Source organism: Parafilimonas sp. (assembly GCF_051953455.1).
Taxonomy (GTDB): domain Bacteria; phylum Bacteroidota; class Bacteroidia; order Chitinophagales; family Chitinophagaceae; genus Parafilimonas.
The window spans coordinates 1-41222 of record NZ_JBQCIT010000060.1 but is presented as its reverse complement, the minus strand read 5'-3'; the positions used below and the strand labels follow the sequence as shown (position 1 = coordinate 41222).

Sequence of the window (41222 nt, the reverse complement as noted above, 5' to 3'; positions counted from 1 at the left end):
TGAGCTGTATTGTTTTTCACCGCCGCCTGTTTCTATGGCTTTTTTCTCCATGCCATCTACAATGGCAGCGATATTGCTGGCAGAAGTGCCCGCGTTGTCAAGATGAAAATAAGCGCCGCCGGTTTGCTGCGCTATTGTGCGAAGTTCTTCCTCATTTAGTTTGCTTATAACGGTTTGCCCGTTACGGTCAACTTTGTAAGCCTTAGCGCCAGGCTCTGTTATGGGCGCGCCGTTTACACTGCCCACGCCCACTGTATTTACAATAATGCCTTTATCGCTTAGCTGCTGCAATATATCTTCAGTGCCGGGATCATGATCTTCTCCATCCGAAATTAAAACAACGGCTTTGTATTTTTTTTCTTCTGAGCTGAATGAACCGGCGCATAAACGCAATGCATCGCCCACTACTGTTCCCTGCACAGGCACGGCTTCAGGCGAAGCATTGGAAACATATAATTTGGATACGGCAAAATCTGATGTAAGCGGCATTTGCAATACAGCGCGGCCTGCAAAAACCACGAGGCCAACGCGGTTATCATCCAGTTTATCAATAAGGTTATTTACAAATTGTTTTGCTGCATCAAGCCTGGAAGGTTTTACGTCTTCGGCCCACATGCTTTTACTTACATCCAATGCAATCATTATATCAATGCCGGCACGTTTTTCAGCTTTACTAATCACGGGTTTTCTTAAGTTGGCCGCAGCAATAATTAATAACACTATGCTTGCGGTTATTAAAATAAACTTGAGTTTGTATTTCCTTCCATCATAATTTTTGGTAAGCTGATCAATGAGTGTTTCATCGCCCAAAGCCTTTTTTACCTTCCTCTTCCATTGCAATACGGAAAGCAGCAGTATAACCAGTGGAATAATTGTTATTAACCCGGCAAGGTATATGGTATGTTCAAACTGAAACATTATGCGATCGCTGCAAGCTACAAGCATTAAGCCAATCGTGTATTTAAAACTTGATTTTTATGGTTTGATTAATGATTGGCAGAAAGAAGAACACTAAAATTGCAAATATTATGATGGAAATTTCTATAAGAACCATGCAGGCGGCAGATTCCGCAGCTGTTAATGCCCTTACCGGCCAACTTGGTTATACAATAGATACTGAACAGGTTAAACATAATCTTGAAATGCTCTTAAACGATAATAATGCTGCGGCATTTGTGGCTGTGTTCAATAACCAGGTAGCTGGCTGGATAACGGTTGCGGGCGTTGTAACACTTGAATCGCTTCCATACTGCGAAATCCGCGGGCTTGTCGTGGATGAACAGTTGCGCAATAAACAAATTGGCAAAGCGCTTATTGAAAAAACGAAGCAATGGTGCCGGGATAAAAACCGGGAAAGATTAAGGGTGAGGTGCAATGTTGTGCGAAACGCGTCGCATGCGTTTTATCTTTATCTTGGGTTTAAAGAAAAAAAGGAACAGAAAATTTTTGAGATAGATGTTTAAGAATTACCGCTGCCCTTTGAAAAATCCATATTGTGAAAGGATATTTTTCAGGATAGCCAACCGGGCTGTTACCATATCCATATCATGCGCGCCTTCTATCTGCAAAACAAAAAAATATGGATGCTTGTTTTCTTCTTCCCAGCCTACAATCCAGCCGATGGATTTCCCATCTTCCTTATATCCCCAACCTGTTTTATATGCCAGGGTGTAGTTGGAATTCTTTTCCTGCACCATTACATTTTTTACAACTGCCTGCACCCTTTTCTGAAAGGGCAGTTGTTCAAAATATAATTTCTTTACCAGGCCCAGTTGTTCATCGGCGGTAATTTTAATATTATTATCGAGCCAGAAAGAATCAAGATCATTTTTAATAAAGGCGCGGCCATATTTGGAGGCATACCCCAAACTATCCAGCCAGTGCTGCATGGTATCTTTTCCAATTCTTCTTGCTACCTCCTGGTAGTAAGGAACGGCTGATACTTTAAAAGCCTGTTCCATGGTGAGGTCTTTATTCCATTCAGGATGGGAACGAACCACGCCATCCCAGGGTATTACCATTTTTTCGCCGGAGATAACGCCTGTTTGCAGGCCAATAAGTGAGTTAACAATTTTAAACGTGGATGCGGGTGAGTAAGCGCTGTCGGTGAACCTTTTTAAATTATAAATGGTAAACTGAGCCTGCCCGTTATCAAACATACCAAAAGTGCCCGTTACATGGTATTCATCAAAATACTTTTTCAGGCTGTCATCACTGGTAATATTATTGCTGGAACAGGCTGAAAAAAGGAGGGCGCCAAAAAGCAGGCAATAAAAACCTGAACGCTTAATTACATGCATTATTTGCTGGTTTAAAAGCTAACAGCTGATAAATTTATAACGACTGTTTATCGGGTTATAGAAACTGCTGTGGAACCAGCATACTTCATAGCCACCTTTATTTCTGCAGAAGAAAGTAACGGATATTGATTGATAATTTGCTCTTCAGTCATCCCGTTATCTAACATGTTAACCAGTTTCCAGAAAGGAAGACCGGCTTCCACTAATTTCGGTTTTTCGCTCTCAGAACGAAGTAAAGTATTCATCGGATTGCTCTTTGATTACGGCGTAAAGGTATTACCCGTTTTTTATTACACCTAACTCTTTTCCAATTTTTGTGAAAGCTGTGATTGCTTTGTCAATATCTTTTATGTCATGAGCGGCGCTTAACTGTACGCGTATCCTTGCCTGGCCTTTTGGCACCACGGGGTAAAAGAAGCCAATTACATAAATGCCCTCATCCAGCAATTTGGCTGCAAACTGCTGTGCCACAATGGCATCGTACAACATTATTGGTACAATCGGGTGTTCGCCGGGCTTTATATCAAAACCGGCTTCTGTAATTTTTTTCCTGAAATAAATAGTATTGCGTTCCAGTTTATCACGCAGTTCAGTTGTTTCAGACAGCATATCAAAAACCGCAATGGATGCGCCCACAATGGCAGGCGCCAGTGTATTGGAAAAAAGATAAGGGCGGGAACGCTGGCGCAGCATTTCAATAACCTCTTTTTTGCCGCTGGTAAAACCGCCATTGGCGCCACCAAGTGCTTTGCCCAGGGTGCCGGTAATAATATCAACCTTGCCCATTACATTTTTATATTCATGTGTGCCACGGCCTGTTTTTCCTAAAAATCCGGTTGAATGACTGTCATCAATCATTACCACGGCATCATATTTTTCAGCCAGTTCGCAAATCATATCCAATTGCGCAATGGTGCCATCCATACTGAAAGACCCGTCTGTTACAATAATGCGGCTGCGCAAATGGGCGGCATCAATCAGTTTCGCCTCAAGGTCTTCCATGTTATTATGTTCGTAACGGTAACGCTGCGCCTTGCATAAACGCACGCCATCAATTACAGAGGCATGATTCAAAGCATCGCTTATAATAGCGTCCTGCTCATTAAATAAAGGTTCAAAAACACCGCCATTGGCATCAAAGGCGGCACAGTATAAAATGGTATCTTCCGTACCTAAAAAATCAGCTATTTTCTTTTCAAGCTCTTTATGAATATCCTGCGTGCCGCAAATAAAGCGCACGCTGCTTAACCCGTAGCCATGTGTTTCTATAGCCTTGTGCGCTGCTTCTATAACTTTAGGATGAGACGATAGACCGAGATAATTATTAGCACAAAAGTTCAAAACTTTTTTTTCGTTTACGGTAATTTCAGCGCCCTGCGGGCTGGTAATAATGCGTTCCTTTTTAAACAAACCGGAAGACTCTATTTCCAGCAATTCGGCCTGGATGCGGTTAGTAAAACTTTCATTCATCTGAATATTTTTTGTTTTTACATTTTTTGTCAGATGGGAATTACGCAAAAAAAATTTTCATCGCTTAGTATAAAAATTGCCGAAAATTTTTATGCTTATTCATACCTGCATAATTAAGATGGGGCAAACCTAATACAATTGTTGCTAAGCCTTGCACCGGCATTGTTTTGTTTTTTTTTAACAGCGAAAAATTTATAAACTATTTAGTTTACGACTATATTCGTAGCCAAATTATTTAACCATCCGCTACTTAAGAAATATACCAATCTTTATTGCTGCCGCATTATTGGCAGCTACGTTTTTATTTATCGCATTCACCTCGCAAAAGCAAAACCTGCAACCCGCTGCTCCCATATTAAAAACAAGCAGCCCGGGTTCGAAAGCAAAAGCAGATAACAACAAGAAAAATTCAGTTATGAAAAGGTTTATTTCCTGCGTGGAAACGAGAAGATATTTATATTAATTTTCCTGTAACTGCACTATCATTTCGCTTAAATAATTTTATCCTTCTTTATTAACCCGCTTTGTTTTATTTTAGGTTGATGGCAAACTTTTCCAACCGTATTACACAGCTTTTTAATATTGATTATCCTATCATTCAGGCCGGCATGGTTTGGACAAGTGGCTGGAAGCTTGCCAACGCTGTAAGCAATGCCGGCGCATTAGGTCTTATCGGCAGCGGAAGCATGTACCCTGAAGTATTGCTTCAGCATATCCGCAAATGCAAGGCTGCCACTGCAAAGCCTTTTGGTGTAAATATTCCGCTTTTATATCCTGATATTGAGAAGCATATTCAAATTGTAATTGACGAGGGTGTGAAAATTGTTTTTACGAGCGCTGGTAATCCTAAAACCTGGACCCCGGTTTTAAAACAACATGGTATAACGGTAGTACATGTGGTAAGCAGCAGCACATTTGCTAAAAAAGCAGAAGCCGCAGGTTGTGACGCGGTAGTGGCAGAAGGTTTTGAAGCTGGTGGCCATAACGGCCGCGAAGAAACGACTACAATGGTTTTAGTTCCGCTTGTGAAAGCAGCGGTGAAAATTCCGGTGCTGGCTGCGGGCGGTATTGCAACAGGCCGGCAAATGCTGGCAGCCATGATTTTAGGCGCCGATGGCGTGCAGATAGGCAGCCGCTTTGTATGCAGCAACGAAGCTTCCAACCATATAAAGTTTAAAGAAGCTGTTGTAAACAGCAAAGAAGGCGATACAATGCTGAGTATAAAAAAAGTAGTGCCGGTGCGGTTGCTTAAAAACAATTTTTCTGAAACGATAAAAGAAGCTGAAATGCGTGGCGCAACTAAAGAAGAACTTGCGGCAATATTGGGGCATGGCCGTGCAAAAAAAGGCATGCTGGAAGGAGAACTTGATGAAGGCGAACTGGAAATTGGAGAAGTAAGCGCTTTAATAAACAATATAAAACCTGCTGCTGATATTGTGCAGGAAATATGGAATGAATTTAATACGGTGGCAAACAATCCGTTTTACTTCAATCGCTGATGTTTGTTTTATTTTCATCATCGGCAAATAAAACCGCTTTAAATTTTTGATAGAAGAAAGAAAGCACAAGCAGCAATGTACCAATGGTGATATAAGCAATAATTTTTTGAACGGCGGTAAAAAATATACTATCCAGCAGAACCAGTTTTAAAAGCGTAAGTGCTACAAGTAAAATAGCAGCAAGCCTTGGCCATACTGTTTTTGTCAGGATGCCAGTTATAAATACAATGATGGCAAGCAGTGTCCAGAGCATGGTAATGGTTAAGCCGCTGCATTGTATGCCTATCCATAAAACAATTAGCAAAAGAGCAGTAGCGTAATGTATGCGGTTAAGCACTTTTTCATCGTGAAAAAAATAATTGCCCGCTATGGCAAAAACAAAGAATAATACAGCACAGAAAGCCGTTACACCCGCTGCATTTGGGTTAGAAGTTGGGATGCTGAAAATAGTAAGCAGTGCAATAAAAAGTGCAAAATTATTTATAAGCACATGCAGTAGTTGCTGGTTGCTCAACTTCGTTTTCCTTGTTACGGTAAACGCAAAAGCGCTCAGCAGGAATAGGATGAAATAAACGCTCATGAAAATAACTGCATAAAACCGGAAGACTTCTTTATACCGGGCCAGCAACCAGCCAATGAAGAAACTCCATGTAATAACCAGTGCAAGCAGGTTTAATAATTTCCATGACCGTTTAAAAGATATAATGAGTATGCCTGCATTCATTACAAGTATATAGCTAAACAGTAAGATATAATTTTCATGATTGGTGCTGATGAGCATGGGAATAGCATAAGCGCCCACCATGCCTACGGCTGCAATTTCCTGGCGGTTATATTGCAGCGACCTGCTTGCCGTATAAACCGCAATTACAGCCATGATAACAAAGCAAAGTGTTTGCGAAAAGAAATCATAATAAGTGAATGCACCATATGTTGTAAAATACATGGAAGCCATGGCACCACTGAACAGTATGGCGCTAAAACCTTCATAGTTTTTCTTTAGCATGAACGACAGTAAAAGCAATGCAACGCTTGCTGAGTAAGCAAGTATAATTCTTACAAAGGGTGTGATGAGATTTTTATCAATTGCATATTTTACGCCTATAGAAATCCCAATCAGCAATACAACAATACCAACAAGGTTGATGATCTTTAAACCTATAAAATTTTCAACCGAACGTTGCGAAGCAATATTTTTTCTCACTGCTTGTGGCGGTGGAGGAACGGGTCCAGGCAACTTAGCAGAACCCACAGAACGGTTATCACTTTCATTTATCCGGCGCTGCATTTGCATTACTTCTTCCTGCACCTGTTGTAACTGCTGCGATAATTTTTTCACCTGCTGTTTCAGATCATCCATTTCGCTTAAAGCCATATTCGATGTTAAGAATTTTAAATTAAAGCAAAACCATTTATCTATACTAAAATAATCCTTATTAAAAATGAAGGCATGCATTTAATGCCGCTGTAATTCTTCCTGAACTTATAATTAAGTTATTATTGTCTTGTGAAAAAATTATTTACCAATTTAACCTTCTGGGTGCTTGTTGCCATAACAGCCGGTGCACTGTTAGGGAATTTCTATCCTGGCACTGCAATAAAAATGAAGGTTCTCGGTGATTATTTCATTCTATTGATTAAATATTTTATTTATCCTATCATTTTCTTAACCATATCGCTTGGCATCAGTAATATGGGCGACCTGAAAAAAACGGGCCGTGTAGGAGGCAAAGCATTATTGTATTTTGAAATAGTTACCACTTTTGCTTTATTAATTGGCATCATCGTTTCCCATTTTATACAACCGGGCCGCGGCGTTGATATTTCATCTATAAAAGGCGGCAATATTTCTGCATATATAAAAGAATCAAACGAGTTTAGCTGGCTCCAGTTTTTTAAAGATAATCCAACGCTCCAGATATTAATCGTTGCCGTAATTTTTGGAATATGGTTAAGCGGGTATAACAAAAAAGAAATTATCATTACGCCGCTTACCAATATTTCAAGATATGTTTTTAAAGCTTTGCATTTAGTAATGCTGCTGGCGCCACTCGGCGCTTTTGGCGGTATGGCTTATACTATTGGTAAGTTTGGCCTGCATACATTATTACCTTTAATAAGGCTGATGATAAGTATTTATATTACCTGTTTGTGTTTCATTTTTATTGTGCTTGGTTTAATGCTGCAGTATTATAAAATCAGCATACTTAAATTTCTAAAATATATACGCGCCGAGCTTTTAATCGTGTTAGGTACCTCCTCATCAGAAGTGGCGCTGCCCTCATTGATTGAAAAGCTGGAACGTATGGGCTGTGCAAAATCAGTTACAGGGCTGGTGGTGCCTGCAGGTTATTCTTTCAATCTTGATGGCACAACTATCTATCTTTCCATGGCGGTAATGTTTCTTGCTCAAGTGTATAATATTGAACTTACCCTTCACCAGGTGCTTGTTATTATTGGTGTTTTACTCGTTACATCTAAAGGAGCAGCAGGTGTTACAGGCAGTGGTTTTATTGTGCTTGCATCCACACTTACAGCCGTGAAAGTTATCCCCATCGAAGGCCTTGCATTTTTATTAGGCGTTGACAGGTTTATGAGTGAAGCAAGAGCACTTACCAATTTTATAGGCAATGGAGTGGCCACCGTTTGGCTTTCCAATAATGAAAAGGAATTTAACCGTAGTAAAATGATTGACGTGCTGTATGAACCCGCAAATACCCGGCAATCGTAAAAGCTGGTATTATGATTGCGTTGTTTTCAGGAAAAGATTTATGGCAAAAGCATCATCATCTAAAGCGAAGAAAGGAGCTGTAAAAAAATCAGCATCTAAAAAAAAGGCCAGGAAAGCCGCGCCAAAGAAATGGTCGAAAAAGGTTACCCAAACCAGCAACGCGATGGATTTGGAAAAAGATATTTTCAAATCAAAAGATGCGAAGAAAATTGCATTGTCGGTAAAGCATTCGGCAGAAAAGAGTAAGCGCAAAAAAGCAGGCCCTTTTCAATCTGCCATGAGCATGATTAATTTTTATGAGAACCGTGCAGGCGATAATCTTAACGCCGCGCAAAGAAAGGTATTGGATGATTCGAAAAATGAATTACGCAAATTGTTTGGAAGAGAAGAAAAATAGGTATAGTCCGTTTAATTCAGTCTTATAATTGGAGTTGTAAAACCAGGCTTTTAAATCATACCAGTTTTAAATATTGCGGAAGAGCCATCGTTCAAATCTTACCCCGACAGATTTTTAAATCCATTCGACGATAATAATTATCATTTCACCGATATGAAATATAAAAGGTATAGCCGGCTGATAATTTTGCTCTCGCAAATTAAAAATTTATATGAACATCTTAATTGTTGGCAAGCTTACAGAAACCCAGATACTTGCCGATGAACTGGAAGCCCAAACCGCACAAAAGTGCGAACAAATGGAACTGACTGCTGATATTGTTTACCGTATTCAAAAGAAACGCTGGCATTTAATAATAATGGCAGTGAACTATGAAAACCTGGCTACAGCATGTACTACGCTTTATTCAATCAAACAAAATAATCCCGCTTCGCACGTAATATTAATTTCTGCGAATAAAGATGTGGATTTAATGTCCTCAGCCCTCGATAGCGGTGTTAATCACTTTTTGGTTTACCCGCTGGCTACGCAGGTTTTACTGGAAAGGTTATCAACCGAAATCAAAACCATCCGCGAAACTTTGAATATCAAGAAAGTGCTGGCAATCGGCGCTCACCCGGATGACGTTGAAATTGGCTGTGGCGCCAGCTTGATGAAGCATGCAGAGAAAGGTGATAAAGTGCATATTCTTACGCTCACCAATGGTGAACAGGGGGGCAATGTAGATATCCGTTATAAGGAATCGCTTAAAGCTGCTGAATATGTAAATGCCAATTTATATATGAAAAACCTGAAGGACACTTTTATAACTGATGGCCCTGAAACCATTAAGATCATTGAAGAGGTTATTGCTAAAGTGCAGCCCGATATTATTTATACGCACAGCATAAACGATAACCACCAGGACCACAGGAACACTTATCATGCAACTATGGTGGCTGCACGCGGCGTTACGCAGGTGTATTCTTACTTAAGCCCATCATGCAATATCAACTTTAAGCCTTTGCGCTTTGAACATATTGAAAAATATATGGATGATAAAATTGAAATGATCTCATTCTTCCATTCCCAAAAAACAAAATGTGCTTACCTGGCCGATTCATTAATAAGATCAACCGCAGAATACTGGGGCCGCTTTTCAAGGTATGGCATTGTTGAACCCTTTGAAGTAATCCGTGCCTAATAAATAACCAAACCAATCAATAACAATTTTAAAAAAGAAATTATGAATATCTTAATTACAGGAGCAGGCGGACCCGCCGCAATATGCGCTTACAAATCTTTATCAGCAGCCGGTTATAATATTTTTATGGGTGATATGGACCCGATGTCTGCCGGTTTGTACCTCGTTCCAAAAGGCCAGCAGTTTATATTGCCTGCCGGTAAATCTGAAATGTTTGTTCCCTTTTTACTTGAGCTTTGCCAAAAGCATAACATTGATCTTTTAATACCTACATGCGATGTTGAATTAATGCCGGTGGCCAATAGTATTGAAGCATTTGAAGCTATTGATTGCAAGGTCTTGGTTTCACCCGTTGATGCGCTGGAAACCTGCCAGGATAAATATCTTTTAATGGAAGCCTGCAAAAAGAATGTGCAGTTAGGCGATTATGATTTGTTTGAAAACTTTTTAGCTAAATCACATTTCAATAATAACTGGATCGTAAAACCAAGAAACGGCAGCGGCTCAAGGGATATATTTAAAGTAACTAACTGTGAAGAACTGGAAAACCTGGCACACCTGGAAGGAAAGAATTTTATGGTGCAGGAATTTTTGGAAGGCAAAGAATACAGCATAGATATGATGATTGATAAAAACGGTAAAGTATGTGCTGCTGTTGCCCGTGAAAGAATGAGAACAGATTCAGGCGTTGCCGTTACTTCAAAAGTTACCAAAAAGAAAGAGATTATTGAATATGCCATAGCGGTTGCAGAAAGTTTAAACTTGAGATTCGCTATTAATGTGCAGGTTATAGATACAGAAAATGGTCCTATGCTGCTTGAAATAAACCCGCGTTTTTCCGGTGGCCTCAGCCTTATTATTGCAGCCGGTGCAGATATACCTTTAATGTGCGCAGAAAATATTTTGTTTAACAGGCCGGTTGCAATCGTGGCTGATTATAAAGAGATTGCTATGGTGCGTTATTTCCAGGAAAAATTCTTCGATCCTGCTCTCTTTTTAAGCGAAGAAGTACTCGTGCCTGAAACCTTAGCGCTGGCAGTTTAAATTATTACCAGGTGAGTTGTAAGGTTTACTTACAATTCACCACTCACACTAACACTATTACAAAACTCTTCATGCCGCTTGTATTTGATTATATCGCCATCTTTTTTGCACTGCTCGGTACCATACCTGTATGGGCATCGCTGTACCAGTTTTTTATGATTGGCCTTCACGGCATAAAAAATCATTATAAACACACAGCAGCTTATATGCCCAGGGTTGCGATAATTGTGCCGGCCTGGAATGAAGGCGATGTAATTGGTAATACCATTGAGCATCTTTTATCGATGGATTATCCGCGTCATGCATTAAGAGTATATGTGGTGGATGATGCCAGCACAGATCATACGCCTGATGTGGTAAAAGATAAACATGAGCAATATCCTGATAATGTTTTTCACTTAAGAAGAGAAAGAGGCGGGCAGGGGAAAGCGCATACATTAAATCATGGTATTAATATAATACTTGAAGAGAATTGGGCTGAAGCTTTATTGATTATTGATGCTGATGTTTTATTTGAAAAGAATGCACTGCGTTTAATGACAAGGCATCTTGCTGATAAAAATGTGGGTTCTGTTACAGCATATATTAAAGAGGGCAGCGCACCGGGCAATTTCATTTCAAAGTTTATTGCGTTTGAATATATAACAGCGCAGGCGGCATCAAGAAGGGCGCAGAATGTAATGGGATCGCTGGCTTGTTTGGCAGGCGGCGCTCAATTGCACAGCCGTGAAAACCTGCTGGCTATTGGCGGAAAGATAGATACATCATCGCTTGCAGAAGATACCTTCACCACTTTCAAAACACAATTGAATGGCCGCAAAGCCGTGTTTGATGGCAATGCCACTGTGTGGGCAGAAGAACCGGGCTCTGTTGTTGCCATATGGAAACAGCGATTAAGGTGGGCGCGTGGCAATGTGCAGGTTACAAAAGCCTTCAAACATATATGGCTTAATAAAAAGAATGGAAAGAAACTGGGCAGCTTTAGTTTTTCATTGTTATGGTTTGCCATTTTATTGATGCCGGTTTTTATGATCTTATCATCAATTGGTTTGATATGGCTGTTCTTTTCCAACTTCAGCGAATCGTGGTTATTATTTAAACAGTTGTGGATTGTTAATGCATTCACTTATTTATTCATAACGATTTATTCGCTTATCATCGATAAGCAAACTGCAAAGAAAGCATGGCTGCAGGGCGTGTTGTTCCCGGGCATTATATCACTCACTATCATCGTGCTTTCCTGCTTTCCCACTGCAATAGATGATTTCATTCATTTTGTAAACGGCATGACGCAGGCTGACCTCGGATTAACGCAAAAAATAATTGTATTGTTTATGTATGCCTGGGCTTCACTATGCATGCTGGTAGCTTATTGGGCTTACATTGCAGATAAAAATAAAAAGCCTTACTGGGTTTCACTTACTTTATTATTGATTTCAGGTTTTGGTGCATTACTCTGCACCATCACGCTGTACTCTTATATTATGGAATATAAAAAAGCTGAATTAAAATGGGACAAGACTCAAAAGTCGGGCAAGGTGGTTATAGCAGGTTAGCTGTACCGCTTTCAGAAGAAGAAGAAAACATGCTGCGTTATGCCGCTTTACATGAAGCGGAAATAAAAGCGGATGCAAAAAGAGAAAGAAGACTGCTTATTTACCAGGTTTTATTGGTAACCACATTAATTGCAGCAGCTTTTATAAAGGAAAGATTTTATCCCAGTGGCGTAGAGTGGATCAATTGGTTATTTAACAAGTTTTAGCTGATAAGAATAAAACGAAAGCAACTTAAACCCTTTAACTGTTTAATATTTTTTAAAGATATAGCTCTTCAATCCTAAGCGCTATTGAGTATAAAGCAGACATCCCTAAGCCCTTTAAAAAGCAATATAAATAATACAATGTGGCTTCTTACAACTTCCTGCTTACCATTAATCCCGGCATATAAATATTAAAATCTTTGTTGCTCTTAGAATCTTTATAATGCTCATAAGTGAAGTGTATTTCAAGATTCCATGTTGCGCTAACCGGGGTGGTGAATAAGGCATTTACGGTTTGGGTATGCATTTTTGAAGCGGGTATATCGGTTACGTTTTCCGGCTGGAAAATATTATAGCGATCGCCTATGCCATAGTTAACTGAAAAGAACTGGTCGCCTTTAAAATAATACCGGTAATTAAAATTGTTTACAAAACTCAGTTGCTTTTTTTGTTCAACCATGTATAATGTGTAACCAAAAAAATGTTTATCAATTTGCTTGCTTACGCCCACGGGAAATACAAAACTCCTGCTGTCATCTTTAGGTGCATAAACCCGGGCGCCTGCCTGCAATTCCCATCCTTTCCCCGGAACAAAAAAATTGGAAAATCCCCCAATGAATGCCGGAAAGAATTTACCATCAGAGCCGGCCAGCAGAATATTAATGTAATCTTTCTTTGAAAAGTTATGATAGTATTCAGAAAACAATTGTGCACTATAATCGTGGTGGCTGAAAGCATTATTAAACTTTAAGATCAGGTGATCATTTTTTCCTTTTATGGAATAACCTGCGCCAATTTGGGTAATGTTTACTTCCTGCGGCGAATACCTTAACTGGTCAACGGATAATAGTAATTTTTGCTGCGGTCTTTCTTTAATCGTTGTATCGTTAAAGACCGTAACCTGCGCTGCCGTATCAATAATATTACGGGTATTATTTGCAATTGCTTTTGTGTAGAATAACTGAACAAGAAGGAATAAGCCGATATATTTCATGCCGTATTTGTAGTTTGATTTTTGTATCAGATTATATTCAGCCTGTCCATTATTACTTTGCGGTGCGCTTTACTTATGGGTATAACGTGCTTGCCTATAAGAATGGTATTATCTTCTATATCACTTATCTTTTTTGTGTTGATGATATAAGAGCGGTGCACTTTTACAAAAGCGTCGGAGTTTAATTTTTCCTCGATGCTTTTTAAAGTGGCAAGCGATAAAAACGTTTTTTCTGTTGTTACGAATTTTACATAATCGCCAACGGCTTCAATAAAATTGATATCGTTATCGTGCAGCCTTATAAGCTTACCGTCGGCCTTAATAAAAATATCGTTCGATACACGTGCTTTTTCGTGGTTAATGCGTGGTTTTATTTTTTCTATCGATTCCTTAAACCTTGGCAGTGTTATAGGCTTCTTTAAATAATCAACAACATTATACTGAAATGCCGTAAAAGCATATTCCGTTTTTGAAGTGGTGAGAATAATATAAGGCCGGTAGGGCAACTGGTCAAGCAGGTCAAAACCTGTAACATCGGGCATTTCTATATCAAGAAAAATAAGGTCGATCATTTCTTTGGACAGAAAATCCAGCGCTTCTTTAGCGTTGAAAAACGTTCCGTGAAGTGCCAGTGAACTTTCCTGCTCCACGAGGCGGCGTAAATGAAACGACGAAATGTGATCGTCTTCAATAATAATGCAATCAATCATTTTTCTGGTATGATTTTAATATCCGGCTTTATGTTTTATTACGGCATTCACATTGCTGTCAGATGCTGTTTAGCTTGGCCGGTTCAGAATTATGCATTTGCATTATTACGGGCTTCTAACAGAATTTCATCCTATTACCTGTTATATTTTAACACCTGTCACATAACATTACGTGCATTTCTTAACCGGAGTGTTTCCATCACCAGCAAACTCAACAGCTTTATTTTTATGAAATTTACCCGCAGGAGAAGATAATATTATTGTTCGTTGCTTTTTTCAGTTTATACTTTTATCGGGCCTGCGTGTATCAAGTCTTTCACAAATCGGACTTCGTACAAAAATATGTAAAAAAGATATTGTTGAATATAAGTTACAAACTTACCTGCAGTTTTTGTTATAAATATTGATGGAAGGCAATAGGCGGCCTGACGAAGAATAGATTTTTCGCTATTCCGGTATATTTTAAATAAAGTCCTGGTATTATTTTCAGGCCAAAAGATTGGGGAAAGCAGGTAATTTTTATCGCAGGATTTTTGTTTTTTATTATCTTCCGCAAGTCAGCATCTATCTGAATTAATACGAATAAGTATGGGCCATTTACCAAAATTGATAGAAGACTTAGCACTTATTCTTGTAACAGGTGCTATTACCACTTTAATTTTTAAGAAGATAAAACAGCCCCTGGTGCTGGGTTACATTATTGCAGGGCTTTTAGTAGGGCCGCATCTTTCTATTACGCCCACCGTTGCCGACAAGGAAAACATTGAAACACTGGCAGAGATTGGTGTGATCTTTCTTTTATTTAGCCTGGGCCTTGAATTCAGTTTTAAAAAGCTCATACGCGTTGGCGGTGCTTCAACCATTACCGCATTTACAGAAATTATTTTCATTGTAACTGCCGGTTATTTAGCCGGCAAATGGATGGGATGGTCGAAGATGGACAGCGTTTTTTTAGGCGGCATGCTCGCAAGCTCATCTACCACCATTATTATTCGTGCTTTTGAGGAAATGGGTGTGAAAACAAAGCGCTATGCCAATGTGGTGTTTGGCGTGCTGGTGGTGGAAGATATCGTGGTGATATTATTGATGGTGTTGCTTTCAACCATGTCGGTAAGCCAGCAATTTGAAGGCGGCGAACTTTTACAGACTGTTTTAAAACTGCTGTTCTTCCTGGCTTTATGGTTTATTATGGGCATATTCCTGCTGCCCACCTTATTAAAGAAAGCAAAGAATTTAATTAATGATGAAACCCTGCTTATTCTTTCCATAGGCCTGTGTTTGGGCATGGTAATACTGGCAACGAAAGTTGGTTTTTCTGCCGAGCTTGGCGCATTTATAATGGGTTCCATATTTGCGGAAACCACTTCAGCCGAAAAAGTGGAGCACATTATTAAACCTGTGAAAGATCTCTTTGGCGCCGTGTTTTTTATATCCGTCGGCATGATGATAGACCCTGCCGCCATGATAGAATATAAGTGGCCGGTATTGATTGTTACCCTGCTTACTGTTTTTGGCAAGCTGTTCAGCACAACATTGGGTGCCATTCTTTCCGGCCAGACGCTCAAGCAATCGGTGCAGGTGGGCATGAGCATGGCGCAGATAGGGGAGTTTGCCTTTATTGTGGCCACACTCGGGCTTAATCTCGGTGTCATCAGTAATTTCCTGTTTCCCGTGGCGGTCGGTGCGTCAGCCATAACCACATTTACAACGCCTTATCTTATTAAATATTCAGAACCTTTTTACAATTTTTTACTACGCATATTGCCGCAAAGATTTATAACAGCGATTGAAAATTATTCTTCCGGCGCTCAAAAAATCCAGGCTGAAAGCACCTGGAAAAAGGTGCTTGGCTCATATATAAAAATAGTGTTTATAAACGCCTTTATATTGCTGGCGCTGAGCCTGCTGGCATTTAATGTGCTTGTTCCTTTTTTAAATAAAAACATACAGGGTGATACATGGCCCGGCATAGTTTGTCTTGTTGCTTTGCTTGGCCTGGGCGCTCCCTTTTTGCTGGCGCTGATGACGAGGAAGCCCGACAGCATGGCTTACAGGGAGCTTTGGCTTGATGAAAAATACAGTAAAGGCCCGCTGTTAATAATTGAGGTTGTAAGAATAATCATCGGTATTGCACTCATAGGTTTTTGGGTTGACAAATCAATATCGGCAAAAGCATCCGTATTGCTCCTGGTGCCGTTGGCCATTGCTTTCTTATATCTTTTCTCAAAAAGGATACAACGGTTTTACCAGCGTATAGAAGGCAGTTTTTTAACTAACCTGAATGCAAGGGAAACAGCCGCATTAAAAAACAATGCGCCGGAAGAAATGCTTAAAAAAACTGCCAGTCTCCGGTCTCAGTTATTGCCCTGGTCTGCGGGAATAATTGATATGGAGGTAAACCCAAATGCTGATTACATCGGCAAAACTTTGCTGGAGCTTGGGTGGCGTGAAAAATATGGGATCAATCTGGCCTACATAAAACGGGGAAAGCAACTTATTCATGCACCCGGCCGTTACAATAAGCTGCTTCCATACGATCATGCTGGTATTATTGCTACAGACGAACAAATGCAGGTATTTAAACCTGTATTTGAAAATGCCGATGTAACCGAATCAGAAAACTCGGAGATAGCCAATATTGTTCTGCAAAAAATTGTGGTAGATGAATACAACCGGCTTAAAGGGCTTAGCATACGGGAATCCCGTATCCGCGAAAAAACGTCCGGCCTTGTAATAGGAATTGAGAGAAGCAATGAACGCATACTCAACCCGGATTCTTCCACTGTATTTGAATGGGATGATGTGGTTTGGCTTGTGGTTGACAGGAATAAATTTAAAAGCTGGCAGGAAAGTTTGGAAAAACCTGCATAATTCAATTTATACAGGCCGGCTAAGCTCTTACAGGTCTGCTACTCCAGATTACATATAATTATTTCGTAAATCGTTAATCGCCAGCCGTACTTTATGTGAACTTTGCAAAAAAGGCAAATAAGTACTTTCATGGCAGCAGGCAATTCTGCATGAAATGTAAAATTGCCGGCACTGAATTTTTATATAACTAACTTTGCACCCATTTTTTTAAGAGATATGGAAAAACAAGATGTTTTGCTGAGAGATGTAGTGATTAAGTTTGCAGGCGATAGCGGCGATGGCATGCAGCTTACCGGAACCCAGTTTACCAATAATACAGCCCTTCTTGGCCTCGACCTTGCCACCTTCCCTGATTTTCCCGCCGAAATACGTGCACCGCAAGGCACTTTGCCGGGCGTGAGCGGCTTCCAGTTACATTTCTCTTCCGATCGTGTTTTCACGCCAGGTGACGTGTGCGATGTGCTGGTGGCGATGAATGCTGCTGCGCTGAAAGCAAACCTGGCTTTTTTGAAAAAAGGTGGAAGAATAATTGCAAATATCGATGGCTTCGACGCCAAAAACCTTCGCCTTGCTAATTATATTGATGGCATTAACCCGCTGGAAAACGGCAGCCTTGATAGTTACGATGTAATTAAAATAGATGTTACCAAGCTTACCCGCGAAACACTGAAAGATTTTCCGGAACTTGGTATGAAGGAAAAAGACCGCGCCAAAAACATGTTTGTGCTGGGCTTTTTATACTGGATGTATAACCGCAGCCTCGATAGCACCATCAGCTATCTTGAAGAAAAGTTTGGGAAGAAGGAAAACATTCTTGCCAGCAATATAAAAGTGCTGCAGGCCGGTTACAATTATGGCGATACCACCGAAACCTTTACAACGCGTTACAAGGTGGAAAAGGCCAGAATGCCTGCCGGCACCTATCGCAGCATTATGGGTAACCAGGCATTAACGTATGGTTTGATTGCCGCCAGCGAAAAGAGCGGGCTGCCTTTGTTTTTAGGAAGCTATCCCATCACGCCGGCATCAGACATTCTGCATGAATTAAGCCGCCATAAAGCATTTGGCGTAAGAACTTTCCAGGCTGAAGATGAAATTGCAGCCATCACATCAGCCATTGGCGCCAGCTATGGCGGCAGCCTTGGTGTAACCACTACATCCGGCCCCGGCATGGCTTTAAAAACCGAGGCAATGGGTTTAGCGGTAATGCTTGAAATTCCGCTGTTGATAATTGATGTGCAGCGCGGCGGCCCTTCAACCGGGCTCCCCACCAAAACAGAGCAAAGCGATTTACTGCAGGCTTATTATGGCAGGAACGGCGAATGTCCCATGCCGGTGATTGCCGCCAAAACGCCAAGCGATTGTTTTAGTGCTGTTTTTGAAGCAGTAAGGATTTCGCTCCAGCATATGACACCGGTTATATTTTTAAGCGATGGCTATATTGCTAATGGTGCAGAGCCCTGGCGTTTTCCAAAAAGTGAAGACCTGCAGCCGATACATGTAAAATTTAAGACAGACCTGGAAGAAGATGAGCATAAATTCCTTCCATATAAAAGAGATGAAAAGCTCGTTCGCCCCTGGGCCATACCAGGCACGCCGGGACTGGAGCATCGCATTGGCGGCATTGAAAAACAAAACATTACAGGTAATGTAAGCTACGATCCGGAGAATCACCAATTGATGGTAAACATCCGCGAGAAGAAAGTAGAAAATATAGCTGATTATATTCCTTTGCAAACTTTAGACAGCGGGCCTGAAAAAGGAAAAGTACTGGTACTTGGCTGGGGAAGCACTTATGGTGCTATTGAAAGTGCAGCAAGACAGTTACAAGCCGATGGGCATGCAGTAAGCCATGCACATTTACGTTATCTGCGGCCGTTTCCAAGAAACCTTGGAGAAATATTAAACAATTTTGAAACAATATTAATTCCTGAAATTAATAACGGTCAATTGATAAAAATTATCCGTGATAAATTTTTAGTTGATGCAAAAGCCTATAACAAAGTAATGGGCGTTCCCATTACAAAAGGTGAACTGGCGGAAGAAATAAGAAAGTATTTATAGCAACTGTTGAAGTGTTTAATAAAAAATCCCGCAATTGATACTGCGGGATTTTTTATTGAAATATTATATAGATAGTTAACGTGAGTTCGGGATAAGAAGTTTGATTTATTTTGAATATAAAGGTTGTTCAATTTTATTGTGAAGGTAGCCGCCACCTCAATGGTAGGAGAGGTCTCCTGATATTTTTAATGATTGCTATTCGAGAGATTTTTCCTATCGTCGAAATCACGTTCACCTCGCCCCTTATCCCGAACTCACATTAATTACTATAACTTCTTAATCATAATATTCCTGAACCAAACATCATGTCCGTGATATTGCAAAGCAATATGTCCTTCTTTGAAGGTACCGAAAGCAGGCCATTGTTTAAACTTGCTATTGGCAATCATTTTTGTCCAGTTATCATCAAAAATGGTAGTGTTTACAACGTGCACGCCGTTCAGGTAAAAATCAAGCTTGCCATTGTTACTTACTATTTCCACGCTATTCCATTCTTCGGCAGGCTTTACTGCACCGGGCGTTGCCTGTATCATATCATATAAACTCCCAGCGCGGTGTGTGGGCGTTTTATTGTCTTCATTTCTTTCATCATCCAGCACCTGCATTTCAGGACCGGTTTTATACGTGTCTTCATACTTTGCTTTATCATCCTGCACGTAAAACAAAATACCGCTATTGCCGTTTTTAGCTATTTTCCAGTCGAGCTTTAAATCAAAATTGCCAAAACTGTCGTTGCTCACAAGATCACCGCCTTCGGCATCGGAAGCTGCGTTAAGATAAATAACTCCACTGTCAGCAGCCCATTTCCCTGTGCCGGTTTGCCCAAATGCATGCCAGCCATTCAGGGTAGATCCATCAAACAAAGAAATCCATCCTGTATCATTCGATGCAGTTTCTGTGGTTGCATCTGCCGTAGCTGTTGTGTCTGTTGCTGCAGTATCGGAAGACGAAGAATTGCATGCAGCAAAAAGTATGGATGCTGCCGCAATCGTTGTAAATAATCTCATGTGTTTTATTTATTTCTTAATAATAAAATATATTTCACCATTTGTTCTGCGTCTGCCTGTGATAATGCAGGATGCGGTGTCATAGCAACCGGACCCCAAACGCCCACGCTGCCATTAATAACTTTCTGGGCGAGCATGCTAACATTTTCGGGTGTATTCTCAAACTTATTTGCAACATCCCTGTAAGCAGGGCCGGTAACTTTTTCATCTACTTTATGGCAGGTAAGGCAGTCGTTTGAGGCAACGAGTGCCAGGCCTTTCTGATAATCAGGGTTTGATGAGAGATCATTCGATGAAGCAGCCGGTGCTTCTGTTGAAGATGAGTCTGGGGTTTCGCTTTCTGTTCCGCTGTTGTTGCAGGCTGCAATTACTGCAAGTAATGCAACTGTTACAAAATACTTTTTCAATTGATTCTGATTTTAAAATATTAGATAATAGATTGTCAAAATAATGTCACAAATTTATTGAAGCCGGTTAATGAATAGTAAATTATTTTAAAGTATCTGCATAATTCCTTAATGATAATATGTAACGGCACATTGCTTCGGCCTCATCATTTGTTAAGCGCGGGTGTGGAGTCATTGCCGCATTTCCCCATAAACCCCTGCTTCCTTTTATAACAGCGGTGGCGAGATTTTCAATATTGCCCTGGTTCAAATCATATTTTTCCGCGATTTGCCTGTAAGACGGACCGACACTTTTTTTATCTATCTGGTGACAGGTAAGGCAATCATTTGCTGCTATCAGTTTTCCTCCGGCATTGTTATTTCCTGAATCTGAGCCAATGGCTGCACCGGTATTAACCAGGTCGCGGGTGGCATTTGCGCTGTCGCTTGCTTTTGTTTCTCCTGTTCCTGCGCCGCATGAGGCGAACACAATTATGATTGCAATACTTAAAATAAATTTCATGATATAAGCTTTTATTTAGCCTATATCACTGCAATCCTAATACCAGCCTGTTTAAATTTTCATCTGCGCCGGCAGATGCAAAGTCATCAAATGCTTTTTCCGTTACATGTATAATATGATCTTTTATGAATTTAGCGCCTTCTGTAGCACCGTCAACCGGATGCTTTAAACAGCATTCCCATTCCATCACAGCCCATCCTTTAAAATCATACTGTGCCAGTTTGCTGAATACAGCTTTAAAATCAACCTGGCCATCGCCCAATGAACGGAATCTTCCGGCCCTGTCAATCCAGCTTTGATATCCGCCATAAACGCCTTGTTTGCCTGTGGGGTTAAACTCGGCATCCTTTACATGAAACATGCGGATGCGTTCGTGATAAATATCGATGTATTCAAGATAATTGAGGCATTGCAAAACAAAATGAGATGGATCATATAGCAGGCAGGCGCGTGCATGGTTGTTTACTTTCTCTAAAAACATTTCATACGAAACACCATCATGCAAATCTTCGCCGGGATGAATTTCATAACATACATCCACACCAGATTCATCAAACGTATTTAAGATGGGCAGCCAGCGGTTGCCTAATTCTGTAAAGCCTGTTTCAACCAAACCTGCAGGACGCTGCGGCCATGGATAAACTGTTTGCCACAACAAAGCACCACTGAATGTAGCATGCGCATTCAATCCTAAATTTTGAGAAGCTTTTGCGGCCCATTTTAATTGCTGCACTGCCCACTCGGTTCTTGCTTTGGGATTGTTGCGGTATTGTTCAGGTGCAAACCCGTCAAACAAAACATCATAAGCCGGATGTACGGCCACTAGCTGGCCCTGCAGGTGCGTGGAAAGTTCTGTTATTTCTAATCCCTGTTCGTTTATTTTTCCTTTTAATTCGTCTGCATAGGTTTTGCTTTCAGCTGCTTTTTGCAGATCAATGCAGCGTGCATCCCAGGTAGGAATTTGCACACCGGCAAAACCCAGGTCTTTCGACCATTTACATATAGATTCCAGGCTATTAAAAGGCGCTTCATCGCCTAAGAACTGTGCAAGAAAAATACCGGGGCCCTTAAGTGTTGTCATAATGTTGAGAATTTAGCGATCATTAGATGTATTACAATAAATATATTTTGGCTAATATAAAACTCTTTTTAAAAGAGGGTTGTATGATGCTGCTTTTTTTAATTCTGTTATGCTTTGCGTCAGCAATGCTGTGTTCCATTACCGTCTGTAACAACAGTATTAAGCTTATAGTGTATGAAGATGCTGGTACGATTAACTATACGGTCATTATTATAATGTTGATATGTTACTTGCCGGAATATTTTTTCTCCTTTGCCCTTTCATATTGAACCGGCCATTGCACATCAACATTAAATTCTTTTGCAGCATGCAAAGCAAAATATGGATCCCGCAGCATTTGCCTGGCGAGAATAATGAGATCTGCCTGGCCTTTCTGTAATATATCTTCAGCCTGTTGTGGAGTTGTTATTAATCCAACAGCGCCGGTTAATATACCAGCATCCTGTTTTATCTTTTCTGCAAAAGGCACCTGGTATAAAGGCGCCACCGGTATTTTTTGATTGGATGAGTTACCGCCGGAAGAGCAATCAATTAAATCAACGCCTTTATCTTTTAAAAGTTTTGCCAATGCAACGGAATCTTCTATATTCCATCCGTCTTTCACCCACTCAACTGCAGATATGCGCACAAAGAGCGGCAGGGCGTCTGTAAGCACAGAACGTACCACATCCACCACTTCAAGTAATAATTTTATGCGGTTTTCAAACGAGCCACCATAGTCATCAGTGCGTTTATTACTGAGCGGTGAAAGGAATTCATTTAATAAATAACCATGTGCTGCATGTATTTCAATCACTTTAAAACCGGCCTGTAATGCCCTCAATGTGGCATCGCGAAAATCTTTTTTCAATTGTTCAATATCGGCTATACGCATTGCCTTTGGCAATGGGTCGGAATCTTTAAAACCAATAGCGCTTGGCGCCAGTGTTTGCCATGCGTCTTCTTCAATTTTTAAAGGCCGGTTGCCTTTCCATGGACTTGTATGACTGGCTTTTCTGCCGGCATGCGCAAGCTGTATGCCGGGTACGCTGCCCTGGGCTGCAATAAATGTGGTGATACGTTTTAAAAATTCTATATGCTCATCTTTCCAAATGCCCAGGTCATCCGGTGTGATGCGGCCTTGAGGAGATACGGCCGCAGCTTCTGTAAATACTAATCCGGGGCCACCAACGGCGCGGCTGCCGAGGTGCACGAGGTGCCAGTCGTTTGCAAAACCATCAATGCTGGAATATTCGCACATGGGCGATACCACAATGCGGTTCTTTAATGTTATACTGCGTATTGCCAAAGGTTCAAAAACTAATGCCATTTTATGTATGCTTATTGAAAACAGGAACGCCTGTAGTAAATGCCCAAGGCTTAATCGTTAATTAAAATATTCAATAAACAATGCGCAAGCAATCCGCAGAAGTTTTCATTGCGCATTGAATATTGTTTGCTGAATATTGACATGGCTTTAATTAACAGTCTGATGTTGTTACTATTATTTCAATTCTTCTACCTCAATATTTCTCCAGCGCACTTTAATGCCGCCGCCTTCGTGTATCTGCAGGGCAATAAAGCCATTGCCTTCACCAATCTTTGCATCTTTTATATAACACATCTGGTGACCGTTTAACCAGGTAGTCACCTCATCGCCATCTACTTTTATTTTGTAGGTGTTCCACTCGCCCTGTTTTAAATATTGCTCATCTTCAGCCTTGGGTTGAATGAGCCAGCCACGGCCATAAGATTCATAAATGCCACCGGTATGCTGCCCTGCGGGTGCTACTTCGGCCTGCCAGCCGCTTATAGTTACGCCTTCTGGAATATGTGAACGGAAAAATACGCCGCTGTTACCATTAGCTTCCTGCTTAAACTCAAGCGTGAGTATAAAATTCTTATAGTCTTTATTGGTGGAGAGGTAGCCATACTGTTTATCAGGCCCGCTTTCGCAAATCAGTTCTCCATTAGCGGCATACCATTTTTCGGTGCCATGAATAGTCCAGCCGGTCAGGTCTTTCCCGTTGAATAATTTTTCTTTTTGCTGCGCTGATGCAAATAAGCAAAAGAATAAACTGAGGCAAACAAGTAATAATCTCATAATTAATTTTTAAAACGAAGATAAGTTAACAACGCCTGTTTAGTTTACCTGCATAATTTCAAATTATTCAGCAAACAATGCTTTTCTTTTTTAAGAACTGTCTAAAATGATTTCTTAAATTTTGTATGAAAAAATGTATAAACACATTTGCACGTTTTTCCTCCGCCGCGGCGGCGAATCTGTTTTGGGTTGCAGGCGCAGATACCCGATCAGGCCAAACATAATGATGACTTGTTGCTTTATTCATACACCTTAAAACGTTTAAAAATGTTTAATGATGGATGTGATTGATACCCTTTTTAAACCACTGTTACTTCAATTCCCAGGTTTTCCAACTGCTTCACAAAATATTCGGAAATACCGGCATCTGTAATAATGCGGTCTACCTTATCAAGCCCGCATATTTTCCCAAAGCCCCTCTTTCCAAATTTTGTTGAATCAGAAAGCACAATAACCTTTTGAGAAGCTTCAATCATCTGCCTGTTTAAATGCGCTTCCATGGCGCTGGTGGTGCTAAGGCCAAATTCGAGGTCAATTCCATCCACGCCCAAAAATAATTTGGTGCATGAAAAATCGGTTAGTATGCTTTGCGCATAGGGTCCTGTAACAGAGGAAGAAGTTTTGCGCAAGATGCCGCCTAACTGCAGCACTTCAATATCCGGCTGCTGTAATAATTCCAACGCAACATTTAAAGAAGCCGTAATAACCGTTAGGTTTTTTTTATGCTGAATTTTTTTAGCAAGCGCCAGCACAGTGGTGCCCGAAGCGATAATAATGGAATCATTATCATCAATAAGCCGGGCCGCGGCAGCGCCAATTTTAGATTTTTCGGCAGATTGTAATTTCTCTTTTTCATTTACCGGCCTGTCGATTGTATAAGGGTTTTTCAGGGTGGCCCCTCCGTGCGTACGAAAGAGAAGGCCTTTTTCTTCCAGCAGTTTCAAATCCTTTCTTATGGTTACGCGGCTTACCTTTAGTTCTTTATATAGGCTGATCACATTCAGGTCGCCTTCCTGGTGCAATTTCTCAAGAATAAGCTGATGTCTCTCTGTACTGTTCATACAATTTAAAGGCTAAATATAAGTAATATTTCAGGCATATCAATAATCAATAATACCAACTGTTAGTTTCCTTTTATTGAAAAATATTTTCTTTTTATTTCTTTTATCCTATTTTTATTCCGAATTATTCATAAATGGAAGTTAAACGAAACTAAAAGAAATTGACTGATGCGGGAAGAAAACGGGCTTCTGAATCGTAAAAAGGCATTAAGAAGATTGGAAGATCAGGTGATTTGGGATGTAATTATAATAGGCGGAGGCGCTACAGGTTTGGGAGTAGCCGTGGATGCAGCCAGCAGGGGATACGAAACTTTATTGTTGGAACAGTCAGATTTCGCCAAAGGAACATCAAGCCGCAGTACCAAGCTGGTACATGGTGGTGTTCGTTACCTGGCACAGGGCAATATAAAACTGGTGTATGATGCCTTGCGCGAAAGAGGAATTCTAATGAAAAATGCCCCGCATATCGTAAAAAAACAGGCTTTCATCATCCCCTGTTACAGCCTTTGGGATAAGATTAAATATCTCACAGGGCTGAAATTATACGACTGGCTTTCGGGGCGTTTCAGTTTCGGCCGTTCAAGATATATCAGTAAAAATAAAATGGCCGGTATTATGCCCGGCATCCGGCAGGAAAAACTGGTTGGCGGCATAGAATATTACGACGGCCAGTTTGACGATGCCAGGCTCGCCGTAAATCTTGCAGAAACCAGTGTTGCCAACGGCGGTGTTGTAATTAACTATTGTAAGGTAAACCGGGTACTTAATGAAAACGGTAAAGTGTGCGGTGTTGTTGCCACTGATGTTGAAACAGGGCGTACTTACCAGCTTCAATCCAAAACAGTTATTAACGCAACCGGTGTGTTTGTAGATGATATTTTATGCCTCGATACACCCGGTAAAAAGCCCATAGTCCGGCCAAGCCAGGGAGTGCACCTCGTTTTTGATAAATCTTTTTTAAACAGTGAGGCCGCCCTCATGATCCCCGAAACGGCAGATGGACGGGTATTATTCGCTGTTCCGTGGCACGACCATGTATTGGTGGGTACTACTGACACGCCATTGGATAAACACACACTGGAACCAAAAGCGCTGGAAACAGAAATAAGTTTTATTCTGAAAACAGTTCAGCAATATTTCTCAAAACCTGTCACAAGAAAAGATGTTTTAAGTGTTTTTGCCGGCCTGCGCCCGTTAGCTGCCCCGCAAAAAGAAACTGACAGTACGAAGGAAATTTCAAGAGATCACAAATTAATGGTAAGCCCCTCGGGCCTTATTACCATAACCGGGGGAAAATGGACGACCTATCGCCAAATGGCAGAAGTAACGGTGAATAAAGCAATAGAAGTAGGCCATCTTAAAAAAGTTGCCTGTAAAACGGCGGCACTGTCCATTCATGGTTCGGCAACTATCACCCATAACTGTGATTACAGCATTGCAGTTTACGGCAGCGATTATAACAAGATCGAGGCTTTGGCAAATGAAGACGGCTCACTTAATAATAAAATTCTCGAAGACTTTCCCTATACCTGGGCCAATGTAATATGGGCAGTGCGGCATGAAATGGCAAGAACCGTAGAAGATGTACTCGCCAGGCGGCTGCGGCTTTTATTCCTAGATGCCAGGGCAGCGTTAAAAGCAGCGCCGGTAGTTGCAGACCTGATGGCCGGGGAACTGGAAAAGGATGTGGAATGGAAAAAGAAACAATTGGAAAGTTTCAGACTGCTTGCAGCCAATTATTTACTCGAAACAGATAGAAAAATGGCAATACATAAAAATTAAATTCAACGCTTGCTATGGAAAAATATATTCTTGCACTTGACCAGGGCACTACCAGCTCCCGTGCAATAGTTTTTAATAAGACAGGAAATATTGTGGCGCTTGCTCAAAAGGAATTTACCCAATATTATCCTCAACCTGGTTGGGTAGAACACAATGCGAAGGAAATCTGGTCTTCCCAAGCAACCGTTTTGGGGGAAGCTATTTTAAAGGCTGGGATTAATGCTACTGATATTGCCGCAATCGGCATTACGAACCAGAGAGAAACTACCATCATCTGGGACAGGGAAACCGGCGCACCGGTTTATAATGCCATTGTTTGGCAAGACAGGCGTACGGCAGGACTTTGTGACGACTTGAAAAAGAACGGTAAAGAAAAACTTATACAGGAAAAGACAGGCCTTTTGATTGACGCCTATTTTTCTGCGACAAAAATCAAATGGATACTGGATAATGTAGAAGGCGCCCGTGAAAAGGCCGAAAAAGGTTTGCTTGCTTTCGGCACTGTTGATTCGTGGCTGCTGTGGAATTTTACGTCAGGTAAAGTGCATGTTACAGATATTACAAACGCTTCCCGCACCATGCTTTTTAATATTCATATCCGCCAATGGGACGATGAATTGCTAACGCTGCTGGATATTCCGGCATCCATATTACCACAGGTAAAATCTTCCAGTGAAGTGTATGGCGAAACTTCCGGCCAATTGCTGGCGGCTAAAATTCCTATTGCCGGAATAGCCGGAGATCAGCAGGCTGCGCTTTTCGGGCAAATGTGCACGCAGCCAGGCATGGTAAAAAATACCTACGGCATAGGTTGCTTTATGTTGATGAACGTAGGCGATAAACCCATCATTTCCACCAATAAATTATTAACCACTATTGCCTGGCAAATAGGTGACCGAGTTCAGTATGCGCTGGAAGGCAGCATTTTTATTGGTGGCGCCGTAGTGCAATGGCTGCGCGACGGACTTGGTGTTATTTCTTCATCTGCTGAAATAGAGGAAAAAGCTTCTAAGGTGCCGGATAATGGCGGCGTTTACCTGGTGCCCGCTTTTGCTGGGTTAGGCGCACCGCACTGGAACCAGCATGCAAGAGGTATGATAGTGGGTTTAACCCGAGGCACTACAAACGAACATTTGGCAAGGGCTGCGCTGGAAAGTATTGCCCTGCAAACCATGGAAGTATTAAAAGCGATGGAAGCCGATGCGGGTACCGCTATAAAACAACTGCGCGTAGATGGCGGGGCTACTGTAAATAATTTACTGCTGCAGATACAGGCCGATATTTTAAATACAGAAGTGGTACGCCCAAAAATTACTGAAACCACCGCTATTGGAGCAGCCTACCTCGCCGGCCTGGCAGTTGGCTTTTGGAAAAATGTGGATGAGATACAACAGCAATGGGTGGCTGACCGTAAGTTTCGGCCATCGGAAAATAATGATTCAGCCAAACTCATTGCCGGATGGAAGAGAGCTGTAAATGCCTGTAAATCATGGGCAGCAGACGTGTAAGCCATTATTTGATAATATAAGCATAACGATTTGTTTACCATAAAAAAATCCTCATGTCTCAATTTGCCGCCGAATTAATCGGAACAATGATCTTAATTCTTTTGGGCAATGGCGTAGTTGCCAATGTAGTTCTTAAAGGTACAAAGGGTAATAACGGCGGATGGATAGTAATTACCGCCGGCTGGGCTTTCGCAGTGTTTGCAGGCGTGGTGATTGCAACGCCTTTCAGCGGGGCACACCTAAACCCTGCCGTAACCATCGGGTTGGCACTGGCCGGTAAATTCGCCTGGTCAAAAGTGTTGTCTTTTATTACTGCCCAGCTAATCGGCGCCATGATCGGCTCATTCCTGGTATGGGTTGTTTATAAGAATCATTTCGATGAAACGCCGGATGCTGAAACCCAGTTGGCTGCGTTCAGCACGTCTCCTGCCATCAAAAACCTATCCTTCAATTTCATGAGCGAAGTGGCAGGCACTTTTGTACTGGTATTTGTGGTTTTTTATTTTACCAATGCCGAAATCAGCGATTCAAAAACACCCATTGGACTGGGTTCATTGGGCGCCCTGCCGGTGGCATTGCTGGTGTGGTCGATTGGCCTTTCGCTGGGTGGAACAACCGGATATGCCATTAATCCTGCAAGAGACCTCGGCCCGCGCATTGTTCACGCATTTTTACCATTAAAACATAAAGGGAGCAGCCACTGGAAATACGCATGGGTACCTGTTCTTGGTCCTTTTGCGGGCGCAGCTATTGCGGCGGCGCTTTATTTATTCTTACAACATTAATCAAAACAAAAGCTATGATCTCCAAACTTTACATTCAGCATCTTACACCGAAGGGGGCATGCAGGCAAATAAAAGTCACCCAAAACAGCTTTCCCGCTTTTGAGATAAATCAAAGCTTAATTGTTCCATTTCTATAACTGTTTATTAAAAAATCAACATTATGAACTCCAAAACCAAACTTTTGGTAACGAAAGGGAATGTGCTAAGGTTGCTTGCAGCATTTATTATGCTGGCAACGCTGCACTATCCGCTTCATGCGCAACAGCAAACCATTACCGGCAAAATCATTTCAGCTGCCGATCAGTCGCCGCTACAAGGGGTTACGGTTATGGTAGTCAATTCCAGCCATGGTACAGTATCCGGTATGGACGGCGCTTTTACCATAAACGCTCCTATTGGCAGTACACTTAATTTCTCCATTACTGGTTTTGCATCAAAATCCATCAAAATTTCAGGGGGTGATTTGGGCATAATAAGCATGGAAGCTGATCTTGTAGCGCTTGATTCAGTAGTGGTTATTGGATATGGAACGCAAAAGAAAGTAAACTTAACCGGTGCTGTTTCTACCGTTCCTGTAAAAACGCTGCAGGAAGCGCCCGTAACAAATTTTTCCAATACGCTTGCAGGCCGGCTGCCGGGCGTAATAGCCATAAACGGAAGCGGCGAACCGGGTGCAGACGGAAGTTCCATATTGATAAGAGGTAATCACAGCCTGAACAACAATGCCCCGCTGGTGGTAGTGGATGGTGTGCCCACGCCAAGTGAAATATTGGAAAGAATTAATCCTAATGATATAGAAAATATCAGCGTGCTTAAAGATGCCACTGCTTCCATATATGGTTCTGAATCAGCTAACGGCGTTATACTGATTACTACAAAACAAGGCCGCAAAAATCAATCGGCCCAGGTTACACTTAATTTAAACCAGGGTTATAACCAGCCTTCACGCATTCCGAAAATGGCCGGAGCTATTGATTATATGGAAATGCTGAATGAAGCAGCTATTTACCATGGTACTACTGCCCAGTTTTCAAAAGAAACAATAGAAGCTTATAAAGATCCCAACAGGGATCCCTGGCTGTACCCAAGTACTGACTGGTTTAACGAAGGGCTAAAAAAACTATCGCCACAAACTAATGGCAATCTTTCTGTACAGGGTGGAACTGCTGCGCTCACTTATTTTCTTTCTTTGGGCGGCCTTACACAGGATGGATATTACAAGCAAAGCGCTACCCGCTATAACCAGTTTAATATCAGGAGTAATATTACCAGCCAGGTTTCCAAAAACATTAAAATCGGGCTGAATTTAAGCGGCAGAAAAGAAGACAGGAACTTTCCCACGGTATCGGCAGGCCAGATATTTCGTATGCTGATGAGAGGGCGCCCTACAGACCCGGCCTTTTTTCCGAATGGGCTCCCCGGGCCAGACCAGGAAGGGGGCAACCAACCGGTTGTAACCGGAACCCCTGCCACTGGTTACGATCATAACCAGCGATACTATATGACCGGGAACCTGTCACTGGATATTACCATACCCGGCGTAGAAGGCTTAAGTATAAGGGGATTATTGTCTTATAACAAACAATTCCAGGAAGTAAAGGTGTGGAAAACGCCGTGGAATCTTTACACTTTTGACAAACAGGCCTACATAAACAATGATATGCAGGATCCCGAGAGTTTCCTGACCGCCTTTTTCGCAGGGCCTACTGATCCGTCGCTTTCCCAAAATTATTACCAGGAGCAAAAAATACTGGAAAACATAGTGGCTAATTACAAACGCTCCTTTGGTGACCATGATATTACTTTAATGGGCGGCGCAGAGTCTCAGCGGTTTAACGACAATACTTTTAATGCATTTCGCCGCAATTATATTTCTACCAGCATTTCCGAGTTATTTGCCGGCAGCCAGGAAAACTGGACAAACAACGGCTCCAGCGCAAAAGGTTCACGGGTAAGTTACTTCGGCAGGATTGACTATGCATATCAGCACAAATACCTGTTTCAGATTGTGGGCCGTTACGATGGGTCTTACCTTTTTCCCGAAGACAGCCGGTTTGGATTTTTCCCGGCTTTTTCAGGGGGATGGAGAATTTCAGAAGAACCTTTCTTTAAAAACAATGTTTCGTTTGTGGACGAGTTGAAAATAAGAGGTTCATGGGGAAAAACCGGTAATGATATTACGAACCCGGATGCACTGGTGGAAGCCCAGCAATACTATAGCGGCTTTCAGTTTGGCAGCGGTTATGTATTGGGCATAGACCAGATAGCGCAAAATATTGCACCTACGTATGTGGCCAATCCTTATATCACCTGGGAGCGCGCCAACCAGTTCAATGTTGGTATTGATGGGGCATTACTGAAAAACAGGCTTTCATTTACCGTGGATTACTGGAACCAGCTAAGAAGTGGCATTTTGATAGCCCGTAATGCTTCTGTACCGCAAAGCACAGGGCTTACGCTTCCTAAAGAAAACCTCGGCAAGGTAAAAAGCTGGGGATATGATGGAAATATTACCTTGAACCAAAAGCTAAATGAAGATCTGTCTTTCAACGTTTCGCTGAATGCCGGTTATTCTACCACAAGAATTATATTCTGGGATGAACCGCCCGGATCGCCGGCATACCAGGTATCTACCGGAAAAAAAATAAGCACCGGGTTATATTATAAAGCGATTGGTATTTTCCAAAACGAAAAGCAGGTGGAAGATTACCCGCACTGGAATGGCGCCAGGCCAGGCGACATTATATTTGAAGATGTAGATGGTAACGGGATTATTAATGCCGATGACAGGATCCGCGTTAATAAAAATACCACACCGGTATGGACTGGTGGTATTAGCCTCGGGCTGAACTGGAAACAATTAAGTGCCCGCATTTTCTTCCAGGGTTCTGCCGGAGATGTACAATATGTATCTACCGAATCCGGCGATATAGGAAATTACCTTGCGGAATTTGCATCCCAACGCTGGCGGCCGGACCCCGATGACCTTACGGGCATGACCGCAGCAGGCAGCGCTCCCTATTCTGGCCCGCGGACATTTGACAGGGGAGATACCTACTGGACAACCAATAACAATACTTACTTTTTAAGAAGCACTGATTATATCAGGCTGAAATCTGTAGAAATAGGATACAGTCTTCCACATACATTATTAAAAAAATTAGGAGGCATAAATGATTTCCGCATTTATGTGAACGGGTATAACCTGCTCACCTGGGATAAGTTTAAGATTATGGACCCTGAAGCCAGCAATGCCGCCGGCGACTATTACCCCCAGACAAGAGTGTATAATATCGGATTCAATTTAACCTTTTAAACAACCAGCGTAATGAAAAAATATTTGCTTATACTTTCCGCAACCATAGCCATTGCAAGTGTAATTGGAGGTTGTAATAAAATGTTGGATATTAAGCCATCCAACCAAATTACAAGTGCAGCAGTGTGGAGCGATGTATCGCTCATGCAGGCCTACGTTAATAATATGTACACCTTTCTCGGGCTGGGTGAATTTAATTCTACCAGTGGGTTAAGTTCTTTGGACGACGAGGCTATGTGGACAAACGGCGGTGGCCCCATCGTTCAGTCCACTATTACATCATCCAACCTGGATATTATGGGAGGTTCCAGGTTCAGCTACCTGTTATGGGGAACGCTTTACTCCGGCATTCGCCAGTGTAACGATTTTCTCGCCAACGCAGTTGACCCTTCTGTAGACCAGGAGAAGTTGAAGAGATTAAGAGGGGAAGCCTATTTTTTAAGAGGTTATTTTTATCATAACCTGATGAGGGTTAATGGCGGCGTGCCACTGATTACCAGGGTTTACGGGTTGGAAGACAGTACGGCTATCGCCAGGAGCAGTTTTGAAGAAACCATTAATTTCATTGTAAGCGATGCAGATTCCGCAGCTTTATTATTACCCGAGTCTTATTCAGGCAATGATTTGGGACGTGCTACAAAAGGCGCGGCTATGGCTTTAAAATCACGCGTCTTATTGTATGCGGCCAGCGACCTCTATAATATTAATCCGAGCCATATGCCGGAAACAGGTTATACTTCGCCGGACAGGCAAGCCCATTGGACGGCCGCCCGTGACGCTGCCAAGGCGGTAATGGATCTTCATATTTATAACCTTTACAAGGCCAACCCTGCACCCGGCGACTCTACCGCTGATAACTACGCCAATATTTTCCTCACTAAAACCAATGAGGAAATTATTTTCAACAGGTTTACCAGCATTAATAATGGCGCTCCCAATGTTGGGTTATGGTTCAATCCAAATGGCTATCATGGATACGGAGAAAACTCACCGATCCAGCAAATGGTGGATGCCTATGAAATGAAAGATGGCTCTAAATTCAGTTGGAGTAATCCTGAACAGGCAGCACATCCTTACGAAAACAGGGATCCGCGTTTTTATGCTACCGTTTTTTATGATGGCGCTAAATGGAAGCAACGCACTTCAGACGGGCAGGTTTATGATCCTGTAGGTGTTGTCCAGGCTTTTAAAAGCCTTATTTTACCAAATGGTGATACGTTACCTGGCATTGATACGCGTAATGGCCCTATTGAAAACTGGAACGGAAGTTATCCCAATTATTACCTGCGCAAATTTGTTGACCCTACTAATGATCACAAGTCTGTTGCCCAGGAAATACCCTGGCCGTTTTTCCGCTACGCCGAAATTTTATTAAACTATGCTGAAGCCTGCATTGGGCTGGGACAGGAGCAGGAAGCGCGGGATGCACTCAATCAAATAAGAAGAAGGGCAGGCATGCCTGAATTTACTGCTTCCGTTACAGGTACGCAGCTGAGGGATGAATATCGAAATGAGCGCCGCATAGAACTGGCGTTTGAAGAGCACCGTTTCTTCGACATACGCCGATGGATGATTGCCCCGCAGGTAATGAATGAAAATGCCGGTGGCATTGAAATCACGGTAAGGGGTACAGACCGTGCAGACCGCAGCACTTATTATGATTATAAATACAAGGTAATCTCTGTTCAAAACAGGAAATGGGACGATAAAATGTATTTCCTCCCTATCCAGTTTGATGAAATGAAACGTAACCCGCTGCTGAAGCAAAACCCGGGTTATTAAAACTTTAGCTTTCTTCTTAATAATAAAAGATATGCAAAAAGACACAACATATAACCGAAGGCATTTTATCGGTGACATAACAAAAGCGGGCCTGGTGGGTTTACTGCCGGTTCCCCATTTTGCCGGAGAACAACAGGAAGGGATGGCGGCGGCGGCAGCTGCATCTTTATTCAGCACGAAGCCTTATTTGCAAAACCTTAGCCCCAACGCCTGCACTATTGTATGGATTACGGGACAGCCCTGCAAAAGTTGGGTAGAATATGGCCTAACAACTCCTGATGAAAAAGCTGTTCATGCAAGCCTGGGCCTTGTTGATGCGAATTATATTAATAAAATTACGCTCAGTGACTTGCAGCCGGGTACCAAATATTGTTACAGGATATGCTCGCATGAAATCACAGATTTTAAGCCTTATAAATTAACCTGGGGCGCTGGCGAGCAGAGCGAACTATATTATTTCACCACGCCGCAAACGCATGAGGACAGTATTTCCTGGGTAGTATTGAATGATATACACGACCGCCCGGCTTCGTTTCCTTTGCTGTTTTCGCTGGTTAAAGATTTTAAATATGATTTTGTTTTTTTGAATGGCGACATGTTTGATTATCAAACCAGCCAGCAGCAAATGATTGATCATCTCCTGTCGCCGCTGGGAAATATTTTCAGTACTACAAGGCCATTCATATACACAAGAGGTAATCATGAAACGCGTGGGGTATTTGCCAGGAACCATTACGATTATTTCCAAAATCCTGATAACCGCTATTACTTTTCTTTTACCCGGGGTCCGGTGCATTTTACAGTGCTAGATACCGGGGAAGACAAAGAAGATGACCATGCAGAATATGGAGGCCTTGCCGCTTTTGACGCTTACCGCGAGGAACAACAGCGATGGCTGGCTAAGGAAATAGAAACGCCTGCCTTCAAAAAAGCGCCTTTCCGGGTGGTAATGATGCATATTCCGCCCTATCACTCCGGCGACTGGCATGGAACAACGCATTGCAGGGAACTATTCAATCCATTGTTTAATAAAGGAAAAATTGATCTGCTGATTTGCGGCCATACACACCGGTATGGAACCTACCAGGCCGATGATGCTACACATCATTATCCGCTGGTTATTGGCGGCGGGCCGCTGGAAACAAAAAGAACAATTATAAAAGTAAATGCCAATAACAAAGAATTAAAGCTTTTCATGTTAAGAGATGATGGTACCGAGGTAGGTAACCTTGCTTTGAAAAGCCGTAAACATCACTAAATAAAGCCGCAAAGTCACGTAGTGCAGCAATTCTGCACGTAAAAGCTGGCCAAAGGCCTTATCACATGATTCATATTTAATTAAAAACTGTTCAAACCGAAGTTTCAAATACAATTAAAATTTAAACAAGAAGTTATGTATTTAACAAAAAACCGATTGCGGGCTTTAACGCCTTTGCTTGTGAGCTTGGCCTTTTTCATTTTATCTTATTCTGCGCTGAATGCCCAACAGCAAAACGTTACCGGAAAAATTATTGCTGCCGCAGACCAGTCGCCGCTGGCGGGCGTAACGGTAACCGTTGTCAATTCGTCAACGGGTACAATCACCAAAAATGACGGTACTTTTACTATACGTGCAGCCGTAGGCAGCGAACTTAGTTTCACCCTTACCGGGTATACATCCAAAACAATCAATGTTACCGGTACTAACCTGGGCAACATAAGCCTTGAGCTCAGTGTAAACGCACTCGATTCTGTAGTGGTTGTAGGTTACGGCACGCAGAAAAAAGTAAACTTAACCGGCGCGGTTACTACGGTAGATATGACCGATAAACAAGGCCAGCCTATTACCAATGTAAGTAATGCATTACATGGCGCACCGGGATTGTTTGTTAATCTTGGAAACAGCCAGCCGGGTGTTGACAGGGCAACCATTCGCATACGTGGTATTGGAACGCTGAACGACAACGATCCCCTGGTTTTGGTAGATGGTATTGAGTATTCGATGGATGAATTAAACCCGGCCGATATTGCCAGCATTTCTGTTTTGAAAGATGCATCCGCTGCCATTTACGGGTCAAGGGCGGCTAATGGCGTAATACTGGTTACTACAAAAACCGGTAAGGGTGCCTCCAAAGTAAATTATAATTTTTATACCGGCATACAAAAACCAACGGTTATGCCCGATGCCATATGGGATCCTATTGAATATATGAAGCTGAAAAACCAGGCCCTTGAAAATATTGGCAAAGTGCACGATTATTCGGATGAAGAAATTTCAGAGTATGAACAGGGAATGAAAACCGATCCGTTTACATATCCTGCAAGCGATTGGTTTGATATTGCACTTGATAATGGCATGATTCAAAAACATGATGTAAGTGTTTCCGGCAGCAGCGATAAATATCAATACCGGGTTTCACTGGGTTACTTAGACCGTAAGGGCGTTATTATTGGGCCAAACGACCAGGAAAAGAAATATTCCCTGGGCGTTAATGCCAGCATGAATGTAAGTAAACGCTTAAAGATAGGCTTAACCCTCGATGGCTATTACCGCCATTATAACGAGCCATATTATAACAGCTTTTGGCAATATTTGAGCCGTACATTACCCATTCTTACAGATACGCTGGCAGATGGCCGTTATGGTAATTCCTGGCTGCGCACACCGGGCAGAAATAACTGGGAGAATCCACGCATGATTGCTGAAACCGGTTTTGCCAAAAAAGTAGTAAGCCGCTTCCTGGCAACCACCTCTGCAGAATATAAGCTCCCTTTCAACATTACTTACCGGGCAAAATTTGGTGCCGATAAGTACGACGGACTTTTAGAGAATTTTACACCGCAGGTGCAAACATTCAATCCCAAAACAGAAGCGCCTACCAACTGGAACAGCCCTTCTACCGCACCCCGCTCCAGAGCAATAGATTATAACGATCTCAATATTCATTTTTATAATACGCTCGACTGGGATAAAACCTTTGCCGGTGTTCACAACCTTAACGTGATGGTTGGCGGCAGTTATGATGATTTTGACAGCCGGTCTTTTTCAAGCGGCTCATACGGTTATCTTGACGGCACATTAACTGCTATAAGTGCGGGTTCACTGCCTTACGAAGGCTATATCAGCGGCAGTTCTACCAAAGATGTATTAACCTCTTATTTTGGCAGATTAAATTATGATTTTGAAGGTAAATACCTGTTGGAAGCCACGTTTCGTTATGATGGCTCTTCCCGTTTTGCCAGTGGTAAACGGTGGGGCTTTTTCCCCGCGGTATCTGCAGGTTGGCGTATTGATAAAGAATCGTTTTTTCATTTAGAGAATGTATTTGACCTCCTAAAACTCCGGGCTTCTTATGGCCAATTGGGAAACCAGGCTGTGGCATTGTATAGTTATCAGAATTCAATCAATCTTGGCCAGGATTACAGCTTTGGCGGGGCCTTATCTTCAGGCGCAGCTGCAACAGCTTACAGCGATCCGAATACTTCCTGGGAAACCACTACCACTTACAATGCAGGCCTGGATGCAAACCTGCTGAGGAACCGCATTAATTTCAGTATAGATGTATATAAAAAAAATACTACCGACATTCTGCGGGCGGTAAATATTCCCGACCAGATAGGGTTGTCGGGCCCAAGCAAGAACGTGGGCGCTATGCAAAATACCGGTGTAGAACTTACCCTGGGATACCACAACAGCATCGGAGAATTTAATTATGGCTTTAACGGTAATATTTCTTACAACAAGAATAAATTGGTTGATTTAAAGGGCGAAATCTTATATAACTATAATACCAATCTTGCCACTATTACGCAGGCCGGTTATCCTATTAATTCCTATTTCATTTATGATGCTATTGGGATTTTTCAAAGCCAGGAAGAAGTGGATAAAAGCCCGTTTCAAACGGCTACTACAACAGCAGGCGATTTAAAATACCGCGACATTAACGGGGATAATAAAATTACCAGCGACGACCGTGTAATCATATCCACCTCTACCCAGATACCTAAATATACTTTTGGTTTTGGTGTGGACCTCGGGTATAAAGGATTCTCCTTGAATGCATTCTTCCAGGGTGTATCCGGGTTGAAGATTTATCCAACCGCCAACCTTGCCTTTCCGTTCAATAACGGCGCTAATGCAACCTGGGAATGGGTGACCGATTCATGGACGCCGGAACGTACCAATGCCCGCCTGCCGCAGGTTACGCCAAGCGATGTGGATAAAGACAATTATGTGGCTTCTGATTTCTGGCTACAGGATGGCTCTTATTTAAGAATGAAAAACATACAGTTGAGTTATGCATTGCCTTCGCAATGGTTGAGGGCAATAAAAATAAGCAAGGTTTCTATCTACGTGAATGCAGAAAACATTCTCACCTTTTCAAAATATAAAGGATACGATCCTGAAACAACGCTTAATGTTTCTACCATTTATCATTACCCCATGCTAAAAACGGTTAGCGGTGGCATAAACATTACATTTTAATCATACGAAAAAATATACCGATGAAGAATATAACAATTATAACCGCACTGTTTATTTTGCTTGCAGCGGGAAGCAGTTGCAAAAAAGATGTGCTTGATACGCAGCCAACAGATAAATATAATGAAGGCAATTTCTGGAACTCTGAAGCTGCTGTGAACGCCGCTTTATCCGGCTGTTATAACCCGCTTACAACTGATGGGTTATTTGGCGGAGATGCTACGCCTTTATGGGAAGAAACCGTAACACCCAATGCGTATAATTACAGCAATGCAATGGGTTTTAACTTAATTGCCGAAGGCCGCCAGCAATCCAATGATGATGGCATTATAGCCCAGCGCTGGCACGATAGTTATGTAGGCATTGGCCGCTGCAATACTTTTTTTGCAAATGTTGACCAGGTGGAAATGAGTGCAGATACCAAAACCCGCATGAAGGGTGAAGTTCATTTTTTGAGAGCTTTGTATTATTTCATGCTGGAAAATTATTATGGCGATGTGCCGCTGATTCTGGAAGAACCGGACCTTGAAACGCAGGCAGATCTTCCACGTACGCCGCGGGAAGAAGTGGTGGCACAAATTATAAAAGATTTGGACAGTGCCGCCATGGTTTTACCGGCAAAATATGCAGGCAGCGATATTGGGCGGGCCACCAAAGGCGCCGCACTGGCGTTAAAAGCCCGCATTTTATTGTATGAGGCAAGCCCTTTATTCAATACGTCAAACGATGCAGCAAAATGGAAAACGGCTGCTGATGCCGCGAAAGCCGTAATGGATTTTACAGAAGCCGGTTACGGATTATTTGATAATTACCGTGAATTATTCCTTCCGCAAAATGAGAATAATGAAGAGGTGATTTTCGACGTGCAATATATTTTCCCTGGCCTTGGTACTTCTTTTGACCTGATTGGAAAACAGTATAATACCAATGCTCCTTTACTTGACCTGGCAGAGGCTTACCAAATGAATAATGGTTTGCCAATCACTGATCCTGCTTCGGGTTATGATCCTGCCAAACCTTATGCTAACAGGGATTCGCGCCTGTATGGAACTATCTTTTTCCCAGGTGATACTTTAATGGAAGTGCCCGTTACAGACGAGCGTTTTGCCGTAACAGGCTTTGGCATGAAAAAATATACGATTTACGATAAAGGCCCTGCACCCTCAGGCCAGTCTGATCTTAAGTCCGGCCAGTCAGAAACCAATTTCATCGTTTTGCGATATGCTGACGTCTTATTAATGTATGCCGAAGCGCAGAATGAAGCGGCAGGCCCTGATGCATCTGTTTATGCAGCCATTAATGCGGTAAGAAAACGTGCTGGTATGCCTGATATCGCCGCTACATATACACAGGCAGAACTACGGGAAATTATAAGGCATGAAAGGAGGATTGAACTGGCAGGCGAAGCATTATATTACAATGATATACGCCGCTGGAAAACAGCAGAAACGGTTTTAAATGCACCCATAAAAACGTATGCAGGCAGCCAGATAGAAGTAAGAACATTTGATGCTGCTCGTGATTATTTCTGGCCTGTTCCATTGGCACAAACCGATCTTAACCCGGCGCTGGAGCAAAATCCCGGTTACTAAATGTGTTTGTATATTTCCGTTTTATTACCAGGTAGATTGTAAGCGTATGAAATTTAGCCAATTGCTTCAGCCACATGCAGGAATGCTGCTTTGGGCTTTAGTGCAACTTATAATAATTGTATTGATTGTGTTTTTTATCGCCAGGTATTTTGTACGTGCGCAAAAAAGAGCTAAGCAAAAGAACCTGTAAAAAATGAAAAACTCTATTGATTAAAATCAGATCAATATCTATCCATCATGAATACAAGAAGAAACTTTATCAAGAATGCGATCATGTTGTCCAGTGCAGCAGGCCTTTCCGGTAAACTGCATGCTTCCATTACACGTGCCGTTGCTATAGACCCGCAGCCGGGCAGCAGTTTCCTTGATGCAGAACATGTAGTCATACTAATGCAGGAAAACCGTTCTTTCGATCATTGCTTTGGTATGCTGCGGGGCGTTCGCGGGTTTAATGATCCGAGAGCCATCACGTTGCCCGATAAAAATCTGGTGTGGCTGCAAACCAATAAAGCAGGCGCAACCTATTCGCCATTCCGCTTTGATATTCGCGATACAAAAATAACCTGGATGGGCTCTGTGCCACATTCTCGTTCCAGCCAGGTAGATGCCGATAACCAGGGAAAGTACGATAAGTGGCTGGATGCAAAAAGATCAGGCAATCAAAAATATGCCGATATGCCGCTTACACTCGGGCATTACACCCGTGAAGATCTTCCCTTTAATTATGCAATGGCTGACGCTTTCACAGTTTGCGACCAGCATTTTGCATCGGCTATGACAAGCACCTGGCCAAATCGTTTGTTTCTCTGGGGCGGCACCATCAGGGAAGAGA

The 41222-nt window shown here is 42.0% G+C and carries 33 protein-coding genes; 19 read left to right on the top strand and 14 right to left on the bottom strand.

Features of this window, described 5'->3' with window-relative positions:
- Positions 1-945 (bottom strand): VWA domain-containing protein (locus ACTHN6_RS21195; RefSeq protein WP_440437784.1); only part of this gene is annotated, 945 nt, incomplete at its 3' end.
- Between the two features lie 83 nt (positions 946-1028).
- Between ACTHN6_RS21195 and ACTHN6_RS21190 the strand changes: the two genes are divergently transcribed.
- Positions 1029-1463 carry a GNAT family N-acetyltransferase gene (locus ACTHN6_RS21190; protein ID WP_440437783.1) on the top strand — a complete coding sequence of 145 codons (435 nt, stop codon included), beginning with the start codon at positions 1029-1031 and terminating at the stop codon, positions 1461-1463.
- Positions 1464-1466: 3 nt separating this feature from the next.
- Here the strand turns inward: ACTHN6_RS21190 and ACTHN6_RS21185 are convergent, their stop codons facing one another.
- From ACTHN6_RS21185 to kbl, 3 genes are read right to left on the bottom strand one after another with little or no spacing between them, the layout of a single operon-like run.
- Positions 1467-2300 (bottom strand): penicillin-binding transpeptidase domain-containing protein, encoded by an 834-nt coding sequence (locus tag ACTHN6_RS21185; RefSeq protein ID WP_440437782.1) that lies wholly within the window; start codon positions 2298-2300, stop codon positions 1467-1469.
- A gap of 47 nt (positions 2301-2347) precedes the next feature.
- A complete protein-coding gene (locus ACTHN6_RS21180; RefSeq protein WP_440437781.1) occupies positions 2348-2545 on the bottom strand; it encodes a DUF433 domain-containing protein in 198 nt (65 codons plus the stop codon).
- 31 nt (positions 2546-2576) lie between these two features.
- Complete coding sequence (gene kbl, locus ACTHN6_RS21175) at positions 2577-3770, bottom strand: glycine C-acetyltransferase (protein ID WP_440437780.1); 1194 nt, start codon at positions 3768-3770, stop codon at positions 2577-2579.
- A 542-nt stretch (positions 3771-4312) separates the two neighbouring features.
- Here kbl and ACTHN6_RS21170 point away from each other — a divergent pair.
- Positions 4313-5269, top strand: coding sequence for an NAD(P)H-dependent flavin oxidoreductase (locus ACTHN6_RS21170; RefSeq protein ID WP_440437779.1), 957 nt, complete (start codon positions 4313-4315; stop codon positions 5267-5269).
- On the opposite strand, the gene ACTHN6_RS21165 is transcribed toward ACTHN6_RS21170, so the two are convergent.
- Positions 5259-6644 (bottom strand): DUF2339 domain-containing protein, encoded by a 1386-nt coding sequence (locus ACTHN6_RS21165; protein WP_440437778.1) that lies wholly within the window; start codon positions 6642-6644, stop codon positions 5259-5261. The genes ACTHN6_RS21170 and ACTHN6_RS21165 overlap by 11 nt on opposite strands.
- A 132-nt stretch (positions 6645-6776) precedes the next feature.
- On the opposite strand from ACTHN6_RS21165, the gene ACTHN6_RS21160 reads away from it, so the two are divergent.
- The 6 genes from ACTHN6_RS21160 to ACTHN6_RS21135 all read left to right on the top strand — a co-directional run bounded on the left by ACTHN6_RS21160 (position 6777) and on the right by ACTHN6_RS21135 (position 12386).
- Positions 6777-8000, top strand: coding sequence for a cation:dicarboxylate symporter family transporter (locus ACTHN6_RS21160; protein ID WP_440437777.1), 1224 nt, complete (start codon positions 6777-6779; stop codon positions 7998-8000).
- Complete coding sequence (locus ACTHN6_RS21155) at positions 7972-8397, top strand: DUF3175 domain-containing protein (RefSeq protein ID WP_440437776.1); 426 nt, start codon at positions 7972-7974, stop codon at positions 8395-8397. The genes ACTHN6_RS21160 and ACTHN6_RS21155 overlap by 29 nt, the downstream gene beginning before the upstream one ends.
- Before the next feature lie 211 nt (positions 8398-8608).
- Entirely contained in the window at positions 8609-9580 is a 972-nt protein-coding gene (locus tag ACTHN6_RS21150) for a PIG-L family deacetylase (RefSeq protein ID WP_440437775.1), read from the top strand.
- A gap of 42 nt (positions 9581-9622) precedes the next feature.
- A complete protein-coding gene (locus tag ACTHN6_RS21145; RefSeq protein ID WP_440437774.1) occupies positions 9623-10624 on the top strand; it encodes an ATP-grasp domain-containing protein in 1002 nt (333 codons plus the stop codon).
- A gap of 71 nt (positions 10625-10695) precedes the next feature.
- Positions 10696-12180 (top strand): glycosyltransferase, encoded by a 1485-nt coding sequence (locus tag ACTHN6_RS21140; RefSeq protein ID WP_440437773.1) that lies wholly within the window; start codon positions 10696-10698, stop codon positions 12178-12180.
- On the top strand, positions 12135-12386 hold the full coding sequence (locus ACTHN6_RS21135; RefSeq protein WP_440437772.1) for a hypothetical protein: 252 nt from the start codon (positions 12135-12137) through the stop codon (positions 12384-12386). The genes ACTHN6_RS21140 and ACTHN6_RS21135 overlap by 46 nt, the downstream gene beginning before the upstream one ends.
- A 148-nt stretch (positions 12387-12534) precedes the next feature.
- Here ACTHN6_RS21135 and ACTHN6_RS21130 read toward each other — a convergent pair whose 3' ends face one another.
- Entirely contained in the window at positions 12535-13377 is an 843-nt protein-coding gene (locus ACTHN6_RS21130; RefSeq protein ID WP_440437771.1) for a YaiO family outer membrane beta-barrel protein, read from the bottom strand.
- Between the two features lie 26 nt (positions 13378-13403).
- Positions 13404-14087, bottom strand: coding sequence for a LytR/AlgR family response regulator transcription factor (locus ACTHN6_RS21125; RefSeq protein ID WP_440437770.1), 684 nt, complete (start codon positions 14085-14087; stop codon positions 13404-13406).
- Positions 14088-14675: 588 nt separating this feature from the next.
- Here ACTHN6_RS21125 and ACTHN6_RS21120 point away from each other — a divergent pair.
- The gene (locus ACTHN6_RS21120) at positions 14676-16958 is read left to right on the top strand and encodes a cation:proton antiporter domain-containing protein (protein WP_440437769.1); all 2283 of its coding nucleotides are present in this window, start codon (positions 14676-14678) and stop codon (positions 16956-16958) included.
- Between the two features lie 216 nt (positions 16959-17174).
- Positions 17175-19022 (top strand): 2-oxoacid:acceptor oxidoreductase subunit alpha, encoded by a 1848-nt coding sequence (locus tag ACTHN6_RS21115; RefSeq protein ID WP_440437768.1) that lies wholly within the window; start codon positions 17175-17177, stop codon positions 19020-19022.
- A gap of 266 nt (positions 19023-19288) precedes the next feature.
- Here the strand turns inward: ACTHN6_RS21115 and ACTHN6_RS21110 are convergent, their stop codons facing one another.
- From ACTHN6_RS21110 to ACTHN6_RS21080, 7 genes are all read right to left on the bottom strand, one after another.
- Positions 19289-20029 carry a 3-keto-disaccharide hydrolase gene (locus tag ACTHN6_RS21110; RefSeq protein WP_440437767.1) on the bottom strand — a complete coding sequence of 247 codons (741 nt, stop codon included), beginning with the start codon at positions 20027-20029 and terminating at the stop codon, positions 19289-19291.
- 5 nt (positions 20030-20034) lie between these two features.
- Positions 20035-20436 carry a c-type cytochrome gene (locus tag ACTHN6_RS21105; RefSeq protein WP_440437766.1) on the bottom strand — a complete coding sequence of 134 codons (402 nt, stop codon included), beginning with the start codon at positions 20434-20436 and terminating at the stop codon, positions 20035-20037.
- Positions 20437-20518: 82 nt separating this feature from the next.
- The gene (locus ACTHN6_RS21100) at positions 20519-20938 is read right to left on the bottom strand and encodes a c-type cytochrome (RefSeq protein ID WP_440437765.1); all 420 of its coding nucleotides are present in this window, start codon (positions 20936-20938) and stop codon (positions 20519-20521) included.
- A gap of 25 nt (positions 20939-20963) precedes the next feature.
- Positions 20964-22019, bottom strand: coding sequence for a sugar phosphate isomerase/epimerase family protein (locus ACTHN6_RS21095; RefSeq protein WP_440437764.1), 1056 nt, complete (start codon positions 22017-22019; stop codon positions 20964-20966).
- A 226-nt stretch (positions 22020-22245) separates the two neighbouring features.
- Complete coding sequence (locus ACTHN6_RS21090) at positions 22246-23328, bottom strand: NADH:flavin oxidoreductase/NADH oxidase (RefSeq protein WP_440437763.1); 1083 nt, start codon at positions 23326-23328, stop codon at positions 22246-22248.
- A gap of 174 nt (positions 23329-23502) precedes the next feature.
- Positions 23503-24102, bottom strand: coding sequence for a 3-keto-disaccharide hydrolase (locus ACTHN6_RS21085; protein WP_440437762.1), 600 nt, complete (start codon positions 24100-24102; stop codon positions 23503-23505).
- A 299-nt stretch (positions 24103-24401) separates the two neighbouring features.
- Positions 24402-25163 carry a DeoR/GlpR family DNA-binding transcription regulator gene (locus tag ACTHN6_RS21080; protein ID WP_440437761.1) on the bottom strand — a complete coding sequence of 254 codons (762 nt, stop codon included), beginning with the start codon at positions 25161-25163 and terminating at the stop codon, positions 24402-24404.
- Positions 25164-25331: 168 nt separating this feature from the next.
- Between ACTHN6_RS21080 and ACTHN6_RS21075 the strand changes: the two genes are divergently transcribed.
- The 9 genes from ACTHN6_RS21075 to ACTHN6_RS21035 form a co-directional block, all read left to right on the top strand.
- Positions 25332-26945, top strand: a complete 1614-nt coding sequence (locus ACTHN6_RS21075; RefSeq protein ID WP_440437760.1) for an FAD-dependent oxidoreductase — start codon at positions 25332-25334, stop codon at positions 26943-26945.
- A 14-nt stretch (positions 26946-26959) separates the two neighbouring features.
- Positions 26960-28453, top strand: a complete 1494-nt coding sequence (glpK, locus tag ACTHN6_RS21070) for a glycerol kinase GlpK (protein ID WP_440437759.1) — start codon at positions 26960-26962, stop codon at positions 28451-28453.
- Positions 28454-28506: 53 nt separating this feature from the next.
- Complete coding sequence (locus ACTHN6_RS21065) at positions 28507-29238, top strand: MIP/aquaporin family protein (RefSeq protein ID WP_440437758.1); 732 nt, start codon at positions 28507-28509, stop codon at positions 29236-29238.
- A gap of 160 nt (positions 29239-29398) precedes the next feature.
- Complete coding sequence (locus ACTHN6_RS21060) at positions 29399-32554, top strand: SusC/RagA family TonB-linked outer membrane protein (RefSeq protein ID WP_440437757.1); 3156 nt, start codon at positions 29399-29401, stop codon at positions 32552-32554.
- Positions 32555-32566: 12 nt separating this feature from the next.
- Positions 32567-34336, top strand: coding sequence for a RagB/SusD family nutrient uptake outer membrane protein (locus ACTHN6_RS21055; RefSeq protein ID WP_440437756.1), 1770 nt, complete (start codon positions 32567-32569; stop codon positions 34334-34336).
- 31 nt (positions 34337-34367) lie between these two features.
- Positions 34368-35594 carry a metallophosphoesterase gene (locus ACTHN6_RS21050; RefSeq protein ID WP_440437755.1) on the top strand — a complete coding sequence of 409 codons (1227 nt, stop codon included), beginning with the start codon at positions 34368-34370 and terminating at the stop codon, positions 35592-35594.
- A gap of 135 nt (positions 35595-35729) precedes the next feature.
- Positions 35730-38801 (top strand): SusC/RagA family TonB-linked outer membrane protein, encoded by a 3072-nt coding sequence (locus ACTHN6_RS21045; RefSeq protein ID WP_440437754.1) that lies wholly within the window; start codon positions 35730-35732, stop codon positions 38799-38801.
- Positions 38802-38821: 20 nt separating this feature from the next.
- Complete coding sequence (locus ACTHN6_RS21040; RefSeq protein ID WP_440437753.1) at positions 38822-40390, top strand: RagB/SusD family nutrient uptake outer membrane protein; 1569 nt, start codon at positions 38822-38824, stop codon at positions 40388-40390.
- 237 nt (positions 40391-40627) lie between these two features.
- A partial coding sequence (locus ACTHN6_RS21035) for an alkaline phosphatase family protein (RefSeq protein WP_440437752.1) occupies positions 40628-41222 on the top strand: 595 nt, incomplete at its 3' end.

Coding starts and splice junctions, on each gene's coding strand:
- kbl (WP_440437780.1), bottom strand. CDS start 3,770: ATGAATGAAAGTTTTACTAACCGCATCCAGGCCGAATTGCTGGAAATA.
- ACTHN6_RS21165 (WP_440437778.1), bottom strand. CDS start 6,644: ATGGCTTTAAGCGAAATGGATGATCTGAAACAGCAGGTGAAAAAATTA.
- ACTHN6_RS21045 (WP_440437754.1), top strand. CDS start 35,730: ATGTATTTAACAAAAAACCGATTGCGGGCTTTAACGCCTTTGCTTGTG.
- ACTHN6_RS21180 (WP_440437781.1), bottom strand. CDS start 2,545: ATGAATACTTTACTTCGTTCTGAGAGCGAAAAACCGAAATTAGTGGAA.
- ACTHN6_RS21080 (WP_440437761.1), bottom strand. CDS start 25,163: ATGAACAGTACAGAGAGACATCAGCTTATTCTTGAGAAATTGCACCAG.
- ACTHN6_RS21065 (WP_440437758.1), top strand. CDS start 28,507: ATGTCTCAATTTGCCGCCGAATTAATCGGAACAATGATCTTAATTCTT.
- ACTHN6_RS21185 (WP_440437782.1), bottom strand. CDS start 2,300: ATGCATGTAATTAAGCGTTCAGGTTTTTATTGCCTGCTTTTTGGCGCC.
- ACTHN6_RS21155 (WP_440437776.1), top strand. CDS start 7,972: ATGAACCCGCAAATACCCGGCAATCGTAAAAGCTGGTATTATGATTGC.
- ACTHN6_RS21170 (WP_440437779.1), top strand. CDS start 4,313: ATGGCAAACTTTTCCAACCGTATTACACAGCTTTTTAATATTGATTAT.
- ACTHN6_RS21055 (WP_440437756.1), top strand. CDS start 32,567: ATGAAAAAATATTTGCTTATACTTTCCGCAACCATAGCCATTGCAAGT.
- ACTHN6_RS21190 (WP_440437783.1), top strand. CDS start 1,029: ATGATGGAAATTTCTATAAGAACCATGCAGGCGGCAGATTCCGCAGCT.
- ACTHN6_RS21095 (WP_440437764.1), bottom strand. CDS start 22,019: ATGACAACACTTAAGGGCCCCGGTATTTTTCTTGCACAGTTCTTAGGC.
- ACTHN6_RS21110 (WP_440437767.1), bottom strand. CDS start 20,029: ATGAGATTATTTACAACGATTGCGGCAGCATCCATACTTTTTGCTGCA.
- ACTHN6_RS21140 (WP_440437773.1), top strand. CDS start 10,696: ATGCCGCTTGTATTTGATTATATCGCCATCTTTTTTGCACTGCTCGGT.
- ACTHN6_RS21075 (WP_440437760.1), top strand. CDS start 25,332: ATGCGGGAAGAAAACGGGCTTCTGAATCGTAAAAAGGCATTAAGAAGA.
- ACTHN6_RS21100 (WP_440437765.1), bottom strand. CDS start 20,938: ATGAAATTTATTTTAAGTATTGCAATCATAATTGTGTTCGCCTCATGC.
- ACTHN6_RS21040 (WP_440437753.1), top strand. CDS start 38,822: ATGAAGAATATAACAATTATAACCGCACTGTTTATTTTGCTTGCAGCG.
- ACTHN6_RS21135 (WP_440437772.1), top strand. CDS start 12,135: ATGGGACAAGACTCAAAAGTCGGGCAAGGTGGTTATAGCAGGTTAGCT.
- ACTHN6_RS21115 (WP_440437768.1), top strand. CDS start 17,175: ATGGAAAAACAAGATGTTTTGCTGAGAGATGTAGTGATTAAGTTTGCA.
- glpK (WP_440437759.1), top strand. CDS start 26,960: ATGGAAAAATATATTCTTGCACTTGACCAGGGCACTACCAGCTCCCGT.
- ACTHN6_RS21130 (WP_440437771.1), bottom strand. CDS start 13,377: ATGAAATATATCGGCTTATTCCTTCTTGTTCAGTTATTCTACACAAAA.
- ACTHN6_RS21120 (WP_440437769.1), top strand. CDS start 14,676: ATGGGCCATTTACCAAAATTGATAGAAGACTTAGCACTTATTCTTGTA.
- ACTHN6_RS21050 (WP_440437755.1), top strand. CDS start 34,368: ATGCAAAAAGACACAACATATAACCGAAGGCATTTTATCGGTGACATA.
- ACTHN6_RS21085 (WP_440437762.1), bottom strand. CDS start 24,102: ATGAGATTATTACTTGTTTGCCTCAGTTTATTCTTTTGCTTATTTGCA.
- ACTHN6_RS21060 (WP_440437757.1), top strand. CDS start 29,399: ATGAACTCCAAAACCAAACTTTTGGTAACGAAAGGGAATGTGCTAAGG.
- ACTHN6_RS21145 (WP_440437774.1), top strand. CDS start 9,623: ATGAATATCTTAATTACAGGAGCAGGCGGACCCGCCGCAATATGCGCT.
- ACTHN6_RS21090 (WP_440437763.1), bottom strand. CDS start 23,328: ATGGCATTAGTTTTTGAACCTTTGGCAATACGCAGTATAACATTAAAG.
- ACTHN6_RS21150 (WP_440437775.1), top strand. CDS start 8,609: ATGAACATCTTAATTGTTGGCAAGCTTACAGAAACCCAGATACTTGCC.
- ACTHN6_RS21125 (WP_440437770.1), bottom strand. CDS start 14,087: ATGATTGATTGCATTATTATTGAAGACGATCACATTTCGTCGTTTCAT.